The 57671-nt window shown below is 73.3% G+C and carries 29 protein-coding genes and 2 pseudogenes (1 of these 31 running past the window's edge); 21 read left to right on the forward strand and 10 right to left on the reverse strand.

Going from position 1 to position 57671, the window contains the following annotated elements; translation table 11 throughout:
- Positions 1 to 77: 77 nt before the first annotated feature.
- Positions 78 to 146 (forward strand): annotated as a pseudogene (locus EAO75_RS47165) (hypothetical protein); the annotation flags it as partial.
- 42 nt (positions 147 to 188) lie between these two features.
- Here the strand turns inward: EAO75_RS47165 and EAO75_RS47170 are convergent.
- The 3 genes from EAO75_RS47170 to EAO75_RS09965 form a co-directional block, all read right to left on the reverse strand.
- A complete protein-coding gene (locus EAO75_RS47170; protein ID WP_147994699.1) occupies positions 189 to 875 on the reverse strand; it encodes an acyl carrier protein in 687 nt (228 codons plus the stop codon).
- Positions 876 to 947: 72 nt separating this feature from the next.
- Positions 948 to 14651 carry a type I polyketide synthase gene (locus EAO75_RS09960; RefSeq protein WP_147994700.1) on the reverse strand — a complete coding sequence of 4568 codons (13704 nt, stop codon included), beginning with the start codon at positions 14649 to 14651 and terminating at the stop codon, positions 948 to 950.
- Between the two features lie 168 nt (positions 14652 to 14819).
- Positions 14820 to 16571, reverse strand: coding sequence for a fatty acyl-AMP ligase (locus EAO75_RS09965; RefSeq protein ID WP_147994701.1), 1752 nt, complete (start codon positions 16569 to 16571; stop codon positions 14820 to 14822).
- A gap of 502 nt (positions 16572 to 17073) precedes the next feature.
- On the opposite strand from EAO75_RS09965, the gene EAO75_RS09970 reads away from it, so the two are divergent.
- Genes EAO75_RS09970 through EAO75_RS09995 form a run of 6 tightly spaced genes read left to right on the forward strand, consistent with a single transcriptional unit; the run spans position 17074 to position 22503 of the window.
- Positions 17074 to 18651: an ATP-binding protein gene (locus EAO75_RS09970; RefSeq protein ID WP_147994702.1), complete on the forward strand. Its 1578-nt coding sequence runs from the start codon at positions 17074 to 17076 to the stop codon at positions 18649 to 18651.
- Positions 18648 to 19070: a roadblock/LC7 domain-containing protein gene (locus tag EAO75_RS09975; protein ID WP_147994703.1), complete on the forward strand. Its 423-nt coding sequence runs from the start codon at positions 18648 to 18650 to the stop codon at positions 19068 to 19070. Before EAO75_RS09970 ends, EAO75_RS09975 begins: the two co-directional genes overlap by 4 nt.
- On the forward strand, positions 19067 to 19429 hold the full coding sequence (locus EAO75_RS09980; RefSeq protein ID WP_147994704.1) for a DUF742 domain-containing protein: 363 nt from the start codon (positions 19067 to 19069) through the stop codon (positions 19427 to 19429). Before EAO75_RS09975 ends, EAO75_RS09980 begins: the two co-directional genes overlap by 4 nt.
- On the forward strand, positions 19401 to 20039 hold the full coding sequence (locus EAO75_RS09985; protein WP_147994705.1) for a GTP-binding protein: 639 nt from the start codon (positions 19401 to 19403) through the stop codon (positions 20037 to 20039). The genes EAO75_RS09980 and EAO75_RS09985 overlap by 29 nt, the downstream gene beginning before the upstream one ends.
- On the forward strand, positions 20036 to 21274 hold the full coding sequence (locus tag EAO75_RS09990) for a cytochrome P450 (RefSeq protein ID WP_147994706.1): 1239 nt from the start codon (positions 20036 to 20038) through the stop codon (positions 21272 to 21274). Before EAO75_RS09985 ends, EAO75_RS09990 begins: the two co-directional genes overlap by 4 nt.
- Positions 21271 to 22503 carry a cytochrome P450 family protein gene (locus EAO75_RS09995; RefSeq protein WP_147994707.1) on the forward strand — a complete coding sequence of 411 codons (1233 nt, stop codon included), beginning with the start codon at positions 21271 to 21273 and terminating at the stop codon, positions 22501 to 22503. Before EAO75_RS09990 ends, EAO75_RS09995 begins: the two co-directional genes overlap by 4 nt.
- 123 nt (positions 22504 to 22626) lie before the next feature.
- Here EAO75_RS09995 and EAO75_RS10000 read toward each other — a convergent pair whose 3' ends face one another.
- Entirely contained in the window at positions 22627 to 24156 is a 1530-nt protein-coding gene (locus EAO75_RS10000; RefSeq protein ID WP_147994708.1) for a helix-turn-helix domain-containing protein, read from the reverse strand.
- A 266-nt stretch (positions 24157 to 24422) separates the two neighbouring features.
- Between EAO75_RS10000 and EAO75_RS10005 the strand changes: the two genes are divergently transcribed.
- The 6 genes from EAO75_RS10005 to EAO75_RS10030 all read left to right on the forward strand — a co-directional run bounded on the left by EAO75_RS10005 (position 24423) and on the right by EAO75_RS10030 (position 29735).
- Positions 24423 to 25043 carry an L-threonylcarbamoyladenylate synthase gene (locus tag EAO75_RS10005; protein ID WP_187284373.1) on the forward strand — a complete coding sequence of 207 codons (621 nt, stop codon included), beginning with the start codon at positions 24423 to 24425 and terminating at the stop codon, positions 25041 to 25043.
- Positions 25044 to 25166: 123 nt separating this feature from the next.
- Entirely contained in the window at positions 25167 to 25922 is a 756-nt protein-coding gene (locus EAO75_RS10010; protein ID WP_147994709.1) for a dienelactone hydrolase family protein, read from the forward strand.
- Positions 25923 to 26154: 232 nt separating this feature from the next.
- Complete coding sequence (locus tag EAO75_RS10015) at positions 26155 to 26748, forward strand: carboxymuconolactone decarboxylase family protein (protein WP_147994710.1); 594 nt, start codon at positions 26155 to 26157, stop codon at positions 26746 to 26748.
- Positions 26745 to 27605, forward strand: coding sequence for an RNA polymerase sigma-70 factor (locus EAO75_RS10020; RefSeq protein ID WP_147994711.1), 861 nt, complete (start codon positions 26745 to 26747; stop codon positions 27603 to 27605). The genes EAO75_RS10015 and EAO75_RS10020 overlap by 4 nt, the downstream gene beginning before the upstream one ends.
- A 106-nt stretch (positions 27606 to 27711) precedes the next feature.
- Positions 27712 to 28512 carry a DUF899 domain-containing protein gene (locus tag EAO75_RS10025; protein ID WP_147994712.1) on the forward strand — a complete coding sequence of 267 codons (801 nt, stop codon included), beginning with the start codon at positions 27712 to 27714 and terminating at the stop codon, positions 28510 to 28512.
- A gap of 2 nt (positions 28513 to 28514) precedes the next feature.
- Complete coding sequence (locus EAO75_RS10030) at positions 28515 to 29735, forward strand: MFS transporter (protein WP_147994713.1); 1221 nt, start codon at positions 28515 to 28517, stop codon at positions 29733 to 29735.
- Between the two features lie 12 nt (positions 29736 to 29747).
- On the opposite strand, the gene EAO75_RS10035 is transcribed toward EAO75_RS10030, so the two are convergent.
- Together EAO75_RS10035 and EAO75_RS10040 are read right to left on the reverse strand one after the other, a co-directional pair.
- Entirely contained in the window at positions 29748 to 30746 is a 999-nt protein-coding gene (locus EAO75_RS10035; protein ID WP_187284374.1) for an alpha/beta fold hydrolase, read from the reverse strand.
- Positions 30747 to 30899: 153 nt separating this feature from the next.
- Positions 30900 to 31958: pseudogene (locus tag EAO75_RS10040) on the reverse strand (arginase family protein).
- Positions 31959 to 32064: 106 nt separating this feature from the next.
- On the opposite strand from EAO75_RS10040, the gene EAO75_RS10045 reads away from it, so the two are divergent.
- From EAO75_RS10045 to EAO75_RS10055, 3 genes are all read left to right on the forward strand, one after another.
- A complete protein-coding gene (locus tag EAO75_RS10045; RefSeq protein ID WP_147994715.1) occupies positions 32065 to 32940 on the forward strand; it encodes an MHYT domain-containing protein in 876 nt (291 codons plus the stop codon).
- A gap of 82 nt (positions 32941 to 33022) precedes the next feature.
- On the forward strand, positions 33023 to 34525 hold the full coding sequence (locus tag EAO75_RS10050; protein ID WP_147994716.1) for a metallophosphoesterase family protein: 1503 nt from the start codon (positions 33023 to 33025) through the stop codon (positions 34523 to 34525).
- A gap of 83 nt (positions 34526 to 34608) precedes the next feature.
- Complete coding sequence (locus tag EAO75_RS10055) at positions 34609 to 35646, forward strand: LLM class flavin-dependent oxidoreductase (RefSeq protein ID WP_147994717.1); 1038 nt, start codon at positions 34609 to 34611, stop codon at positions 35644 to 35646.
- Here EAO75_RS10055 and EAO75_RS10060 read toward each other — a convergent pair.
- Entirely contained in the window at positions 35591 to 47881 is a 12291-nt protein-coding gene (locus EAO75_RS10060; protein ID WP_147994718.1) for a non-ribosomal peptide synthetase/type I polyketide synthase, read from the reverse strand. The genes EAO75_RS10055 and EAO75_RS10060 overlap by 56 nt on opposite strands.
- Positions 47882 to 48222: 341 nt before the next feature.
- Between EAO75_RS10060 and EAO75_RS10065 the strand changes: the two genes are divergently transcribed.
- A complete protein-coding gene (locus EAO75_RS10065; RefSeq protein ID WP_261989227.1) occupies positions 48223 to 50493 on the forward strand; it encodes a polyprenyl synthetase family protein in 2271 nt (756 codons plus the stop codon).
- Here EAO75_RS10065 and EAO75_RS10070 read toward each other — a convergent pair.
- Positions 50490 to 52490: a BTAD domain-containing putative transcriptional regulator gene (locus EAO75_RS10070; RefSeq protein ID WP_147994719.1), complete on the reverse strand. Its 2001-nt coding sequence runs from the start codon at positions 52488 to 52490 to the stop codon at positions 50490 to 50492. The genes EAO75_RS10065 and EAO75_RS10070 overlap by 4 nt on opposite strands.
- Positions 52491 to 52683: 193 nt before the next feature.
- Here EAO75_RS10070 and EAO75_RS10075 point away from each other — a divergent pair, with 193 nt between their 5' ends.
- Complete coding sequence (locus EAO75_RS10075) at positions 52684 to 52992, forward strand: hypothetical protein (RefSeq protein ID WP_147994720.1); 309 nt, start codon at positions 52684 to 52686, stop codon at positions 52990 to 52992.
- Between the two features lie 112 nt (positions 52993 to 53104).
- Positions 53105 to 53983, forward strand: a complete 879-nt coding sequence (locus EAO75_RS10080) for an alpha/beta fold hydrolase (protein WP_187284376.1) — start codon at positions 53105 to 53107, stop codon at positions 53981 to 53983.
- Between the two features lie 53 nt (positions 53984 to 54036).
- Here EAO75_RS10080 and EAO75_RS10085 read toward each other — a convergent pair whose 3' ends face one another.
- Positions 54037 to 55011, reverse strand: a complete 975-nt coding sequence (locus EAO75_RS10085; RefSeq protein ID WP_147994722.1) for a TauD/TfdA dioxygenase family protein — start codon at positions 55009 to 55011, stop codon at positions 54037 to 54039.
- A gap of 196 nt (positions 55012 to 55207) precedes the next feature.
- On the opposite strand from EAO75_RS10085, the gene EAO75_RS10090 reads away from it, so the two are divergent.
- Together EAO75_RS10090 and EAO75_RS10095 are read left to right on the forward strand one after the other, a co-directional pair.
- Positions 55208 to 56029, forward strand: coding sequence for an aldo/keto reductase (locus tag EAO75_RS10090; RefSeq protein ID WP_410092222.1), 822 nt, complete (start codon positions 55208 to 55210; stop codon positions 56027 to 56029).
- A 108-nt stretch (positions 56030 to 56137) separates the two neighbouring features.
- Positions 56138 to 56572 (forward strand): cupin domain-containing protein, encoded by a 435-nt coding sequence (locus tag EAO75_RS10095; protein WP_147994724.1) that lies wholly within the window; start codon positions 56138 to 56140, stop codon positions 56570 to 56572.
- Here EAO75_RS10095 and EAO75_RS10100 read toward each other — a convergent pair whose 3' ends face one another.
- On the reverse strand, positions 56573 to 57671 hold the 3' portion of the coding sequence (locus EAO75_RS10100; RefSeq protein ID WP_147994725.1) for a SpoIIE family protein phosphatase. 1235 nt of this gene lie beyond the right edge of the window; only the last 1099 of its 2334 coding nucleotides appear in the window; its start codon lies beyond the right edge, outside the window; it ends in the stop codon at positions 56573 to 56575. It lies immediately after the preceding gene.

The following is a 57671-nucleotide window of genomic DNA, read 5'->3' on the forward strand; positions in this document are numbered from 1 at the left end:
CCCCGCCCGTGTCGCCCGAGGCCTCCCCGTCGGCCCAGCCCGGTGACCTCGACGAACTCGCCACCGCCATCGCGGCCGTGGCGGGCCGCTACGTCCCCGCCGGACAACTGGCGCCCGACGCCGACTTCTTCGACGCCGGCGGTACCTCCGTGAACGCGGTGGAGCTCGTCTCCGCGCTGGAGGACGAGCTAGGTGTGACGGTCGGCGAGGGCCAGGTCGGCGAGGATCTGGGTGAGGTCCTCGGGGCGGGCCACGGTGTCCGGCCGGTCGGTGAGGGACGGGGCGGCGACCGGCGCGGGCCGAAGCGCGTGCGTCGCGGCGGGAACAGCCGTTTCCGGTACGGCGATCGCGGCCGCGGCTGGGGTGGGACCTGCGGTGACGACCGCCGCATCGGGCAGCCGGCGCTTGGCCAGGGCGACCGGCCTGGCATCGGCGAAGACCTCGTCCAGGTCGACCGTCACACCTAGCTCGTCCTCCAGCGCGGAGACGAGCTCCACCGCGTTCACGGAGGTACCGCCGGCGTCGAAGAAGTCGGCGTCGGGCGCCAGTTGTCCGGCGGGGACGTAGCGGCCCGCCACGGCCGCGATGGCGGTGGCGAGTTCGTCGAGGTCACCGGGCTGGGCCGACGGGGAGGCCTCGGGCGACACGGGCGGGGTAGTGCCGTGCGGCAGGGACGCATCGGTCCCGTGCGATGGCGACTCGGTCCTGTCGGGCACGGAAGAATTCGCCGCTTCGGGCCGCACGGGGGCATCGGCCGATCCCGTGACCTTGGCCAACAGGTCGGTCACGGTCAGACCGACACCGCCCCGCTCGATCGCCTCCGCGGTCGCCCGCTGGTCGGCGGCTGCCGACGCGTTCTCGTTCAGCTCACGCATGAGTGCCCTTCACGGTGTTGCCTGCCCTTTCCTCGCTGCTGTTCGCGCGTTCTCGCGCACGTACCGGGACCGTCACTGCCGCCGCCAGGAGCGGAACGTCCTGAGGTGCTCCGGTGTGACCACCGCTTCCAGGTGGTCGTCGTCCTGCTCGCCGCCGCCCAGTGCCGACAGGACACGGCGCGCCGGGGTGTTGCGCGGCGTGCGTTCCGCGGTCAGGCGGATCTTGGCGCAGTCCAGTTCCTCGGCTCGGTCGGCCAGCCATTGCAGCAGGCGTTCCTCGACGCCTCGGCCCAGTGCACGGCAGCTCATCAGCCAGGCCAGGACGTCGAGTTGGTCGCCCTCGTGGCGCACGGCGAGGAGGCCGATCTGGCCGTAGTCGCCGAAGCGGTCACGGGCCGTCGCCGTCCAGATCTCGCCGTGTTCGCGCCACCGGGCGACGTCGCCGCCGTCGGCGGAGCGGGCACGGAGGGTGAACTGGTTGGTGCGGCGCACGAGCTGCTCCGCACGCTGCACGTCGGCGTCGGACAGGGCCCGGACGTCGACCTCCAGTTCCAGCTGGTCCAGGAACTCCTCGAAGCCGGCCTGTTCCCGGACGGCGTCCCGCTCCCGCTCCTGGGCGTAGAACCGCGCCCGCAGCGCGTCCTCGGCTGTCGCCGCCGCGGGGACCAGCGGCCACAACCGGCCGAGGAACTCGGGGAGTTCGTCGGCCACCGGGCAGGTCACCGACAGCACCTGCGGCAGTGCCGCGCGCATCTTGGCGATCTCGGCCGGGTTGTCGTCGAGGAACAGGAAGCTGTCCAGGCCGAGGTTGAGTGTGTGTGCCGCGTCGGCCAGGCGGGCCGGTTTCGGCCCCCAGGCCGCCGAGAGCACGCTGAAGTGCTCCGCCTTCAGCAGGCTGTCCGGGCGGTCCAGTACGGCGCGGACGGTGTCCTCGTCGTTGTTGCTGACCAGGACCAGCAGCGCGCCCGCCGAGCGCCACTGGAGCAGCCGGCGTGCCAGCAGGGCGCGCGGGCCGGTCAGGTCCACGGCCTCGGGGCCGATCTCGCCGGCCACGCCGCCCCACAGGGTCTCGTCGCCGTCGACCGCGATCACCTTCGGCGCCGGGCGCCGAACGGCCCGGACGACCTCGGCGAGGCGCAGGGCGACGGCTGCCTGGAAGCGCGGGGTGAACGGGAGATGGGCCAGGCGTTCGGTGCGCTCGTCGAAGAGCTCCTCGACGGGGTGGTGGCGCGTGAAGTCCTCGGGGCCGAGGACGGCGATGCCGGGCACGTCGGCCAGTTCGGCGGCGATCTCCTGTTCCCACCGGCTGAGCCGGTCCTCCTGCCGGGCCGTGGGCAGGAGGCCGACGATCAGCGGCCCCCGGGTGTGCTCGGCGACCGCGCGCAGTGCGGCCGGGTAGGCGGTGTGCAGTTCGGCCAGCAGCGGATCGTCCAGCGGGCCGAAGCGCTGCAGGTCCGTCGCCCGCAGGAGGACGACGCCGGCAGTCGTGGCCGGGTCGGCGAACACGCCGGACGGGTCGCGCAGGGCGGCCAGGACGTGGTGGTACGGGGCCTCGGCGACGGTCGTGACACTGCCGTCGCTCACCGAGGCGTCGATCGCCGTCTCGCACATCAGCGGCAGGTTGCCGAGGGCGAAGGTGGCGGCGAGGGCGAGCGAGGAGCTCTCAGTAGTGGTCGTCGTCGTGCGCACCGGGCCCGACGGGTCCTCGGCCGCCTCCGCGAGCAGACGCACCAGTTCCTCGCCCAGCTCGGTGGCCGTGGGCCCGTCCAGGATGTCGAGGTTGTGGTCGAGGCGGATCCGGCCCGCGTCCGGGGTCATGGTGATCATCAGGTCGAGGTCGGAGTAGCCCGTACCGGCCGGCAGCACCTCCAGACCGGTCAGCCCGCGTGCCGCGCGTACGTAGTTGAAGTACACCTCCACCAGCGGCGCGTTGACCCGGTACAGGCCCTGTCGGGCCAGCACGGGCAGCACGTCGGAGAACATCGCGCCCTTGGTCAGCACCTTCTCCAGCCGCCCGTCGGTGCGGCGCAGCACCTCCTCGATCCGCTCGTCCGCGTTCGCCTCGGCGGGGAAGGGCACCGGCACTCCGAAGAAGCCCAGCGCGTCGTAGGCGTCGGCGTGGATGCGGGTGTCCACGGGCACGGCGAGGACGAAACGTTCACGCTCACGCTTCCGTGCCAGCAGGACGGTCAGAGTGCCGAGGCAGAAGGCGGCGGGTGTCACGGCCAGACGGCTCGCGGCGGCCGCGATCCGGTCCGTCAGCCCGTCGGGGATCGGCACGGTGACGCTGCCGGCGCGGTACGAGCGGGTCTGCGGGCGCGGCCGGCTCAGGGTCAGATCGAGGCGTGCGCTGTCCTGGAACGCCGTGCGCCAGTCAGCCGCGTCGGTGCTCCCGCCGGCCTGCTCGTCGGTTCGCTGGGCCTCGATCAGCAGGTGGACGTCGCGGTTGGTGAGGTGGTCGCCGAGCGTGTCACCGGACAGCTCGGCGTCGATCTCGCCGGCCACCAGCAGCAGCGACTGGAGATCACTGACGGCGTGGTGGGCGCCGTAGACGAGGATCTGGCCGCGCTCGCCGCCGTCCAGCAGCTCGAATCGCCACAGCGGTGGGGCAGCGAGGTCGAACGGTGGCTCCAGGAGCTCGCGCAGCCCGTCGGCGGCGTCGAGGGCGGTGCCGTCCGGTACGACCGTCCACCGCAGGGGCGGTTCCGGCAGTTCGCGGTCCACCCGCAGCCGCCGTCCGCCTTCCGCGGCGGTGACGATGGCCGTGCGCAGGGCCGCGTGCCGTGCGGTGAGGCGGTTGAGAATGCCGGTGAGGGCCTCGCGGGTGGTGGGCGTCGTCAGGCGTACGGCCAGTCCGACGGCGTGGGCCGCGTCGGGCATGCCGGGCTGGGCGCTGCGCAGCAGGCGTACGACGTCGCGGGTGGCAGGGTGCTGTTCGGTGGCCGCAACCTCCGTCGTGGGCTCCGGCTGCCCCGGCGCCATGGTCTCCCGTTCGGGCAGTGCCGTGCCGAGCGCCTGGGCGAGGCCGCGGATGTCGGCGGCCGAGAAGACGGTGGCGGCGGGGAGTTCGACGCCCAGTTCGCGGGCGAAGGCGTTGCGCAGGCGCACGAGCATGAGGGAGTCGAGGCCGAGTTCCTTCAGGGCCGTGGTCGCCGACACCCGGACCGCACCGCCGGAGACCTCGCCGACCCTGGCGCGCACGTATGCCTCCAGTCGTGCGGTCCGCTCGGTGGCCGTGGTCGCCGCGAACACCTTCTTGACGAGGTCGTCCGAACCGGGTGTCCCAGTGGGCAGGGTGATCAGGTCGGCAAGGATCGGGCGGGTGCGGGCGGCATCGGGATCGAGGGCCAGCATCTCCCAGTCCAGGGCGAGCGGTGCGAGCTGGCGGCGGGCCGTGCCGAGGACCCGCTCGAAGAGCTCTCCGCCGTCCTGTACGGAGAACGCGACCAGGCCCGAGCGGGCCGTCTCGGATTCGCGGGTGCCGGACTCGGCCACCATGCCGACGCCCGACCAGGCACCCCAGTCCAGGCTCAGCGCCCGACGGTCCGTACGGGACAGGTGGTGGGCCCAGGCGTCGAGGAAGGCGTTGGCCGCCGAGTAGGGGCTCTGTCCGGCCGAGCCCAGCAGACCGGCCGCCGACGCGAACAGGACGAAGTCCGCCGCGTCCGGGGTCAGTTCGGTGAGCAGGGCGGTGCCCAGGACCTTGGGGGCGAGGACGCGCAGGACCCGCTCGTCGGTCAGGTTGGCGACGGTGGCGTCGTCCAGGACACCGGCCGCGTGCACGACCCCGGCGATGGGGCCGAGCGCCTGCCGTACGGCGTCCAGGGCGACGGTCAGACCCCCGCGGTCGGCGACGTCCGCGCGGGCCAGGTGCACGCTCACGCCCCGCTCTTCGAGTCGGCGGATCCAGCCCAGGGCGTCCGCGTTCGGCGCGCCGCGGCTCATCAGAGCCAGCCGCCGGGCGCCCCGGCGGACCAGCCGCTCGGCGACGACCCGACCGAGTCCGCCCAGACCACCGGTGATCAGGTACGCCCCGTCCGGGGAGGTCGCACCGTGTCCGGCGTCGTCGGGGCGGGTGCGGGTCAGGCGGGGTACCAGTCGCCCGTCCCCGCGCAGCGCCACGAGCCGTTCGTCGTCCGCGTGCCGGAGCTGGGTCCACAGGGCGTCGGCGCCGTCCGTCGGCGGCAGGTCGACGAGGGTGGTCCGCAGCTCCGGGTACTCCTGCGCCACGGCGAGGCCGAAGCCCCAGCCGAGGGCCTGCTGCGGGTGCGTCACCTGCGTGCTGTCACCGGCCGCCTGGCTGCCCCGTACGACGACGAAGAGGCGGGGTGCCGCGCCCTGCGTCCGGTCGGCGAGCGTCCGCACCAGGTGCAGGGTGCTCAGGCAGCAGAGCCGGGCCGCTTCCTCGGCCGTGCGGTCGTCCTCGATCGCGGGGGCGTCGAGAGCGGACAACTGCACGACTCGCTCGGGCGGTTCGCTCGCGAAGGCCTCGTCGAGGAGACGGGCCAGGTGCTGCGGGTCCGCCGGGTCGAGGACATAGCGGCCGGGGCCCTCGGCGGCGAAGGACTCGCCCCTGCGGGCGATCACATACGGCACCGACGTGTCCAGCCGCTCGACCAGTTCGGCCGCCGTGCCCGAATCGTCGGCCAGGATGAGCCAACTTCCCTTCGCGGACGGCTCGTCGGCGATCGGACGCGGCTGCCAGCGGGTCTCGAAAAGCGCTCCGTCCAGCGGGGAGAGCGCGGCCAGCGCGAACTCCTGCGCCTCCAGGATCAACCGGTCCGTGTCGTCGTACAGACGAAGGTCCAGTGTCGCGCCGTCGCCGGACACGGACCGCAGCTCGCACGCCACCCACGCGGGGGTGGTGCGCAGCCCGGTGTGGCGGAGGCGACCGACTCCGGCGGGCACGAAGGCCCTTCCCTCAGGCGCGTCGGCGGGCAGCGCGGCCGTGTGGAAGGCGGCGTCGAGGACGGCCGGGTGGAGCAGATGACCGGCGGCGGGCTTGTCGGCGAGTCGGGCGAGGCCGGCGGAGCGGGTGCGGTGGCCCGACTCCAGGCCGCGGAAGGCGGGGCCGTACTCGATGCCGAGGGTGGCGAGAGCGCCGTAGACGGCCGGCAGGTCGACCTGCTCGGTGCAGCGGTCCCGCAGCGCGGCGAGCGACTCGCCCCGGTCGGCGAGGGGTTGGGCCGGGGGTTCCTCGGCGGTGACGGTGATGCGTCCGGTGACGTGGCGTTCCCAGGTCGCGGAATGTCCGGCGCCGGCCGGGGCCGAGGCGATGGTGAAGTCCCGGGTGCCGTCGGTGGCGGGGCGCAGGACCAGTTGCAGCCGCGTCGGGCGGGACTCGTCCAGGCGCAGCGGCTGGAGGAACCTGACGTCGGCGAGCCGTACGTCCCCGCCGTCCTGCACGGCGGACGCGGCCTCCAGGGCCATGCCGAGGAAGGCGGCGCCGGGCAGCCACACCTCGCCGGTCACGCGGTGGTCGGTCAGATAGGCGAAGCGGCTGTCGCGCAGGTCCACCTCGCTCTGGAAGAGGTGCCGGTCGGCTTCGTCGCTGGCCTCGACGTGCGTGCCCAGGAGCGGCGAGGCGCCGGTCGCGGTGGCCGGTGCGGGTGCGAGCCAGTGGCGTTCGCGGGCGAAGGCGTAGGTCGGCAGGTCGACGCGGCGGCCCGCCGGGAACAGCGCCTGCCAGTGGGGCGTGTGCCCGGCCGTGTACAACTCCCCCAGCCGGTCGAGCAGTACGTCCCGCCCGCCCCGCTGCCGGCGCAGCGAGCCGACGCTCACCGCGTCGATGCCGGCCTCGGCCGCCACCGCCTCGATGGACGAGCCGAGCGAGGGGTGCGGGCTGAGCTCGACGAAGTAGCGGTAGCCGTCGTCCAGCATGCGCCGGACGGTGTCCGCGAAGCGGACGGGTTCGCTGAGGTTGGCGTACCAGTACTCGGGGTCCAGGCGATCGCCCGGCACCGGCTCGGCCAGCACCGTCGAGTACAGCGGGGTCGGGGTGTGCGTGCCCCGGCTGCCGGAGAAACGGTCGAGCAGTTCGTCGCGAAGCGGGGCCATCAGCGGGGTGTGCGAGGCGAACGGCGTCGACAGCGAGCGGGCGTCGATGCCCTGCTCGTCGAGACTGCGCCGCAACTCGGCCAGTGCGTCGCCGTCGCCCGAAACCGCTGTGGAGTGCGGGCTGTTGACGGCGGCCACGAACAGCCGGCCGGCGTACGGGGCGAGCAGCTCCTCGACCCGCGGCCGCGGCAGGTCAAGGGACAGCATGCCGCCCTTGCCCGCGACCGGTACGACCGCCTGGGCCCGCCCGGTCACCACGGCCACGGCGTCGTCCAGCGTGAGGGCGCCGGCGCTGTACGCGGCGGCGATCTCGCCCAGACTGTGCCCGGTCACGGCGTCCGGGGTGACGCCGAGCGAGCGCCACGCGGCCGTCAGGCTTGCGTTGACGGCGAACAACACAGGCTGCAGGTACTCGGTCCGCTCCAGCGGGGAGAACTCCTCCGGCGCCCTCAGCGCGTTGAGCACCGACCAGCCGGCGTGCCGCTGTACCGCCTCGTCGATCCGCGTCAGCTCCTCGCGGAACGCCTCCGACTCCCCCATCAGGTCGAGGCCCATGCCGGGCCACTGACCGCCGTGGCCGGCGTAGACGAAGGCGACCTTGCCCGTGTGCTCCTCCCGGGGCGGGGGAAGCGGGATCCGCCCGGCGGCCAACTCGGCCAGCACGGCGCGCAGTTCGTCCCGGTCCTCGGCCACGACCGCGGCACGCCTCTCGAAGTGGCTGCGGTGGCGGGCCAGGGTGTGTGCGATGTCCGAGAGTTCGGCGGGGTCGTCGGCGAAGTGGCGTGCCAGTGCGGCGGCCTGCCCGCGCAGGCCCGCCTCGCTGCGGCCGGACAGGACGAACAGGTGCTGTCCCAGGGGGAGGTCGGCGGTCTCGGACCCCACCGCGGGTTCGGCTTCCTCCACGATCACATGCGCGTTGGTGCCGCTGATCCCGAACGCGCTCACGCCTGCCCGGCGCACCCGATCCGCCGACGCGGGCCAGGCCACCTCCTCCCGCAGCAGGTTCAGTCCGCTGTCCGCCCAGTCGACGTGCCGGCTGGGCGTGTCGGCATGCAGGGTGCGTGGGAGGGTCTGGTGGCGCAGGGACTGCACGACCTTGATCAGACCGACCACGCCCGAAGCGGCCTGGGTGTGCCCGACGTTGGACTTCAGCGAGCCGAGGTGGAGCGGGCGCCCCTCGGCGCGGGAGGCACCGAAGACCTCGGTGAGGGCGTTCGCCTCGATCGGGTCGCCGAGGGTCGTGCCCGTGCCGTGCGCCTCGACGAAGTCGATGTCCTCGGGCCGCAGTCCGGACTGCTCCAGCGCGCGCCGGATCACCTGCTCCTGCGCGGGGCCGTTCGGCGCGGACAGGCCCTGGCTGCGGCCGTCCTGGTTGACGGCGGTGCCACGCAGCACGGCCAGGATCCGGTCGCCGTCCCGCCGGGCGTCGCTCAGTCGCTTCAGTACGACCATTCCGGCGCCCTCGGCCCAGATCGCGCCGTCGGCGCCGTCCGAGAAGGAGCGGCAGCGGCCCGTCGGGGACAGCCCCCGCAGCCGGCTGAACTCGACGAAGGTCTGCGGCGTCACCATCAGCGTGACACCGCCGGCGAGCGCCAGATCGCACTCGCCCGCGCGCAGCGCCTGCGCCGCCAGATGGACGGCGACCAGCGACGACGAGCAGGCGGTGTCCACCGTGAGCGCGGGCCCGCCCAGACCGAGGGTGTACGCGAGCCGTCCCGAGGCCACGCTGAGGGCGGAACCCGTGCCGACGTATCCGTCGAGCTGGTCGAGCCGGGTGCCGGACAGGTAGTCGCTGCCGAACATCCCGACGTACACGCCGGTCGTGCTGCCCGCGAGGTCGGCCGGCACGATTCCGGCGCGCTCCAGGGACTCCCAGGCCGTCTCCAGCAGCAGTCGCTGCTGCGGGTCCATGGCCGCGGCTTCCTTCGGGGTGATGCCGAAGAAGCCGGCGTCGAAGGACTCGATGTCGTCCAGGAAGCCGCCCTCTCGGGCGTAGGACTTGCCGAGTGCGTCCGGGTCCGGGTCGTACAGCGACTCGACGTCCCAGCGCTCCGCCGGGAAGGGCCCGACCGCGTCCCGGCCCTCCGCGACGAGGCGCCACAGGCCCTCCGGGTCGCGCACGCCGCCGGGCAGACGGCAGGCCATGGCGACGAGCGCCACCGGCTCGTCCAAGGACGGTGCGGGCGCGGGCGCGCTCTTGTGCGGCGTGCGGGCCGTCGCCGCCAGGACACCGGCCAGCAGGTATTCGGTGAGGCGGGTCGGTGTGGGGTGGTCGAAGAGGAGCGTGGCGGGGAGCTTGGTGCCGATGCGGGTGCTGATGCGGTTGCGCAGGTCGACGGCCGTCACGGAGTCCATGCCGAGGTCGCGCAGCGGCTGGTCGGAGCGGACGGATTCCGCGGAACGCAGGCCGAGCGCGTGCGCCGCCTCCTCGCGGACCAGGGCGAGGACGCGCGCGGCACGTTCCGGTTCCGGCAGCCGGGCCAGCCGGTCGGCCAGGGTGTGGCTGCCGGGTTGGGCCGCGTGCGGCGCGGGGAGCAGGGAGCGCCACAGTGCGCCGGAGGGGGTGGCCGCCCTCAGCCGGGGCAGGTCCAGTACCCAGGCGACCAGGTGGGCGGCGTCGCGGCGCAGGCTCAGCCCGGTCAGTTCGCGGCCCTGCTCGGGGGTGAGGGCCCGGTGTCCCAGGCGTGCCATCCGCTCCAGGTCGGCATGCTCGGCGGCGAGTCCCTCCCCCGCCCATGCGCCGAAGGAGACGGAGACGCCGGGCAGGCCCAGAGCACGGCGGTGGTGGGCGAGTTGGTCGAGGAAGACGTTGGCGGCCGCGTAGTTGGCCTGGCCGGCGTTGCCGACGACGCCCGCCGCCGAGGAGACCAGCAGGAACAGGTCGAGCGGCCGGTCGGCGGTGAGCCGGTGCAGGTGGGCGGCGCCGTCGGCCTTGGGGCGCAGCACCCTCGCGAGCCGGTCGGGGTTCAGATCGGCGACCACTCCGTCCTCGAGGACTCCGGCACAGTGGACGACGCCGCGCAGGGGTGCCTCTTCGCCGATGCGGTCCAGTACGTCCGCGAGGGCGGCCGCGTCGGCGACGTCGCATGCGGCGACCTCGACCTGGGCGCCGAGTGCCGCCAGTTCGGCGGTCGCTTCGGCGGCACGAGGGTCGTCGGCGCCTTGACGGGACGTCAGCAGGAGGCGAGAGGCGCCGTTCTCGACGAGCATGCGGGCGATGTGGCGGCCCACCGCGCCGAGGCCGCCGGTGATGAGGACGGTTCCCTCGGCGGGGATGCTCGCGGGACTCATCTGCGGTGCGGGACGGGCTCGCACCAGTCGTGGGGCGAGCAACTGCCCGCCTCGCAGGGCGAGTTCGGGTTCCCCGGCGTGCGCGACAGTCGAGAGGGGCAGCGGTTCGTCACCGCTGAGGTCGAGGTCGAGGTCGAGCAGCGTCAGCCCGAGGTCCGGGTGTTCGGTGCGGGCACTGCGGACCAGGCCCCACAGCACCGACTGGGCGAGCCCGGGAACCGTGTCCCCTCCGGCGGCCGCGACGGCTCCACGCGTCACCCAGATGGTGCGCGCGGGCGCCTCGTCCGGCGGGAGGGCGATCAGGGCCTGCAGTTCGGCAAGGCCTTCGGCCGCCAACTCGTGGGCCGCGGCCGCCGGTTCGGTGTCCGCCGACGGACGGGGCCAGAAGCGTACGACCGTGTCGGCGCCCTCGTCGGCGACCTGGACACCCTCCGCGCGCAGGCCGGCCACGGCCGCAGCCCGGTCCGCTCCCTCACCGACGACGGCCCATACGGCACCGGACGTCCCGGCCGACTGCTCCGGCAGGGCCGTCCACGCCACCTCGTACAGGTGCCGCCCGTTCTCCGACCCGCTGTCCAGGTCGGCCGGGTTGGCGGCGCGCAGGCGTACGCCCTCCAGGCGGCCCGCCGGGAAGCCGTCGGCGTCCCACAGCGTGACGTCGAGGGTGAGGTCGGTGCCGGAGCCGCCGGTCCGGCGTACGGAAGCGATGAGGTCCGTCGCGCCGCCGGGCGGCAGGACGCAGCGGGCCACCGCGACCGGCAGCAGTACGCGCCGGTCGGAGGCGTCCAGGGCTGCGGCCACCTGGAGTGCGGCGTCGAGGAGCGCCGGGTGCACCGGGTAGGGGTCGGCTGCGTCGCGGGCGACGGGTGGCAGCGCGAGGCGGGCCAGCAGGGTCCCGTCGCCGGTCGCGGTGGCCTGTCGTACGCCCTGGAAGGCGGGTCCGTAGCCGAGGCCGAGTTCCTTCAGACGGTCGTAGGTGTCCTCGGGCCAGGCCGGTTCGGCCGTCTCGGGCCAGGTCGGTGGCTGGTCGGCCGGCGTGGTGGCGGCCGGGTCGGCGGCGGAGGCGGTGGCGTGCAGGGTCCAGTCCGTGGCCTCCTGGCCGCGCGGGCGGCTGTGGACGGTGATCTCCGGTGCGTTGCCCGCGGTGACCACCTCGACGGACACCTCGACCGTGCCGGTGCCCGGCAGCGTGAGGGGCGCCACGAGGAGAAGATCGGTGACGTCGGCGGGGGTGTCGGGGCGGGCCACGGCGAGGGCGGCGCGGCAGAGCTCCATCAGGGTGGTGCCGGAGACCACGGTCCGGCCGAAGACGGTGTGGTCGGACAGCCAGTCGGCGGTGGCCGGGGACCACTCGTTGCGGAAGGTCCAGCGGGTCTCGTCCGCCGACTGGAGCTGGATGCCGAGCAACGGATGCGCGGCGCGGTCGAAGAGGCCGGGGCCGGTGGCGGAGGTGGCCGGCTCGATCCAGTGGCGCTGTTCGTCCCAGGCGTACGTCGGCAGGTCCACCGGGGCGGTCTGCGGGACCGGGCGGCGCCAGTCGATGCGCCGTCCGTGGACATGGAGTTCGGCGGCGGCGCGGTCCAGGCAGGCGGGGCCGTCCTCGTCCCGGCGCAGCGATCCGACGGCGACCAGGTCCTCGTCGACGGTGCGCAGGGCGGTGAGCAGCGAGGGGTGCGGGCCTAGTTCGACGAAGCAGCGGTAGCCGTCGGCCACCATGCGCTCGACGGTCGGCGCGAAGCGGACGGGTTCGCGCAGGTTGGCGTACCAGTAGTCGGCTTCGAGTTCCTCCGTGACCGGTTCGCCCGTGACGGTGGAGTACCAGGCGACGGAGGTGGGATACGTGGTGACGCCGTCGAGTTCGTCGAGGATCGCGGCGCGGACGGTCTCGACCTGGGAGCTGTGGGAGGCGTAGTCGACGTCGAGGCGGCGGACGAAGACCTGTTCCCGGTCTAGGTCGGCGAGCAGGGCCTCCACCGCGTCGACTGCACCGGCGATCACGGTCGAACGGCCGCTGTTGACGGCCGCGACGCCGATCCTGTCGTCGTGCTCGGCGAGTCGTGCCTCGACCTCGGTGTGCGGCAGGGCGACGACGGCCATCGTGCCGCTGCCGGACAGCTGCGTCAGCGCCTGGCTGCGCAGGGCGACCACCGCGGCGGCGTCGTTGAGGCTGAGGGCCCCGGCGACGCACGCGGCGGCGACCTCGCCCTGGCTGTGCCCGACGACCGCGTCCGGCCGTATGCCTCGCGCCCGCCACACGGCGGCCAGCGACACCATCACGGCGAACAGCACCGGCTGGACGACGTCGACGCGGTCCAGGCCGGGGGCGCCCGCGTCGCCGCGCAGGACGGACGTCACCGACCATTCGGTGAACGGGCGCAGGGCGGCGTCACAGCGGTCGAGCTCGTCGGCGAACACCGGGTCGCGGTCCAGGAGATCGCGTGCCATGCCGGGCCACTGGGACCCCTGGCCGGGGAAGACGAACGCCAACTTGCCTGTGGTCCCGGCCTGTTGGGGACCGGCGGTCCGCTCAGGGTCGGGCCGGTCCTCGGCGAGCGCGCGCAGGGCGGTGAGCAGTTCCGTGCGGTCGCCCGCCTGGATGACGGCCCGGTGCTCGAAGTGGGTGCGGTGGTGGGCAAGGGTCGCGGCAACGGCCGGGAGCGGCAACTCCGGCTGCTGTTCCAGGGTTCGGAGCAGGCGGTCGGCCTGGGATCGCAGTGCGGGGAGGGTGCGGGCCGAGAGCGGGAAGAGGGTCGTGCCGGGAAGATCCGCAGGTGTCGGAGGCAGGTCCTCGGGGGCTTCCTCCAGCACCTCCTCGGGGGCTTCCTCCAGCACCACATGAGCGTTCGTGCCGCTGATCCCGAAGGCGCTGACCCCGGCGCGGCGTACCCGTTCGGGGTCTCGTGGCCAGGCGTGGGCTCCGTCCAGTACGCGCAGACCGCTGTGCGCCCAGTCGATGTGCTCGGTCGGGGTCTCGGCGTGCAGGGACGCCGGTATTCGCTCGTGCCGGAGCGCCAGCACGGTCTTGATGACGCCGGCGATGCCCGCCGCGGCCTGGGTGTGGCCGATGTTGGACTTGAGGGAGCCGACGCCGAGGGYGCGGTCGGCGGGGCGGCCGGGGCCGAAGACCGCGGACAGGGCGCGGCCCTCGATGGGGTCGCCCAGCCTGGTGCCGGTGCCGTGCGCCTCGATGTGGTCGACGTCCTGCGGCTGGAGCCCGGCCGCGTCGAGGGCCGCGCGCAGCACCCGTTCCTGCGCCGGGCCGTTGGGGGCGCTCAGGCCCTGGCTGCGGCCGTCCTGGTTGATCGCCGAGCCCTTGACCACCGCGAGGACCCGGTCGCAGTCGCGGCGCGCGTCCGCCAGCCGCTTGAGCAGCACCACGCCGCAGCCCTCGGCCCACACCACGCCGTCGGCGTCGGCCGAGAAGGGGCTGCACCGCCCGGACGGCGACAGCCCGCGCAGCCTGCTGAACTCGACGTGCCCGCGCGGCGTCACCAGCAGCGTGGCACCGCCGGCCAGCGCGAGGTCGCACTCCCCGCCCGCCAGGGCGCGTGCCGCCAGATGCAGGGCGACGAGGGACGACGAGCAGGCGGTGTCGACGGTGACCGCCGGGCCCTGGAGGCCGAGGGTGTAGGAGATACGGCCGGACGCCACGCTGGACGCCGAGCCGGTGCCGACGTGCCCGTCGAGCTGGTCCAGGGCGGCCGAGGCCAGGTAGCCGCTGTCGTACAGACCGATGTAGACGCCCGTGGAGCTGCCGCTCAGCGTCTCCGGGACGATCCCGGCGCGTTCGATCGCCTCCCAGCCGGTCGACAGGAGCAGCCGCTGCTGGGGGTCCATGGCGGCGGCTTCGCGGGGCGATATCCCGAAGAAGGCCGCGTCGAAGCGGTCGATGCCGGAGAGGTAGCCGCCGTGCAGCGAGTAGGCCTTGCCGGTGGCCTCCGGGTCGGGGTCGTGCAGCTCCCGGGTGTCCCAACGGCCCGCCGGTACCTCGCTGATGGCGTCCTCGCCCTCGGCCAGCAGCCGCCACAGCGCCTCGGGATCGTCCGCGCCGCCGGGGAACCGGCAGGCCATGGAGATGATGGCGATGTCGTCGTCGGCCCGCGCGGGCGTCTCGCCGGGCGGCGCGGCCGGCACCGACGCGGGTGTGGGCGGGTCGGCGAACACCGCCTCGGCGAGTGCCGCGATGGTGGGGTGGTTGAACACCAGGGAGGGGTCCAGGGGCCGGCCGGTCGACGCGGACAGGTCAGCCGCCAGGGTCACCAACTGCCGTGATCCGAGTCCGAATTCGGCGATCGGCCGGTCCGGGTCGACGGCCAGCGGGTCGAGCCCGGCCGCATCGGCGACGGCCGACTCCAGCCAGATCCGCACGCCCTCCGCAGTGGTCAGGGACGGCTCGGTGGACTGCTTCGGGGACTCGTGCGCAGGCATCTAGACAGGTGTCCTCGTGGATTTCGGCAAAGGGCGGGGCGGTGGCCGTACGACCCATGGGGCTCGCGTGCCGGTACGGCCGCTGCTGCCGTCGTACGGTGGATGCGCGCGGCGTGCGACGAGCGGGCGGGCGCAGCGGCGGGCGACGTCAGGTGACGGCAGGCGGTGTCAGCTCACGGCGGGCGCGGCGATCACGGCGAGCTTGCCCTCCAGATAGGCCGCCCGGGAGGCGCGGCGCTGGATCTTGCCGCTGGACGTCTTGGGGATGGTGCCCGGCTGGACCAGGACGACGTCGCGCACGGACACGCCGTGGGCCTCGCCGATGCCGCTGCGGACGACGTCGATGATCTTCTCGGCCTCGGAGGACGCGTCCGGCGCGATCTCGGCGATCAGGACGGCCTGTTCGCCGACCGCTCCCTCCTCGCCCGCGTCGCCCCCGTCGCCTGCGTCGACGGAGAACGCGGCGGTGCAGCCGGGACGCAGGGCGGGGTGGGCCATCTCGGCGGTGAGTTCCAGGTCCTGCGGGTAGTGGTTGCGGCCGTCGATGACGATGAGGTCCTTGAGGCGGCCGGTGACGAACAGCTCGCCGTCGCGCAGGAATCCGAGGTCGCCGGTGCGCAGGAAGCGGCCGTCATGGCCGGTCAGGGTGGCGCGGAAGGTCTCGCGGGTGGCGAGCGCGTTGCGCCAGTAGCCCTTGGCGACGCTCGCGCCGCGCACCCATATCTCGCCGGTCTCGCCCTCGGGCAGTTCCTCGTGCCGTTCGGGGTCGGCGATGGCGACGGTGACATCGGGTCCCGGGCGGCCGCAGCTGACGGCCGCGGCGTCCCACTGGCCGGCGTGCGGGCCGGTTTCGGGGGCCTGGAGCAGGGTGGGCGGGGTGTGGACGGTGCTGCCGGTGACCATCAGGGTGGCCTCGGCGAGGCCGTAGCAGGGGTAGAGGGACTCGCGGCGGAATCCGGCCGGGGCGAAGGTGTCCGTGAAGCGGCGCAGGGTGGCGGCGCGTACGGGTTCGGCGCCGTTGAAGGCGACCTTCCAGCTGCCGAGGTCGAGGCCGTCGAGGAGTCCGGGGGTGGCGTGCTTGAGGCAGAGCTCGTACGCGAAGTTGGGGCCGCCGCTGGTGTGCGGGCGGTAGTGGCTGATCGCGGTCAGCCACCGCTCGGGCCGCTGGAGGAAGTGCAGCGGCGAGAAGAGGGTGGCGGTCGCGCCGAGGTACACGGTGTTGAGGACCGGGCCTATGAGGCCCATGTCGTGGTACACGGGCAGCCAGCTGACGAACATCTCGTGGCCGTATTCCTCGAGGACATCCGGCGTGTGGCCCATGCGTTCGGTGATGACGCGCTCGTTGTCCAGCAGGTTTCCGTGGGTGACCATCACGCCGCGCGGGGCGGAGGTGGAGCCGGAGGTGTACTGGAGGAAGGCGACGGAGTCGGCGGTGAGGTCGGGCTCGCGCCAGGAGGCGGCCGCCTCGTCGGGGAGGTCCTCGGTGGCCACGCAGGTGACGTCGGCGAGTTCGGGCAGGTGTTCCGCGAGGCCGGACAGGGCGTTGATCACCTCGCGTCCCCCCAGGATCACCTTGGCGTCGGCGTCGGCGATGAGCCGCTTCATCCGGGTCAGGGCGCGGTGGTTCTGGGTGCGGCCCTGGGGCGGGACGCCCGGCACGGCGACCACCCCGGCCGCGAGGCAGCCGAGGTAGCCGCAGATGAACTCGGGGCCGGGCGGGTACAGCAGCATGGCGCGGGTGCCGGCGAGGCCGCGCTCCTGGAGCCAGGCCGCGACGGCCCGGGAGCGCTCGGCGAGACGGCCGTAGGAGATCTCCTGGGTCTCGCCGTCGGGGTCGCCGGTCGCGAGGTAGCGGTAGGCGGTTCGGTCGGGGTTGTGGGCGGCGTGCTGGGACAGCAGATCGACCAGGGATCGAACCATGTTGCGAGTCTCACCTGTCTGCATCGATGGGCGACGAACCGGAGTTCGCGCCAGGTGCTGGAAGGGTGCGGACGCCTCGGTCGGTCCGGCCCCCTTGCCGAACGTCCGTCTCGACGACCCGCCCAGGGGTCACGGCACCGCTGTGCCGACCCCCCGGCATCCCCCCGTCCGGCTTGCTACCGGTGAGTAACACCATAGCAACTCCCCGGAGTTCGACAGGCCGAACGCAAGTAAACCCTACGTATCCATAGCGGGTTGACGCAGCGGGGGTCCCTCGACACGCCGTTACACGCCGCTTGAGACGCCAACTCGGGCCTGCCGTACGGCAATTCAGACAGTCCGCGCAGAAGTGAGCAGAGTCCCTTCACTTTCGAAGCGAAGTATCCGTCCACCGTGCGAGATCGGTCGATGACGGTGTGTACTGTGCTGCGAGCGGCCCTCCCGACGGCCCTCGGAACCAGCCCTGCCCGACTGCCCCGACCGACCTCTGGAAACCGACTCGATGATCGAACTACCGGACCTGGCGACCGGCGGTCTCGCCGTCGGCATGCTGTCCGCACTCGCCTTGGGCGGCGGGCTGCTGCGCGCACAGCGACAACAGGCGCGCCAGCGCGCCGAGATCGACGCGCTGCGTCGGCAACTCGACGGAGCGGTGAAGGCGTTCACGGCCGAGATCGAGCATCTGGCGGCCCGGCGTGTTCCGGCCGCCGCCCAGCAGCTCACGCATCTCCATGTCCCCGTGCCGGGCCCCCTGCATCCGCAGACCGCCGGCTCGCCCCTGGGCCCGGCGCTGGAGCACGTGCTCAACGGGCTGCGCGTCGAGTTGGTGGCGCAGCGCACCCGCGTCGACGCCGCCGCACAGGCCGGTATGCGCGGGGCGACACGTGAGATCCAGGCGGCCCTGTACCGGCTCCAGGACGCCCTGCGCGGACTTCAGCAGAAGTACGACGACCCCGAGTTGACGCAGACGCTGTTCCAACTCGACCACGAGAACGAGCAGTCGCTGCGCCGGGCGCAGGTCGCCGCCGTGGTGTGCGGGGCCTGGGTCGGGCTCGCCCGCGAGGAGTCGCACCTGGTGGACGCGGTGACCGGCGGCCAGGCCCGGCTCGCCGGCTATCACCGGATCCGGATCCACAACCACCTCACCGCGGGCACCGGGCTCGTCTCCCACGCGGTGGAGCCGGTCGCGATCATCGTCACCGAGCTCCTCGACAACGCCCTGCGGCACTCCGCTCCGGACACCGACATCGTGGTCAACCTGGAGCACGTCCATCACGGCGTCTGTGTCACGGTGGACGACGCGGGCCTGGGCATGACCCAGGACGAACGCGCCCGCGCGCAGCGGTTGGTGGCGGGATCCGAGCCGATCCTCCTGACCGAGCTCGGCGATCCGCCGCGCATGGGTCTCGCCGCGATCGGGCAGCTGACCCGGCAGTTCGATCTGAGCGTCGATCTGTCCTCGCCTTCGCCGTACGGCGGCGTGCGGGCGGTGCTGCGGGTGGACAGCCACCTGCTCAGCCATGTCGACCCCGACGAGCGGCCTCCAGCGGCCAGCGCGCCCCGCTCCACCCGCCCGGCCGGCCGGGACACGCGGGGTACCGAGGACACCCCGAGCACGCGGGACACCCGCGACGAGGCGACCGGCGAAACCCGAGGCGAGGCGTCCCCCGACGCACGGCCGCACACGTCCGCCGCCTCCCCCACCGAACTCCCCGCCGCCGCCCACGGATACGGCGCCGAGCACGACAACGCCTCCGACGCCGTGTCCGGGCATCACGGGCCACGGGACACCGGCGGTCTGCCGCAGCGCCGGCGCCGTACGCGGATGGCCGCCCTGCCCGACGACGCGCCCGCGCCGAGACCCGCCGAGCGCCGCCCCGAGCAGGCCGCGGCCGCGCTGGGTGCGCTGCAGGCCGGCACCGCCGCGGCCCGCGGCGCAGCCGGTGAGTCCGGCGGCGACGACGCCTCCACCGCCGTACCGCGACCTCTGCGAACGGATCGCGGACAGGACGAAGCCGTCGCACAGGACACCGATCAGACCGAACGTGATCATGACCACGAAGGGGGAACGGCTCGATGACCAGCCGCGAGGCAGGAGACACGGCCTGGGTGCTCGAACCGATCCTGCAGGTGCCGCATGTGGTGGCCGCCGTGCTGCTCACGCGGGACGGGCTGGTGACCGGGTACACGGACGCGCTCACCCAGCCGTCGGCCGAGCGGGTGGCCGCGATCACCAGCACCGTGCAGGGGGCGTGCCGTACGGCGGCCGCCGCGTTCGCCGACCGGGAACGGGCCGAGGTGCGGCAGGTCGTGATCGAGTCCGACCACGGGTACGTGCTGATCGTGCCGACCGACCACGGCTCCTGTGTCGCCGCGTACGGGGACGCGGAGGTGCGCCTGGACATACTCGCGCACCGGGTGCACTCGCAGGTGGCGCGGCTGGGTGAGAAGGCGATGGCCGCCGCGCCCAGAGGCGGCGACGGCGGCGCGTCGGCATGACCGGCCGCCGTGGCGGCCGCCCCCTGGTTCCCGCGTATCTGTCGACCGGCGGCGTGGCCCGGCCCAGCCGCTCCCATCTGGAGCGGCTGTCGGTGCTCAGCAGCACCGGCGCGGCCGCGCCCGCCGGTCTGCCCGCCGCCCAACTCGCCCTGCTGGACGCCCTGGACGACGGTTCGCTCACGGTGGTGGAGGCGGCGGCGCTGCTGCGGCTGCCCGTGTCCGCCGTACGCGTCCTCGCGGGTGAGCTCCTCGACCGGGAACTGGCGTCGTCCCGCGCGCCGATTCCGCCCGCCGAACGCTTCGACCCCGACCTGCTGAAGAGAGTGGCCGATGGCCTTCGCGCCCTCAAGCACACCTAGCACCACCGGCGATGCCCCGCCTGCGACCGGGGACATCCACCTGCCCGACACCGCCCGTGACCTGGTCAAGATCCTGGTGGCCGGCCCGTTCGGGGTGGGCAAGACGACCCTGATCGGTTCCGTCTCCGAGATCCGGCCGCTGCACACCGAGGAGCCGATCAGCGAGGCGTCCGCGCCGCTGGACGATCTGGCCGGGGTGCGCGACAAGGCGACGACCACCGTCGCCGTCGACTTCGGCCGGATCAGCCTGCCGGGCGGAGTCGTGCTGTATCTGTTCGGCACGCCCGGGCAGGAGCGGTTCCGGGCACTGTGGGACGACATCGCCTACGGCGCGCTGGGGGCGCTCGTCCTGGTCGACAGCCGTCGGATCGACGCGTCGTTCGATGTGCTGGGGCTGGTGGAGGAGTCGGGGCTGCCGTACGCGGTCGCCTTCAACGCCTTTCCGGACTCGCCCCGGCACCATACCGAGGAACAGCTGCGCGCCGCCCTGGACCTGGCGGCGGGCACACCGATGGTGACGTGTGACGCGCGCGACGCCGACTCGTCGGTCGACGCGCTGCTCGCGCTGGTCCAGCACCTGATCGACCGTCATGCTCCGGAGGGCCGTTGACCACCCACTCCCCCGACCGGCAGGCCTTCTCCCGCTCGGAGCCCGTGCGGCTGTGGGAGGACGGCTTCGCACTGGATCCGTACCCCTACTACGACGCCCTGCGCGCCCAGGGCCCGGTCGGCTGGGCCGAGTTGGCGCCGGGTGTGCCGGCGTACGTCGTCACCGACCGGCGGGCGGCGCTGGACCTGCTGCGCGACTCGGACACGTTCTCGCACGATCCGCGGCCGTGGGAGGCCACCGTCGCCGACGACTCGCCGGTCCTCGGCATGATGCGCTGGCGGCCCAACTCCCTGTTCGCCGACGGGGCCGCCCATGTCCGCTACCGCGCCTCGCTGATCGACACCTTCGACCGGATCGAGCCGCACGACCTGCGGGCCCGGGTGCACCGGGCGGTGCGGGTGCTGGTCGGCCGGTTCGGGCCGCAGGGCGAGGCCGACCTGGTGACCGACTTCGCCCGGCCGCTGATGGCGCTGGTGTTCAACAGCCTCTTCGGGCTGCCCGACAGCGACAGCGACCGGCTCAACGCGGCGCTGGGCAAGATGATGGAGGGCGGCGCCGAAGCGGCCGAGGGCGAGGCGGAGTTCGGCGGTTACGTACTGGAGCTGATCGCGGCCAAGAGCGAGCAGCGGGGCGACGACCTGCCGAGCCGGCTGCTGGACCACCCCGCCGGGCTCACCCCCGAGGAGGTCACCTGGCAGGTGTTCCTCACCCTCGGCGCCGGCCACGAGCCGACGGCCAACCTGGTGTCGAACGCGCTCTCCCGCATCCTCGGCAACCCGCTGTACTACTCCACCCTGACCAGCGGGGCCCGCCCGGTGACGGACGCGGTGGTGGAGGTGCTGCACCACGAGACGCCGCTGGCCAACTACGGCATCCACTACGCGCGCAGCCCGGTGTCCTTCCATGGCGCGTGGATCAGAGCCGCGGTGCCGGTGGTCGTGTCCTACGGGGCACTCGCGCACTTCGCCGAGCGGGAGGTCACCAGCGGGCGCCATCCCCGGGACGCCTCGCATCTGTCGTGGTCGGCGGGCCCGCACGCCTGCCCGGTGCGGCAGCACACGCTGCTCATCGCCACCGAGGCGATCGAGCGGCTCACGCAGTGGCTGCCCGACCTGGAGCCGGTCCTGCCCCGGGAGCGCCTGACCTGGCGGCCCGGCCCCTTCCATCGCTCGCTGACCTCACTGCCCGTCCGGTTCAGCCCTCGCTCCCCCGACCAGCCAGGAGTTCCGTCGTGACCGTGACCGACCGCACCGACCGACTCGCCATCGACCCGTTCGGCGCCGACATCCCCGGCGAGAGCGCCCGGCTGCGTGCCCTCGGCCCGCTCGTGCCCGTGGAGCTGCCGGGCGGCATCCCCGCGTGGGCGCCGACGGGCTACGACACGCTGAAGGAACTCATCCTCGATCCCCGGGTCAGCAAGGATCCCCGGCAGCACTGGCGACTGTGGCCCGAGATCGGCGAACACCCCTCCTGGGCCTGGATCCTGGGCTGGGTCGGCGTCATCAACATGCTCTCGACGTACGGCGCCGACCACACCCGGCTGCGCAAGCTGGTCGCCCCGAGCTTCACCCAGCGGCGCACGGAGATGATGCGGCCGCGCGTCGAGGCGATCACCGCGGAGCTGCTCGACGCCCTGGACAAGGGCGACGCGGAGGTCGATCTGAAGGCCGGGTTCGCCCATCCCCTGCCGATGCGAATGATCTGCGAACTGTTCGGCGTCCCCGAGGAGTTGCAGGAGGCGACCGCGACCCTCATCGCCGCGATCATGGACACCTCCGACCCGAGTCCGGAGCACGCCGCGTTCGTGCAGGAGCAGATCGGTACGGTGCTGCCCGCGCTCATCGCCCACCGCAGCGAGCACCCCGGGGACGATCTGACGACCGAGCTGATCCGGGTGCGGGACGAGGACGGCGACCGCCTCAGCGACGAGGAGTTGCTATACACGCTGCTGCTGGTGATCGGGGCCGGGTTCGAGACGACGGTCAATCTGATCGGCAACGCGGTCGTCGCCCTGCTGACCCATCCCGAGCAGCTGGCGGCCGTACGGTCCGGGGAGATCGGCTGGGACGCGGTGATCGACGAGACCCTGCGGGTGCACCCGTCGATCGCTTCGCTGCCCCTGCGCTTCGCCGTCCATGACATCGAGGTCGGGGACGTGACCATCGCGGCCGGGGACGCCATCATCACGACGTATGCCGCCGCGGGTGTGGATCCGGCGCACTACGGCCCGGACGCCGACACCTTCGACGCGTCGCGCGGGGCCGACGACCACATGGCCTTCGGGATCGGGGTGCACCGGTGCATCGGCGCGCCGCTGGCCCGGGTCGAGGCGTTGACGGCGCTGCCCGCCCTCTTCGACCGCTTCCCCGACCTGCGGCTGGCCGTCGGCGAGGAGGAGCTGCGTCAGGTGCCGTCGTTCATCGCGTTCGGCTGGCGGGAGATCCCGGTGCACTTGCGGGGATGACCGTTCGGGCGTGGGGACCCGACCGGTCCCCCGTTCCGGTCGTGCCCCCACGGAGAGTCGAACTTACGTCTGCGACGCAAGGATTGGGTATCGCGTCGGTGCCCACTGCGGGGCCCGCGGGACTCACTCGTGCACAGGTGAGTCCAAAAGGCCCGTTTTCGCCGCCTGCAGGACGGGCTGATCCAGGTCGCCCAGCGCGAGATGGGCGAGGACGACCTCGTACAGGCCGCTGCCGCCTGCGAGCAGTTGACGTTCGAGGACGGGTTCCGCGCTGCGGACGTGCTCGCGGACGGTCTGGGCGTGGACGCCGAGGGTCTGTGACGTCCGTTCGGCGTTGCCGCCCTCGGCGATCCAGGTCCGCAGGGTGCGGCGCAGATCCCGGGTGTCCTGGTCGAGGCGGGCGAGCAGGTCCTGCGCCCAGGTGCCCATGGCGGGCCCGGACAGCAGGTCCCACAGCGAGACGGCCCTTTCCGCGCTGCCGGTGTCGGCCGGTGTGTCCGGCCGGCTCACCTGGATGTTGAGCGCGAGGTGGACCACGGCACGGGCGGTGAGGTCGGCGAAGTCCGTGCACAGCAGGGCTTCCACGCGTTCCATGCGGGCGCGGACGGTGTTGCGGCTGACGCCGAGGACCTTCGCCGCGCTCACGGCCGTGAACTCCAGGCCCAGCCGGGTGGTGGCGAGCAGTTCGGCGCGGGTGTGGTGGGGCAGGGTGTCGAGCGGGGCCAGCAGCCGGTCGGTCCACTCGCGCAGGGCCGCCGGGTCGATGAGGCGCTCGGGGTGGGTGCGTTCGGCGTAGACCGCGGCCTTGTCCGGGCGGAAGTGGGCGACGGCCAGGGCGCTGACGGCCTGTCCGTAGGCAGTGGCGGTGCGGGCCAGGCTCTGCCGGGCGCTGCCGCCGATGAAGGTGCGGGGGCGCCCGCCGATCAGCGACCGCAGTTCCCGGGCCTCCGACTCGCCGGGTGTCACGACGATCACGTGCTCGTCGACGGCCGGGCAGAGCACGACCAGCGCCCGCTCGCCCGTCGCGTCGATGCACTCCTCGGCGACCCGGTCGCGCTCCTCGACGGTGCCCTCGACGACGTGGACGCAGGCGGTGTCCGTGTCGAGCAGGCCGGGCCACAGTCCCGCGGCGACACGGCGCGCCGAGACGGTGTCCTCGACCATCAGCAGTTGCAGGATCGCCAGGCGCAGATCGGACGTGGCGCGTTCGAGCCGGAGTCCGGCCGTGGTCGTCTCGTCCGCCTTCAGCAGGAGTTCGATGACCTGGACGGTGTGGGTGACGATGTCGGAGGCGCGCCGGTCGAAGGGCGTCTCGCGCGACACGGCGAGGACGCCCGCCGTCGAGGGGTTCGGATACGTCACCCTGACCAGCCGCAGATGACGGCCCTGTCCCTCCCAGGCGGCGGAGGCGATACGGCCGGCGGCGACGGCCGCGACGAGGTCGTGGTCCAGGGCTAGCCGCGGGCCGGCGAACAGTCTGCCGGTGTCGTCCTGGAGCGAGGCGCTGCCCTGCACGGCGTCGGCGAGCCAGGTGACGACCCGGCGGACGTCCCGTCCGTTCGGCCGCAGATGCTCCAGCAACTCCTGCGCCCACGCCGAGCCGTCGGCGCCCCTCGCCCCCGTCTGACGGTCCCCGTCCTCTCTGCCAGCCACGTCGGCCTTCACCTCGTCCTGCACTTCATCCACGACGTACCGGTCGGGGACGTTACCTCACGTGTCTGGGAGCGGGGGGTGGCCGGACGTCGACTCGAGCGACCGGATGTCGCCGGCGTCGCCTCCGCCCCGGCGCATGACGGTGCCCGGACCGCAGTGCCGGATTCCGTATTCCAGCGGATTACTTGCCGCTGCGGCCGCATGCCGCGGACGTGGCTGTCGCGGCCTGTGCGGCTGTGGGGGCGTACAGGGCATAGGCTCGGCGAATGGCGAAGTACTTCGACGTGCACCCCGACAACCCTCAGCCGCGCACCATCGCGCAGGTCGCGGAGAGCATCCGCTCGGATGCGCTCATCGCGTATCCGACGGACTCCTGCTACGCGCTGGGCTGTCGGCTGGGCAGCCGTGACGGCATCGACCGGATCCGGGCCATTCGCCGCCTGGACGACCGGCACCACTTCACCCTCGTCTGCCAGGACTTCGCGCAGCTCGGCCAGTTCGTGCGGATCGACAACGACGTGTTCCGCGCGATCAAGGCGTCGACGCCCGGCAGCTACACGTTCATCCTGCCCGCGACGAGGGAGGTTCCGCGCATGCTCCAGCACCCGAAGAAGAAGACGGTGGGCGTGCGCATCCCCGACCACGTCGTGACGCAGGCGCTGCTCGCCGAGCTCGGTGAGCCGCTGCTGTCCAGCACGCTGCTGCTGCCCGACGAGGACGAGCCGATGACGCAGGGCTGGGAGATCAAGGACCGGCTCGATCATGTGCTGGACGCGGTCGTCGACTCCGGGGACTGCGGCACCGAGCCGACGACCGTGATCGACTTCTCGGGCGGCGAGGCCGAGATCGTGCGGAAGGGTGCCGGAGACACGTCCCGGTTCGAGTAAAGGCGTCGCCAAGCCGGAGGGGGCGCCGCGGGGCAGATGGATGGCTGGTGAAACCATGTGCGCGGCCCGGCTCCACCGGGTCGGCGACCCGTTCGCCGTGGACTGCGCAGAGAGGCAACCCCCATGACCTCCGTACAGGGAACCGCCGTTGACATCCCCACCGGGGACGGCACCGCCGACGCCTATCTGGCCCATCCCGCCGACGGCGGGCCCCGTCCGGCGGTCCTGCTCTACATGGACGCCTTCGGTCTGCGGCCCCGGCTGGAGGAGATGGCGGACAGGCTCGCCGAGGCCGGGTACACGGTGCTGGTGCCCAACGTGTTCTACCGGGCCGGGCGTGCTCCGGTCTTCGACCTGCCCGAGTTCATCGATCCGGCGGCGCGGCCGGAGATCTTCCAGAGCATCGTGCCGGTCATGCAGCAGCTGACGCCCGAGGCGGCGATGCGGGACGCCGGTGCGTATTTGCGCTGGCTGGCCGACTGCCCGGTGGCGGCCGACGGCCCGGTCGCGCTGACCGGTTACTGCATGGGCGCGCGGCTGTCCCTGCTCACCGCCGGCACGTATCCGGAGCGGGTCGCCGCGGCGGCGGGCTTCCACGGCGGGCGGCTGGCGACCGAGGCGCCGGACAGCCCGCACCTGGTGGCCGAACACATCACCGCCGAGCTGTACTTCGGGCACGCCGACCAGGACCCGTCCCTGCCCACCGAGCAGATCGAGCGCCTCGAGAACGCGCTGACCGAGGCCGGCGTACGGCACCGCTGCGAGGTCTATCCGGGTGCCGGGCACGGATACACGCAGGCCGACACCTCCGCCTACGACCGTGAGGCGGACGAACGGCACTGGGCGGCGCTTCTGGATCTGCTGAAGCGGACGTTCTGAGACGGTCGCCGCCCCTGACGGTGCCGCGCTGATTCTCCTCGCCGCTCGGACGGGCGCACTCGCGCAAGGCGCGCGGGCCGCATGGCCATCGCGACGAGTTCTCCCGGCCGGCGACCCGCCACCGGTTGCGCCGGTAGTCCTCCGGCGTGGTCGGCGTCGGGTAGCGCCTGTCACGTTCGCGGGTTCGGCGGTGTCTTCATGCCGGAACCGGCCGACGTACGAGGAGGACACCATGGCGCTTCGCCTTCCGAAGGCAGAGCTTCCGCTCGAACTCAAGGAGAGCATGATCAAACAGCTCGGGGCCGTGCCCGAGAACGTCGAGGTGAACTGGCACAGCCCCGAAGTCTCCCGGGACAACCTGGAGTTCGGCGCCAAGGTCGGCGCGTGGGACGCGGCGGACGCGAGTCTGAAGTCGTTCGCGCACATGGCCGTCGCGGCGCAGGTCGGGTGCAGCTGGTGCCTCGACGTCGGCTACTACCAGGCGCACAACCAGAACCTGGACCTCGTCAAGGCGAGCCAGGTGCCGCGCTGGCGGGAGTCGGATGTGTTCACGCCGCTGGAGCGGGACGTGCTGGAGTACGCCGAGGCCGTGACGAACACGCCGCCGACCGTCACCGACGAGCTGTACGCGGGTCTGCTGGAGCGGCTGGGCCCGGCCGCGATGGTCGAGCTCACCGCGTTCATCGCCTTCGTCAACCTGGCGACCAGGGCCAACGTGGCGAACGGGGTCAAGTCGCAGGGTTTCTCGGACGCCTGTGAGATCCCGCCGGCGACCCGTGCGCAGACGGGCGGCGCGCAGGAACCGCGTCCGGCGTCCGCGTCATGACCGAGGATCCCTTCGTCGCCCACCGCAGCCTGCTGTTCACGGTCGCCTACGAGATGCTCGGCTCGGCCGCCGACGCGGAGGACGTGCTCCAGGAGTCCTGGCTGCGGTGGGCCGAGGTGGACCACGCACAGGTGCGTGACCCGCGCGCGTATCTCGTCCGTGCCGTCACCCGGCAGGCGCTCAACCGTCTGCGGTCGCTGGCGCGCAGGCGCGAGGACTACGTCGGCGAGTGGCTGCCGGAGCCGCTGCTGACCAGCCCCGATGTCGCCGAGGACATCGAGCTCGCGGAGAGCGTCTCGATCGCGATGCTGACCGTGCTGGAGACGCTCGCACCCGTGGAGCGGGCGGTGTTCGTGCTCCGCGAGGTCTTCGACATGCCGTACGGCGAGATCGCCGAGGCCGTCGGCAAGTCCGGGCCGGCGGTGCGGCAGATCGCTCGCAGGGCCCGCGAGCATGTGGCGGCCCGGCGGCCCCGGATGCAGGTGAGCCGGTCGGAGCAGCAGGCCGTGGTGGACCGGTTCCTGGCGGCCCTGCGCACCGGGCGGTTGCAGGACCTGATGGAGGTCATGGCGCCGGACGTCGTCCTCATCGCCGACGGCGGTGGGCAGGCGGCCGCCGCTCTGGTCCCGGTCCACGGTGCCGAGGTCGTGGCGGCGCTCCTCACGCGCGCGGACCGCTCCGCGTTCGAGACGACGGCCGTATGGCTCAACGGCGCGCCGGGAGCCCGGATCGAAACCGACGGACGGCCGGCGGCGGTGAGCCTGGTGGTGGTGGACGGCCTGATCACCCGTATCTACGCCACGGCCAACCCGCGGAAGCTGACCCGGCTGGACAAGTTGGTCGACCTGGCCAGGTGATCCGCGCGCAGGGCCCGGCCCTCGACATGCAGTGGCCGAGCCTGCGCGGCGGGCGCAAGCTGGGGGCGTGCCCGCCGACCGCACGAGACCTGTGGGGAGAACCCGGATGACTTCGATGGCGGACCTGCCCGACGTGGTGTCGCGCGAGGAGTGGCTCGCCGCCCGCAAGGAGCTGTTGGCCCGGGAGAAGGAGGTCACGCGGGCGCGCGACCGGGTCAACGCCGAGCGGCGGCGGCTGCCGATGGTCCGCGTCGACAAGCCGTACGTCTTCGAAGGGCCGAACGGGCGGGTCGGCCTGCTCGACCTGTTCGAGGGTCGGCCTCAGCTGGTCATGCACCACTTCATGTGGATCTACGACATCGACGCCGACGGCACCGAACACCCCCGCGACACGGGCTGCTCCAGCTGTTCCTCGGCGGCCGACCAGATCCCCGCCAGGCTACGGCAGCTGAACGTCCGCAACACGGCCCTGGCGGCGGTGACCCGGGCGCCGTACGCGAAGCTCGCCGCGTACCGGGAGCGGATGGGGTGGTCGTTCCCCTGGTACTCCTCGGCGGGCAGCGACTTCAACTACGACTTCCACGCCACCGTCGACGAACGGGTCGCACCGGTGCAGATCTATCACCGCACTGGGGCCGAACTCGCCGCGGCGGGACAGCCGTGGACGGAGAGGATGCGCGGCGACTATCCGGGGATCAGCGCCTTCCTGCGCGTCGGCGACGAGGTCTTCCACACCTACTCCACGTTCGGCCGTGGCATCGAGGAGTTCCACAACGGCTACCCGTACCTCGACCTCACCGCGCTCGGCCGCCAGGAGGCGTGGGAGGAACCGAAGGACCGCGCGCAGCCGCTGGGCCTGCAGGTCGGCGGGCCCGCCATGCGGCTGCCCGACGAGTACGACGTCTGACGATGCCGGTCCAGGACGGCGTCCGGGAGGCGGTCCTCGCTGATCGGAGAGGGTGGCGGGCGTGTCTGCTCGCCGGGGCGGTGTTCGCGGTGGGCATGGCCGGGACCACGCTGCCGACTCCCCTCTACGGCCACTACCAGGACAAGTTCGGCTTCTCCGAGCTGACCGTCACCATCGTGTACGCCGTGTATGCCTTCGCGGTCATCGGTGTACTGCTGCTCGCGGGCAACGCCTCGGACACGGTGGGCAGGCGTCCGGTGATCCTCGCGGCCCTGGGCTGCGCGGCCGCGAGTGCCGTCTGCTTCCTGCTGGCCACCGCGCTGGGCTGGCTGTACGTGGGCCGGCTGCTGTCGGGTCTGTCGGCCGGTCTGCTCACCGGGGCCGCCACGGCATACGTCATGGAACTGGCCCCTCGCGACGGCGCCGAACGCGCCACGCTGGTCGCGACGGCCGCCAACATGGGCGGGCTGGGCTGCGGTCCGCTGCTGGCCGGGGTGCTGGCGCAGTACGCTCCCTGGCCGCTGTATCTGCCGTTCGCCGTGCACCTCGCCCTGGTGGCCTGCTCGGCGGCGGTCGTGCTGTGGCTGCCGGAGACCGTCCGGGAGCGGCGGTCGCTCGCTGCCGTACGGCCGCAGAAGCCGAGTCTGCCTCCGCAGGTGCGGCCGGTGTTCGGCCCGGCGGCGACCGCCTCGTTCGTGGGTTTCGCGCTGTTCGGCGTGTTCACCTCGGTCAGTCCCGCCTTCCTCGCGGAGTCCCTGGACGAGCGCAACCACGCCGTGAGCGGGCTCGTCGTGGCGATGGCCTTCTTCGCCTCGACCGTCGGGCAACTGGCCGTGGGCCGGGTGGGCGTGAGCCGGTCGTTGCCGCTGGGCTGCGCGCTGCTGCTCGTCGGGCTGGCGTTGCTCGCGGGAGCGCTGTGGTGGGACCTGCTGGCGCTGGTGGTGGCGAGCGCGGTCGTCGGCGGCGTCGGCCAGGGGCTGGCGTTCCGGGCGGCCCTGTCGGCGGTGGCCGAGGCCTCCCCGCCGGACCGGCGCGCGGCCGTCATCTCGACGCTGTTCGTGGTGGCGTACGGCGGCATCTCGCTTCCGGTCATCGGCGTGGGGGTGCTGACCGGCCCGATGGGTCTGGAGGGGGCGGGTCTGGTGTTCATCGCCTGCATGACGGTCCTGGTCACGTCGGCCGCCGTCTATCTGGTGAGGCGGCCGGTGGCGGCGGGGACGTGAGCGTGTCGCCGGCTAGGCGATCCCCGGCAGGGAGTCGAGCCATTCGGTCAGGAGTCGGTTGGTCTCCTGCGGGCGTTCCTGCTGGATCCAGTGGCCGCAGCCGTCGAGGACGTGGGAGGAACTCAGGCCGGGCAGGGTGGTGGGGTAGGCCGCGATCGCGTCGGCGAGCCAGGTGGTGGAGGGGTCCAGCGCACCGCCCAGGAACAGCGAGGGCTGGGTGAGGGCGGCGCCGTGGTGGTCGGCGAGGTCCGACCAGTCCCGGTCCATGTTCCGGTAGCGGTTGAGGGCTCCGGTCAGGCCGGTGCGTTCGAACTCCCCCGCGTAGACGTCCAGGTCGGTCTCGGCGAGCCAGGCGGGCAGAGCGCCGGCGGGGAAGCGGTCGCGCAGGGCGCCGCCGGGGGTGACGAAGTGCGGGTCGGGAGCGCCGGGGCCCGGCATGGTGTCGGCGGACAGGGCGGCGTAGAACCCGGCGAGCCAGCCACGGACGTCGGGCTCGATCTCGGCCTCGGCACGGCCGGGCTGCTGGAAGTAGGAGACGTAGAACTCCTGCGGGCCGCTCATCGCCGCGAACACCTCACTCGGCTTCGGGCCGCCGGGCGGGGTGTAGGGCACGCTCAGCAGCCCGACCGCGCGGAACACGTCGGGGCGCAGCAACGCGGAGGTGGCGGCGATGCCCGCGCCCCAGTCGTGCCCCACGATCACCGCGGACCGCTCACCGAGGGCGTCCACGACGGCGGCGTTGTCCTCGACGAGCGCCGTCATCCGGTACGAGTCCGCCGCATCGGGCCTGGAGGAGCGGCCGTAGCCGCGCACGTCGACGGCGACCGCGCGGTATCCGGCTGCGGCCAGCGCGGGCAGTTGGTGGCGCCAGGAGTACCAGCACTCCGGGAAGCCGTGCACTAGCAGGACCAGCGGTCCTGTCCCCTGTTCCACGAGGTGGAGCCGGCCGGCGGGGGCGGGGACGAGGCGGTGGGTGACGTCCGTCGACGTCGCGTGGGCGGGGTGCGGCATGTTTCCTCCGGAACTGAGCATGGACTGCGCGCGGTCCCGCCATCCTGCGGTGGTCGCGAGAGGCGTCGCGACCGTCGTTGCCGGTTCGGCAAATTCGACGACAGCAGGCGGACGGGCTTTCTCCCACCTCGCCGAGGATCGAATGCGCGCTGTTCACGCCGCCGCTTCGGCGCGCGCCGACAGTGCACGCCGCAGGCACTCGGCGAGGCGAGCCGCGATCGTGCCGTCAGGGTCGAGACGAGGATTGAAGATCGTGACGTCGAGTCCCACGGCAGCGGGGTCGCCCAGTGCCGTGCTCAGCACGCTCTCCAGTTCCGCCCAGGTCAGCCCGCCCGGCTGCCGGTAGTCGACGGCGGGCATGATCGCGTCGTCCAGGACGTCGACGTCGAGGTGCACCCAGAACCCGGTGCTCGTGCCGGCGGTGAGCCGGTCGACGGCCCGGCGCGCCGCGGTGGCCGCACCGGACGCGCGCACGCCGTCCAGGTCGACGGCGTGCAGCTCGGCCGGCAGCGGTTGCATCCCGGCCTGGGCGGATTCCTCCGTGTCGCGGAAGCCGAAGGCCACGACGTCCTAGTCCCGCAGCAGCGGCCCGCGCCCCTCGGGATCGGTCAGCAGGCCGGGTCCGCGCCCCGTGGCCAGGGCGAGTTCCATCGAGGCCGCCTCGCCGTTGGGCTCCGCCGAGGGCTGGTAGAAGTCGGTGTGGCCGTCGAGGAACAGCAGTCCGGGTCGTCCGCGCCGGCGCAGGGCGAGGAGGTTGCCGAGCAGGACGGTGCAGTCTCCGCCGAGGACGACCGGGAAGCGGCCGTCGTCGAGGACGTCGCCGACGGCGTCGGCCAGCCGGACGGAGTACTCGGCGATGCCGTGGGGGTTGAGGACCCCGGTGTCGGAGTCGCGCGTCGGGTCGTACGCCGGTGGCTCGATCCGGCCGGTCCGTACCGCGTGGAGACCCGTGAGCAGTCCGGCGTCCAGCAGAGCCGCCGGCAGGTCCTGGACGCCGGAGGGACGCAGGCCCAGCACGGACGGTGCCTCGATGATCGCGAGTTCCTGCATGTCGGGCCCTTCCCGCCGATGCCTGCCGCGTGCCGTCCACCGCCCGCACTCCATCTGTGCCACATCCTCGGGGCCGACACCACTCGTCGCCTCGGCAGGCTGTCCGGCCCCGGCCGCCCTGTGGCCGATTCCCGTCCCCCTCTGTAACCGGAGTCGACTCATGTGGTTGCAGAGTTCAACGGCTACCGGCGGTAAGTGCTTGCTTCGTGCTCTGTTGCCCCGTACAGCTTGCTCCACAACTGGCCAAGACTCTGGGGGGAGTTGGCTTATGCAAGGCACGATTGACGGGTTCCGCTATGGTGCGGTGACCCCGGTGGCGGCCTATCTGATGGCCTGTCTGGGAGGGGCGCTGGGACTGCGGTGCATCGTGCGGTCCCTGCTGGGCGGGCAGTCCTGGAAGCCGGGTTGGCTGGCGCTCGGCGCGGCGTCCATCGGCTCCGGCATCTGGACGATGCACTTCATCGCCATGATCGGCTTCCAGGTCGAGGAGACCCGGATCCGTTACGACACGGGCCTCACGGTCCTCAGCCTCGCCGTGGCGATCGTCGTGGTCGGCATCGGCGTGTTCATCGTCGGCTATGCCGGCGCCGGCCGGGGGGCACTGACCGGCGCGGGTGTCGTCACGGGGCTCGGTGTGGCGGCGATGCACTATCTGGGGATGGCGGCGCTGCGCCTGGACGGCGACCTTCGGTACGACGCGTTCCCCGTGGGGCTGTCGGTCCTGATCGCCGTCATCGCCGCGACCGCCGCACTGTGGGCGGCCGTCACGATCCGCGGTTTCTTCGCCAGCCTCGGGGCCAGCCTGGTCATGGGTGTGGCGGTCTCCGGGATGCACTACACGGGCATGGCCGCCGTCAGTGTGCATCTGCACGGCACGACCGGTGCCTCGTGGTCCGGCGACTCGCCCACCTCGCTGCTGCTTCCCATGCTGCTGGGGCCGGTCATCTTCCTGGTGCTGGCCGGCGTGGTGGTGATGTTCGACCCGCTCCTGGTTCTGGGCGACGGCGAACGGGGCCGCTCCGGCGCGACTGTTCGGACCGGACCGGGCGGCAGTGCGGTGCAACAGCCCCGCCGCGAACCCGCGTTGAAATCCCCGGCCGGGACGCGGCAGCACCGGCGGGAGCCCTACGCCCGCAAGCGGTGACCGGGCGGCGTGGGGGCGTGGCGACGCGCCGCGCCCCCGCTCCCCCTCTCGGCGTTCCCTAGATCATTGTTACGGTGCACCGGTGTCTGACTCCTCTCGTGATACCGCCGAAGGCGCCGGCTGGGGCGCCACCGAACTCGGCACGTACAAGCGACTGATGCCGACCGAGGTCGAGAAGATCTCCTGGCTCGACCCCAGAATGCTGTGGGCCGCCCGCAACGGTGTGCTGGCTTCCTGGTTCGGGGACCCCACGGGACGCACCCGCAGCCGCTGGGTGGCCCAGCGCACGGCCGCCGGCGCACCCGCCGACAAGGTGATCCGGCGTGACGACCCCGACCGGTTCTCGTTCCTCGTCATCGGCGACACCGGCGAGGGCGACGACCCTCAGTACGCTGTCGTGCCGGGCTTTTTGACGGCGGGTCAGGACACCCGGTTCGCGGTCCTCGCCAGTGATGTGATCTATCCGGTCGGCAGTGCCGACGACTACGGCACGAAGTTCTTCCGGCCGTACCAGGACTATCAGGCGCCCATATACGCGATACCGGGCAACCACGACTGGTACGAGGACCTCGGCGCGTTCATGCGCGTCTTCTGCGACGACGCGCCGCCCCTGGCGCCCGAGCCCGCGCCCCGCCTCCTCAGCCGGGCCTGGCTGCGGCAGCTGCTGTGGCACCGGCCGCGCAAGGGCGACGGTCAACAGCTGGACACCGCCCGGCAGTTGAGGTCGGCGGCCGCTCAACAGGCCGTCCAGCCGGGGCCGTACTGGGCGATCGACGCCGGGCCTGTGCGGATCATCGGCATCGACACCGGTCTGCTCGGCACCCTCGACGCCGAACAGGGCGCGTGGCTGCGCGAGGTGTCGCAGGGGCCCCGCCCGAAGATCCTCATCACGGGCTCGCCACTGTATGTGGACGGCGAACACCACCCCTGCGCGATCGAGGGCGGCGGCACCGTCGACGACATCGTCCGTGACCCGGCGCACCACTATGTCGCGGCGATCGGCGGTGACATCCACAACTACCAGCGCTATCCGGTCCAGGTGGACGGCCGCACGATCCAGTACGTGGTCTCGGGCGGCGGCGGTGCGTTCATGCACGCCACGCACACCATCCCGCGGGTCGACATCGGACACGTCACCGAGAAGGAGTTCCGCTGCTATCCGCTGCGCGGCGACTCCCTGGCCTTCTACAGCAGGCTCTACGGCCGCCGGCTGCGCCTGCGCCGCTTCTTCACCCTCACCGAGGCCGAGGCGTCGGCCGTGGTCGCGGAGCGTCTGGGGATCCCGCTGACCCGGGCCCAGCAGAGGACGGCGCGCCTCACCTGGCGCGTCCGCCTGGTCGCCGGTCTGCTCGGCGCCGGACGCCGCCCCGACCGCGCCGCGCGCCTGCGCCTCCCGGTGCGCAAGATCTACACGTCGTTGTTCTCCCCGAGCTCGGCGACGTACAGCCCGCCGTTCTTCAAGCAGTTCCTCCGCCTGGACGTCACCCCGGAGACCGTCCGCCTGCGCTGCCACGCCGCCACCGGCAGCCACGCGCAGGAGGTCGACCCGCCGGTCGAGGACGAGGTCACGATCCCCTTGAAGTGATCGCGGGTGGCGGGAACACGGCGGGCCGTGATCGAGTTGGGTTCCGGTGCAGGCCCATTGAATTTTCAATGATGGAGGAGTCCATGCCGCCGTTGTCCCGCCCGCTGCGCAAGCTGGGCTTCCTCACCATCGGGCTCTTCGACGAGGCGGATCCGCGCCGGGGACACGAGTCCACGCTGGAGATCATCGAGCTGGGCGAGCGGCTCGGCTTCGACAGCGCGTGGGTCCGCCACCGTCATCTGCAGTACGGCATCTCCTCGCCGGTCGCCGTCCTCGCGGCGGCCTCGCAGCGCACCAGCCGGATCGAGCTCGGCACCGCGGTGATCCCGCTCGGCTGGGAGAACCCGCTGCGGCTGGCGGAGGACCTGGCGACGGTCGACCTGCTGTCCGGCGGCCGGCTCAACCCGGGCGTGAGCGTGGGCCCGCCCATGCACTACGACCGGGTCAAGGAGGCCCTCTACGCCGACACGGCCGACGCCGAGGACTTCGGATACGAGCGGGCGCGGCGGCTGCTGGACTTCGTGCGGGGCGAGCCGGCCACGGACTTCAGCGGGGTCGAGGGCTTCGAGGTGTTCTCCGACCGGGTGCAGCCGAACTCCCCCGGTCTTGGCAGCCGTATGTGGTACGGCGGCGGAAGCCTGCGTTCGGCGCAGTGGGCCGGCGAACACGGGATGAACTTCCTGACCAGCAGCGTCGTCAAGGCCGAAGGGCCCGAGGGCGAGGCCGGGGCACCGGACTTCGCGGAGATCCAGCTCTCCCACATCCGTGCCTTCCGCGCCCACCACCCCGACGGCGACGACGCCCGCGTCTCCCAGGGCCTCGTCGTCATCCCCACCGACTCCGCGACGCCGGCACAGCGCGCGAAGTACGAGGAGTACGCCGCGAAACGCACCCCGCGCACCGCGGCGCCGCAGGGCCCGGCGCGGCTGCTGTTCGCCCCGGACCTCGTCGGCACCTCGGCACAGATCGCCGAACGCCTCCACGCCCACGCGGCGTTCCGTGAGGTGGACGAGGTGGCGTTCGCGCTGCCGTTCACCTTCGAGCACGAGGACTATGTGCAGATCCTCACCGATATCGCGACCCGGCTGGGTCCGGCGCTGGGCCGGAGCTCGGCGGCCTGAGCGGCAGTCCGACGCCTTCGGCGATGACGCGGTCGAGCAGGTGCAGCGGGGCGGGCCGGATTCCGGCCGCCTCGGCCGCGTCCCAGTGGGCGAGGGCTCGGGGCAGGTCGACGAGGCCGTGGATCAGGGGCAGTTCGCCCGGGGGCCGGCCGGGTGCGCCGAGGTGGGCGTGCAGCAGTGACTCCAGTCGGCACGAGGCCAGGGTGCCCGGGATCCCGGGTCGCATCGCGAAGCCCGCGCTCGCCACGGCCGGCAGGTCCTCGCCGAGCCGGGTCCGGGTGGAACCGAGCGCCAGCAGGCCGCCTCCGACCACCAGGACATCCTGGCGGCGGCTCATCCGGTCCAGGGCGCTCGCGGTGTCGAAGCAGTGCGGGAAGGAGTCGTCGACCACGATCGTGCCGGGACGCAAGTGCTCGACGTCCAGGAGGTTGGTCGCGCCGCTGACGGCGGTGACGATCACGTCGGCCGCGTAGACGGCGGCGGGCAGCGTCCGCCCCGACTCGACGACCTGGACCGGCATCCCCGGGTGCTCGGACGTCAGCTCCGCCGCCAGCCGTTCGACTCGCGCGGTGCTGCCGGGCAGGTCGCACAGCAGCAGCCGGGCGGGCGGGCAGGGCGCCGTCGCCAGCAGCAGCCGTAGGGACGAGGTGCCGATCGAGCCGCAGCCGACGACGGCGAGGGAGAGCTCGTCGAGGCGGCGGCCGGTCGCCTTGAGCGTGGCATGGACGGTCTTCACGACGGCGACGGTCGTGGAGGCGTGTCCGGTGGTGATCGCCGCGCCGGTCGTGGTCTCGCGCAGGACGTCGTAGCCGTAGCCGGTGAGCGACGGGATCATGCCGGCGAGGGAGACGCAGCGGGCACCCAGCGAGGCGGCGTGCTCGACGGCGCGGGCGGTGCGGGCCGCCAGATCGCCGGTCGGGCCCAGTTCGTCGGCGAAGAGCGGGAGTGCGACGAAGCCGGAGTTCCCGAGCGGGGTGCCGGTTTCCTCCAGCAGACGGGACCGACCGTCCGGGAAGAGGAGCGCCCGGATCTCCTCGCGGCCGAGTCCGGGGCGGTCGTACGGGAGCCCGGCGAGGGTCGCGAGGTGGCGCGGGGACGGCAGGTATCCGACGAGCGCGGCGTCCAGACGGGGGCGCCGTCGGCGGCTCGGGCCGCGCACGGCATCACTCAAGTCCCTCCGCATCCGCTCGGCGAACCCGGCCACTTCACCTCGTGTCAGGGCAGCCGCCGAGACCCGCACGGTGACGCGCAGGCCCTCACCGTCCGCCACCGGCCGCACGGCCAGGAACACGTCGGTGCCGAGCGGCGGCGGGGCGAGCGAGGTGTCGGAGTCGTCCGCGTGCAGGGACAGGCCGCCGCTCGCCTCGGTGCCCAGGGACGTGAAGTCGAGGAAGGTGAAGAAGAACTGGGCGTGGCTCGGCAGCCCTGCCTCCGTGCGCATCGCGCTGGGGCCTTCGGCCCGGGCCAGATCCGCCTCGACGGCGAGACGCCGCAAGTCGTCCTCGAAGCCGACCGGTTGATCCTCGACGGCTGCGTCGACGGACGGAGCGGGGCGCAGGGCCACCGCCTCCGCGAAGGGGCCGAACACCCGGTGCGCGTCCACCGTGGACTCCTCCCGTCCGGTGACGGCGAGCCCGAGCATCAGGTCATGCCGGCCGGTGAGTTCCGTGAGGGCCCGGTAGTACGCGGTGAGCAGCGGTGCGTACAGGGTGCGCTGCGCCGCTCGGGCGAGTCGGCGCAGTCCGGTGGTCGTGGCGGCGTCGAGGGTGAAGCCCGCGGTGTGGAACGCCGGCCCGGCGCCGGAGCCCCCGCCGCCGGGCCGTCGCAGTGCGGGCGGCGTGTAGGGCGCGCGAAGTCGGGCGCGGTATGCGTCGGCCTCGGGGCCCTGCGGGCGCGGTCGTACGGCGGACTCGGTGACGTGGTCGCGGAAGGTGCTGTGGACGGGCGGCAGGCCGTGCGGCAGATCGCGCAGGAGGCGGTCGTACGCGGTGAGCAGCTCCCTGGTGAGGAGGGCGGCGCTGTAGCCGTCCCCTATGAGGTGATGGGCGTGCACGACCAGGACGTGCTCCGTCGGCGCCAAGGTGAACAGCCGCAGCCGGAGCAACGGCCAGGCCCAGGGCTCCAGTCGGCGCCGCGCCTCCTCGGCGATCCGCTGCTCCAGCAGGTCGGGGTGCGCGAGCGTCTGCGTCTCCACGGGCAGCCGCAGCGACTCCGGCAGCTCCTGCTGCACGGGCGGACGGGCACCGGTGGGGAAGGTGGTGCGGAGCATCGGGTGACGGACCGTCAGAATGTCCACGGCGCGCTGGAGGACGTCATGGCGCAGCGGCCCGCTCAGCCGGAACCGGGCGAGCCAGCCGGTGTCGGACTCGGGCGTGAGAGTGTCGGCGAGGAGGAAGCCCCGCTGGGAGGGCGTGAGGGGGTAGGGGCCCACGGGCTGCCGCACGGTGTCGGTGTCGGTGTCGGTGTCGGTGTCGCCGGCAGGTTCGGGCAAGGGGTGGTCCGGGGCCGGCTGTTGGGCGGCGGTGTCGAGGGCCGCGGCGAGGGCGCCGAGCGTGCGGTGGGTGTAGACCGTGGTCGGCCGTGGGACCGCGGGGAGTTCCTCGCGCAGGCGGGCGAAGAGCTCCAGCACCAGGATGGAGTCGCCACCGAGCTCGAAGAAGTCGTCGTCACGGGAGACATCGGGAACGTCCAGCAGGGCCGACCAGATGCGCGCCACGGTGTGCTCGGTCCGGGTCCTTTCCCTTTCCGCTTCCCCTTCCGTTTCGGTCTCCGCCTCCGCCTCCGCCTCCGCCTTCGTCGCCGGCCCCGTCCCGCTGGCCAGCCGGGTGCGGTCGATCTTTCCGGTGCCGGTCAGGGGCATCGCCGGGAGCGTGCGGACGCGTCCGGGCAGCATGTACGGCGGCAGTACGCGGGAAAGGAAGGCGCGTACTTCGCGCGTGTCCGGCTCGGCTGCACCGGGCCGGGGCTCGACGTACGCCACGAGTCGTCCGTCGACGAGCAGTACGGCGGCACGGGCGATGTCCGGGTGGGTGAGCAGCGCGGCCTCGACCTCGCCGAGCTCCACTCGGTGGCCGCGGACCTTGACCTGGTCGTCGAGGCGGCCGAGGAACTCCAGCACGCCGTCCGCGGTTTGCCGGACCCGGTCGCCGCTGCGGTACCAGCGGCGGCCGTCGCGTTCCACGAAGGCAGCCGCGGTGAGCTGCGGGTCGCCCAGGTAGCCCGGGGTCAGTCCGGTTCCGGCGATGTGCAGTTCACCGGCCTCGCCGGGAGCGCAGGGGCGGCCGTCCTCGGTGATGACGGCCAGTTCGGTGCCGGCCACGGGGCGGCCGATGGGCAGCTGCCGTATGTCGTCGGCGGGCCGGGTGTCGATGATGTGGCAGGTGGCGTTGATGGTGGCCTCGGTGGGCCCGTACAGGTTAGAGATCCTGTGCTCCGCTCCCCCGCGCGCGTCGACCAGGTCGAACCACCGGCGTACGTGCGCGGCGGGCAGCGCCTCGCCGCCGACGTGCACCCAGCGCAGGGCCGACAGGTCCGGGGGTGTGCCGTCCTGCCTGGCCCGGTTCTCCGCGGCGGTCAGCAGCCGCTCCCACAGCGTGGGCACCGAACTCCACACCGTCATCCGGTCGTTGACGAGCCGGTCGAGGAGTGCCTCGGGGTCCCGGAGGAGGTCGGAGGTGAGGGTGTGGACGGTGGCGCCGGCCAGGAGCGGTGCCAGCAACTGGCGTACGGAGGCGTCGAAGCAGACGGACGCGGTCTGCACGAGCTGGTCCCGGGGGCCGTATCCGAAGGTGGCCAGCGACCAGTCGAGGTAGTTGAGCATGGACCGGTGGGTGATCGGGACGGCCTTGGGGCGGCCCGTGGAACCCGACGTGAAGATGACGTAGGCGATGGCGTCAGGGTCCGGGGCGGGAACCGGCGGTGCGGTCGGTGGCGGCGAGGCCGGTGTCCCGTCGTCGGTGGTGACCGGGGTGACGCCGTCCAGCAGGGCGACGGTGTCGCGTGTCGCGGCATGGCAGACCACCGCGGTGACGCCGGTGCGGCTCACCTGGTCCCGGAGCCGGGCCACGGGATGGGTCGCGTCCAGCGGGACCCAGCCCGCGCCGGCCCTGAGGATGCCGACCACGCCCGCGACGGTGTCCGCGCCGCGTTCGGTGAGCAGGCCGACCAGGTCGCCGGGGCGGACGCCGTGTGCTCGAAGCCGGGTCGCCAGGGCGGCGGAGGCGGTGTCGAGTTCGGCGTAGGTGAGCGTGCCGTGGCCGGTGTTCACCGCGACCGCCGACGGTGTCGCCCGGAACCGGGCACTCAGGCGGTCGACGATCCCCTCGCCGTTGCCGGGCGCCTGCGCGGGGGCGGTGGGCTGCTCGGCGGCGGCCCGCAGTTCCCGCACATACTCCCCCGCGAGGCGCTCCACCGTCTCGGGGCGGAAGAGTTGCGCGGGGTGGTTCCAGGAGAAGTGCAGGGCCTCGTCCGACTCCCAGCACAGCAGTCCCAGCCTGGTCGCCGCGGTGGCGGTGGCCGCCGCGGTCGGCGTCACGGTGACCGGCCAGTCGCGGCCGTGGCTCACGGGGAAGCGGGCGAAGCTGAAACCGGCCGGGGCGACCGTGCGGGGAGCGGGGCCGGTGGCGGGCAGCAGCGCGGCGATGTCGGGGCTGGTGAGCGTCGCGTGGGACTCCGCCTCGCGCCAGATGTCGCGCAGCCGGCGGGCCAGTGCGGTCACGGGCTCGTCGGGGTCGACGGTGACGAACACGGGCAGGGTGTCGGCGAGCGGCCCCACGAGGCGGTCGATGCCGGGCAGCGGCGTTTCACGGCGGGCGCGCGCCACGTTCACGGCGACGGCCCGCTGTCCGCCCCAACGGGCCAGGCAGCGGCCGTACACCGCGAGGAGCAGATGGAAGAGGGAGACCTCGTGCCGGGCAGCCACCTCACGCAGCGCGGCCGTGAGCGAGTCGTCGACAGTCGACTGGTGGTGGGTGAGCGGCGGCGCCGGGACTGCTTGCGGGTCGCCGTCGTACGGCAGTGCCGGGGCCGTGCCCGCCGAGGTGTGCTCGGCGATGCGGGCACGCCAGTACTGCTGGTCCCGGGTGAAGGCCGCGGACTCGCGGTCGATGGTGACGTGGGCCGCATAGTCGGCGAACTCGGCCCGGGGGGAAGGAAGTTCGAGGGGGCGACGGCCCTGGGCGAGCGTGGTGTAGATCGACCAGAGTTCCTCGCACAGGACCTTCAGACTGAAACCGTCCGCCGCGCTGTGGTGGATGACGAGGAGCAGGTGAGCGAGGTGTGCGTCGTCGCCGCGGGGACGGATGAGGAGGGCGCGCGCCGGGTCTTGTGCGGTCAGGTCGAAGGGGCGGTTGTACAGCCGCTGTTCGAGGTCGGGCAGGGGCGGCGTGGCGGTGTCGTCGCCCTGCTCGTGCACCTCGTACCAGCGGGGAGCGCGGTCAGTGGGCTCGACGGGCGCGGTGTACTGCCGCGGGGGTGTGCCGTGCGCGGTGATCCGCAGGCGCAGCATGGGGTGGCGGGCCGCGAGGTGGGCCAGGGCCTGGCCGAGGAGGTCGGGGTCGAGGGGGCCGCGGACGGTCTGGCGTATGTAGCCGTAGGCGGCGACGCCTTCGTAGAGCGCCTCGGTGGTGAGGAAGGCGCGCTGGAGCGGGGTGAGGGGGCGCGGGGTGTCGTCCTGGGCGCGGTGCACGGGGGCCGGCGCGGGCGGAGCGGACTGTGGCGGCTGTGCGCCGAGGTGGGCGCTCAGTTCGCCGACCGTCCGGTACTCGAAGAGCAGGGTGGCGGGCAGCGGTTGCCCGAGTTCCGTCTCCAGGCGACGCGCGAGGTCGACGGCGGTGAGCGAGTCCAGGCCGAGGCTGAGGAACTGCTCGTCGACGCCGATGTCCTCGGGCGCGCGGCGCAAAGCGTCGGCCAGCAGACGGCGTATCAGATCGGCGATGCGGGCAGGGTCGGTCACGGCGCCTGCGCCGCCGAACGAGGCAGGCGTCGCGGGGGCAGGGAGGGGCGCGGAGGTGACGCTACGGCGCACCGTGTCCACGGCGTCGCGGGTTCCACCCACAGGTGCGGCGATGTGGCCCCCCGCATGCGCGCCCGGGTGCCCCTGGGTCCGCGCAGGCGTCCCCGCAGGCGTCCCCGAAGGGGCCACCAGCATGTGCGCGGCATCCGTGGCGACGGCCGTTCGCAGTGCCGTGATCGCGTCCCGCGTGGTCATAGGGCTCAGGCCGCGGGCACGCAACCGTGCCTCGACCGGTGACCCGGCGGCCAGCCCCGCGTCGGCGACGGGACCGAACCCGATCGACTTCCAGGACCGGCCCGCGGCGCGCTCGGCGGCGGCGAAGGCGTCCAGGAAGGCGTTGGCGGCCGCGTAGTCGCCGAGTGCGCCCGCGAGACCGGGCTGGACCGAGGAGACGGAGGAGAAGGCGATGCGTACGGCCGGTTCCTGGCCGTGTCGGCGCAGCGCCTCGGCGAGCAGGACCGTGCCGCGCACCTTCGCGGCCAGCGACTGCTCGATCTCCGCGTCGGTCTTGGCGCGCAGCGTGCCGGGCCGGACCGTACCGGCGGCGTGGAAGATCCCGTCCAGCGGGGGCAGCGCCGCGAACAGCGCTTCGACCGCGGCTTCGTCGGACACGTCGGCCGCGTGGTACCTGGCCCGGGCCCCGTGGGCACGCAGATCGGCGAGCAGCGCGTCGGGCGCCGTATCGGAGCGGCCGGTCAGGATCAGCTCACCCGCGCCTCGGCCCGCCAGATCACGCGCGAGCGCCGAGCCGAGCCCTCCGGCTCCGCCGGTGATCAAGTAGGTGCCGTCCCGCGGCAGTTCCGCGAGCGCGGCACAGGCGTCGGCCACGTCGGCGGGCGTACGGCCGAGCCTGCGCCCGCAGCGCCACGCGACGGACCTCTCGGCGCCGGGCTCGTGGGCCGAGTACAACTCCCGTTCCAGGGCCTCGGCTCGGGCGGCGAGCGGGTCGCCCGAGGACAGGTCGACGCCGCGGGCGGCCAGGCCCGGGTGCTCCTGCGGGAGTGCCAGTGCGAAGCCGTGCAGGACGGCCTGCGCCGGGCTCGCCTGCTGCGCCGAGGTGCCGGTGGCGTACGCGTCCTCGGTGACCACCAACAGGCGGGAGCAGTCGGCGCCGAGCACGTCGAGGACCTGGCGCAGAGAGGTGACGGCGGCCTTCGTCGTGGCGTCCGTGACGTCCAGGGCCTGCGGGCTGCCGTCTCCTTCGGCCCGTTCCCCGCCCAGCCACACCACGGTGTCCGCAGGCGTCGCGAACTGCCCGTGGGCGGCGTCGTCCCCCAGTACCGTCACCCCACGGCCGACGAGCCGCTCGGCAAGCGCCCGGCCGAGCGCGCGATCGCCGCCCACCAGCCGTACCACGCGGGGCCCTTCGGCGGGCGTGAGCGGTGCGTCCCGCCAGTCGAGACGCCGCACCATTGACGCCGCGCCGGGCCGGCGCGGCCAGTGACGCGTGCGCTGGAAGGGATACGTCGGTACCAGCACCCTCGGTCTCGCGGCAGCCGCAGCGGCCCGATCCACGGCCGCCGGATCCTGGGCTGCCCGATCCACAGCCCTACGATCCAGAGCCGTCCGATCCACAGCCCTACGATCCAGAGCCGTCCAATCCACAGCCCTACGATCCAGAGCCGTCCGGTCCAGAGCCGTCCGGTCCACTGCCGCGCCGCGTGCCCACAGCCGCCCCGCCGTCTCCAGCAGCGCCCGTGCCCCGCTCTCGTCCGCGTCCCCGTCACGCCCTGCCGTCGCAGCCCCCGTCGACAGCACCGCGACGTCCCGCGCGCCGGCGACCGCTCGGACCGCCCCGCCCAGGGTGTTGCCCGGGCCGAGTTCGAGGAACGTGTCGTAGCCCTCGTCGAGCAGCCGTTCCACGGCCGCCCCGAACCGCACGGGCCGGACGGCGTGCTCCAGCCAGTAGGCGGGCGTGAGGCCGGGCCGCCACTGACCGGTGACCGTGCTCAGCATCGGTACGGCTCCCGGCCGCACGTTCAGCGTCTTCGCGGCGTCCCGCAGCGGTTCGAGGACCGGCTCCAGCAGCGGCGAGTGGAAGGCATGGGAGACGCTCAGTCGGCGCGTGGCCACACCGCGCCTCGACAGCTCCGCGAGGGCACGCTCGACGGCGTCCTCGGCACCCGAGATCACCACCTGACCGGGCCCGTTGACGGCGGCGATGCTCACCGAGCCGGCGAACTCGGCGACGGTGTCCTCGTCCCCGCGGACCGCGGCCATGGCTCCGGGCCGGGCCAGGTCACCCACCGAACGACCCCGCTCCGCGGCGAACCCGACCGCCTCGGCCAGGCTCAACGACCCGGCGACACAGGCCGCCGCGATCTCGCCCACGCTGTGCCCGGCGACCGCGTCGGCGCTCACGCCCCACCGCGCCAACTGCTGTGCCAGGCCCACGCCGAAGGCGACGAGCAGCGGCTGCGCCACCTCCGTCCGGGCCAACTCCCGCGGATCCACCCGGGGATCGAGGCACCAGTCGGCGAGCGAGCGCCCGAGCACCGGCCCGGTCAGCGAGGACGCCTCTTCCAGGACCTCCCGGAACGCCGGTGCCGACCGGTACAGGGCGCGGCCCTGGCCGGGCCGCTGGGCGCCCTGGCCGGGCAACAGGAACACCGTCCGTGGACGCGACCCGGTGACCGTGAAGTCCGCCGCGCGGGCGGCGTGGAGGCGGTCCGCGAGGTCACCGTCCGCGACCACGGCAAGCCGGTGAGCGCCGTCGTCGCGGGCGGTGTTGACGGCGGCGCAGACGTCCGCCTCCCGCAGGTCCGGATGCCTGCGCAGATGCGCGGCCAGGTCGGCAGCGGCCGCGCGCAGGGCGTCGGCGCTGTGAGCGGACAGCGTGAGCAGGTGCGGGCCGTCGGCGGTGGGCGTCGGGGTGGTGGTCCGCGCCGGTGCCTCCTCCAGGACGGCGTGGGCGTTGGTGCCGCCGAATCCGAACGCGTTGACGCCCGCGACCAGGGGCCCGGGAGCCCGCCATTCCCGCTGCTCGGTGACGAGTTGGAAACCGGGGGCGACGCGTTCCAGGTAGGACGCGGTCGGGGCGGTGTGCGGGGTGGGCGGTATCTGCCGGTGCTGGAGCGCCAGGACCGTCTTGACCAGGGCCGGCATGCCGGCGGCGTTGAGCAGGTGCCCGATGTTCGCCTTGACGGAGCCGAGCAGGCGCGGCTGCCCGTCGGTGCGGGGCGCGAAGGCGTGCCCGAGCGACTGGGCCTCGACGGGGTCGCCGACCGGAGTGCCGGTTCCGTGGGCCTCGACGTACGTCACCGCGTCGGGGTCGATGCCGCACTCGTCGTACGCCCGGGTGATGACCTCGCGTTGGGTGCGCGGGTTGGGGGCGAGCAGGCTGAGCGAGCGGCCGTCGTTGTTGACGGCCGTCCCCCGGACCAGGGCGAGGACCGGATCGCCGCCGCGCCGCGCGTCGTCCAGGCGGGCGAGGACGAGGGCCGCTCCGCCCTCGCCGGGCACGATCCCGTCGGCGGCGGCGCCGAAGGGCCGGCTGCCACCCGTCGGGGACAGTGCGCCCGCGCGGGCGAGCAGGCGGTGGCCGGTCGGGGTGAGGGCGAGCTGGACGCCGCCGACGACAGCGACGTCGCACTCGCCGCTCTGGAGGCTGCGCCGGGCCAGGTGGAGCGCCACGAGCGCCGACGAGCAGGCCGTGTCCACGGCCAGGGCGGGGCCGTCGAGGTCGAGTACCTGGGAGAGGCGGGCGGCGATCAGGTTGGGCAGGTTGCCGGTGAGGGCGCCGGGATGGGCGGTGAGGTCGCCGTCGGCGGCCGCGGCGAGGATCTCGCGGTATCCGCTGTCGCCGACGGCGGCGAAGACGCCGATCCGGCGGCCGCCCCGGCGTGGCCCCGCGTATCCGGCACGCTCCAGGGCCTCGTGGGCGAGCTCCAGGAAGATCCGCGCCTGCGGGTCGGTGGCGTCGGCCTCCTCGTCGTCCATGCCGAAGCAGCCGGCGTCGAAGTCCGCGGGGGCGGGGAGGAAGGACCCGCGAAGGCCCGGGTCGCCCGGCGCGCTCTCCCACCGGTCGTCGGGTACGGCCGTCACCGTGTCGCGGCCGGAGACCAGCAACTCCCAGAAGGCTTCCGGCGTTTGTGCTCCGGGGAAGCGGCAGGCCATCCCGAGCACGGCGACCGGCCCGTTCCCCGCGCTCTCGCTCGGCGCCGTCCCGACGCGCCTCGCCGCGAGCGCCGCGCCTGACGCACCGTCAATATCGGTGAGCAGGGCCAGCACATGGTCGGCCAATGCGGCCACGGAGTCGCGGTCACGCAGCGCGCGGGGCTCCACGGTGACCGAGAAGCTGTCCTCGATCCGGGCGAGCACCGCCATCGCCTTGAGCGAGGACCCTCCGAGGGCGAAGAAGCGGGCGTCCCGGTCGATGTGGGCGTCAGAGAGGTCGAGTGCCTGTGCCCAGATCTCCCTGATCGTGTCCTCGACGTCGCGCCGCGAGTGCGGCTCGGACGGCTGGGCAGGCCGGTCGGCGCTCTGCGGGCCGCGCTCCGCCCTCCCGGTGATCGAGCCCTCGGCGCACATCCGGGTGGTCGAAGCCTCGGCCCGCGCCGCCGCCAACCGCTCCTCGATCGCCGCGTAGGCGCCCGCCTCGAACCGGTCGCGCATCAGCGCGCGCCGCAGCTTTCCGCTGGTCGTGCGGGCAAACGCGCCGGGTGGCAGAGGCAGCACCCGTACGTCGTCGTGGCCCAGCGCCTGGCGGACCCGCGCCGCCGCCGCGTCCAGCACCGGAAGTGCCGTGGCCAGGGCCGGCCGTGCCCACTGTACGAACACCACGACCCGGTCACCGCCGGTGTCGGGGTCGGGGGACCCGATCGCCGCCACCGTTCCCTCCGGCAGCCCCGCAGTGGTGGCGGCGGTCTCCTCCAGGTCGGACGCGTGGAAGGTGCGGCCGCCGGCGAAGACGACGTCCTTGTGCCGGCCGGTGACGCAGAGTCGGCCGTGGTCGAGGAACCCGAGGTCGCCGGTGCGCAGCCAGCCGTCGGCGAACGCGGCCGCGCTCGCCTCGGGAGTGCGGTGATAACCGCGTGCCACCTGAGGACCGCGTACCTCGACGTGACCGACCCGCCGTTCGCCGAGCGGCTTGCCGGAATCATCGGTGACCCGGACCTCGCAGTCCGGGACGGGACGGCCCACGTCCATGAACTCGACGGCATCGGGGCCGGGCTGCACGGGGACGGCCCTCCCCCGGCTGAGCGCGCGGCGGTCCAGTGCCGCAGGAGCGGCGACCTCCCCGAGCGGGGGCACGGTCACGGCGAGCGTGGCCTCGGCCAGTCCGTACACGGGAAGCATGGCCGTGGCGTGCAGCCCTGCCGTGCCGGCCCTGGCGGTGAACTCCCGCCACACGCGCGGTGCGATCGGCTCGGCGCCCACGAGCATCAGGCGTACGGAGGTCAGGTCCAGCCGGGCCCAGACGTCGTCCGGCACGCGCCGCACGGCGAGCGCCAGCGCGAAGTTCGCAGCCGACAGCAGGGTCGCCCCGTGCCGCGCCACCGCCTCCAGCCACAGCGCCGGGCGCTTGGCGAAGGTCAGCGGTTCGAGTCGTATCTGCTTCAGGCCCGCGGCCATGGGGAGGAGATGGGTGCCGATCAGACCCATGTCGTGGAAGTACGGCATCCAGGTGGCCACGGCGTCGTCGGACGTGACCGCGGTGGCGGTGCGGATCTGGCGGAGGTTGGCGAGGACCGCCTCGTGGGTGAGTTCCACACCCTTGGGGGCGCCGGTGCTACCGGAGGAGAACTGGAGGAACGCGAGGTCGTGCGGGGCCCGGGAAGGCAGCTCGGGCAGCGGCCGGCCCGCACGCAACTCGCCTAGCCGCAGGGCGCGCACCGGTGCCGGGAACTCGGCGAGCAGGTCCTCGGTCGCGTCGTCCACGAGAACGGCGGGCCTGCCGAGGAATTCCCACACCGGTCCTGCCCGCCGCGCCTCCGGGGCCAGCGGCACGGGTACGAGTCCCGCCGCCAGCGCTCCCCAGAACATCGGCTGGAAGTCCTCGCCCGGGCCCGCGAGGAGCGGGACGGGGGTGCCGGGCGCCAGTCCCGCCGCGTGCAGGCCGCCCGCCACGCGCAGCGCGTCGTCGCGCAGCTCCGCGAAGGTCACGGTGTGCTCGCCGCCGTCGCCGCGGACATGGACGACGACCTGCCCGGGCGCGTCCTCGGCCGCGTGCAGCAGGACGTCGAGGAGTGTGGCGGCGGTCCGGGGCCCGGGAGTCGGCATGTGCTTCCTTCCACGTCGCACGGGGGCGGGGGCCCGCGGGCGCGCCCTGCCGGCGTCGGGAACCCGGCAGGAGCGTTGTCGATCATTCACCTGTACGACGAGCAGTCTCGCCGAACGGTTCACCGGCGAGGCGATCGACCGCCCACGTGAGAGGTCGTCCGCCACCTCCGCCGAGCGCCCGCCTCACGCCCTGGCGGGGTCAGTCGGCGTCGGGTTCAGCATCTGTCGCGCCGATCCGAAGGCACGGCATTGCTCCTGATCGGTGTCGTGGTTCATCCGATGAGGCGAGAACCTGCGAAAGGGTCACCGGTCGGCGGGCGGCCGCCTTCTAGGGTGCGGGGGTGATCACCCCCGCGTCTTCCGCCCCGAAGCAGCCCTCTGCCCCGACACCGCAGTCACTTCCTGGCACGCGGCACTTCGGCGATGCGCACCCGTCGGCCGGTGCCGAGAGCTGGTATCTGACCGGACACCTGCGCGACGAGGACGGCGGCGCCCACACCTGGGCGGTCGGCCTGCTGCGCCAACGGGACCCGCAGGATCCGGCCTCCGAGCCCGGCTACCGCCTGTACGTCCTGCACCGTGGTCCGGGAGGCATGTCCTACGGCACCTGGATCACCCCCACAGCGCTACGGGCGTTGCACGACACGATCAGCTCCGACGAGGGGCTGGATCCGCGGGTCCGCAGGGCGCTGGCCGAGGCCCTGGCGCAGGGCCCGCTGCTTCCCGACCGGCTGTTGCGGGAGCCGGTGACCGAGTCGGCCGACGGACTGGACCTCCGCGTGGGCGATGTCGCGAGTCTGCGTCGCGAGGACGACGGGCGGTTCCGCCTGGTCTTTCGTCAGGCGGCACACTTCGAGCTGCTTCTGACCCCGGTCAAACCGGCCGCCGCGGAGGCCGAATCCGAGGGCGACGGCGCCGGTGACACGGCCGGGTTCGCGTCGCTGTTCCTGCCTCGGCTGGACGTGCGGGGCACCTTGCGCATCGGCGAGGGAGCGTCGAAGGGGGTGACGGGCCAGGCCTGGTTCCAGCACGGTCGGCAGGCGGGGCACGGCCCGGACCCACAGGCGACGGGCCCGGCGGGGCACACCTGGACGTGGACGGGCCTGCATCTCGACAACGGCTGGGAGATCAGCGCCACCGCGCACGCCCCCGAACCCGCGGACACCACCTCGGCGGTGCTCGCCCGCGCGACCGCGGTCGACCCGGACGGCGTCGTCAGTCATCACGACATGTCCTGGGAGCCCCTGCGGCACTGGACCTCGCTGGCCACGCTCAACACCTACCCGACCGCGCTGCGGCTGAGTGTCCCGGCCCTCGACCTGCATCTGGACGTCACCGCTGCGCACTCCCCGCACGAGGTCCGCACGTTCATCGTGGGACGGGCCTTCTGGGAGAGCCCGGCCACCGCGCGCGGCACCATGAACGGACTGCCCACCACGGCGACGGCCGTACTGCGCACCCTCCCGAACAACACCATCGACGACATCGAGGGCTACATGCGCCGGGGGCACGGCATCGCCCGCGACGAAGCCGCCGCCGTCTATCCGGACACCGCGGCGGACATCGCCGGCGTCGACCGCCTCGCGGGCACGCACGCCGGAACACGGCTCGACGCCACCGCCCACACCCGGCTCCACCAGGCCCTCGCCGCGCCGGTCCTGCACCTGCTGAACAAGCCCGGACGCTCCTGGCGCGCGTACGTCGCGGGAAGTGTCCTGTGCCTGCTGGACACCGACCCCGAGCCCTACCGCCCGCTGACCGCGGCCACCGAGATCCTCCACACCTCGGCCCTGGTCATCGACGACATCCAGGACGGCTCGACCACCCGGCGCGGGCTGCCGAGCGTCCACGAAGTCTTCGGCACGGCGGCCGCGATCACCGCCGGGACGCTCGGCTACTACACCTTCGACCCCCTCCTCCAGCGCGTTCCCCAGGCCGACGCGTCCACCATGCTGCGCGTCTACCAGCTGTATCTGCGGGCGATGCGGGCCGCGCACGCCGGGCAGGCCCTCGACCTCGCCGGCCACCACTCCACCTTCGACGAGGCCGTCGAGACCGGCGACCCCACGGCCCTGCTGGAGCAGATCCGCACCACCCACCGCCTCAAGACCGGCATGCTCGTGCGCAGCACCGCCGAGGTCGCCGCCATCCTCGGCGGCGCGGACGAGGCCCAACTCGCCGCGATCTGCGACTACTTCGAGAACGTCGGCCTCGCCTACCAGATCAGCGACGACGCCGCCGACCTGTACGGCATGGCCACGCCCGCCGCGTACCGGCAGGGCGTCGTCGTCCGTACGCCCGCCCTGGACCTGATCAACGGAACCGTCACCTATCCGGTGGCCCAGGCCATCGGACTCCTCGACGCGCACGACCGCCGCCGACTGCACAGGGCCGTGCACGTCCGCTCCGAGGCCGATGTCGCGGACGCCGCCGAGCTGTTGATGTCCTGCGGGGCTCTCACGGCGTGCCTGGCGGAGGCCCGGGACCTGGTCGACCGGACCTGGGAGACCCTCGATCCGCTGCTTCCCCACACACCCCACAAGGCGATGGCACGCGCCCTCGGCTGGTACGCGGCCCAGCGGGGTCCCGAGAACGACCACGTCCCGGCCTAGCCGGAGCACCGCTGGCCGGAGCACCGCTCCAGATACCCCGCCACCGGCCCCAGGGTGAGCAGCCCGCTGCCCGCGCCCGCCAGTTCGTGCGCCGCCGGGACGAGGGCGGCATGGGAGCGGGCCATGATCCGCCGGTCACCGAGGGCCACGGCCGCCCGGGCGGTGAGACACCACAGGGCCTCCTGGAGGAGGTCTCGGGGTGGCTCGGGCGTCGCGTGCAGGGCGTCGGCGGCCTCGGCGCGGCGGCCCTGGCCGAGAAGGAGCAGGGGGTGCGCCCAGGGGGCGTAGGGGCCCCAGTCCGTGTCGTCGTCGAAGTCGAGCGGCAGGTCGTGCCGTACGCGCAGGCACAGCAGCGCGAGCGGGAGCAGGCCGTGGGCCAGGCCCGGCATTCCCGCGCCGTTCAGCAGGGCGGCCGCGCCCCGGTAGGCCGCCTCCACCTCGGCCACCGGTGCCCGGCCGGTGGCATCCCGTCGCAGTGCGGCGTACCAGCCGGTGAACACGCCCACGAGGGGCCGTTCGTGACGGGCGGCCAGGGCGTCGGCGGCGGCCGCATGGTGGTCGGCCGTGGTGAAGTCCCCGAGGGCGCTGCGGGCCTGGAGGCGGACCAGGTGGCCGAGGATCTCGAACGTGGACAGGCCGTGCCGGGCGCTGAGCGCGACCAGTTCGGCGCCGATCTCGTCACGGCGGGGCGCCAGGCCGGTGCGCTCGAAGCACTGCATGAAGGCCGCGTTGAGGGCGAACGCCAGCAGGGCCGGGTCGTCCAGGCGGCGGGCGATGTCCTCGGCCTGGCGTGCTGCCTGCGGGCCACGGGCGAGCCGGGTGCCGCGTGATTCCATGGCGATCGTGGCGAGCAGCCGGGCCGTGTCCGCCTCGTGGGCCACGGGGGTGGCGCCGGGCGAGGGCGCGGACCCGGCACAGGCAAGGGCGGTGAGGGTGCGCTCGGCGGCGGCCACCACGCGTGCCGCCTGTTGCGGGTCGTCGAGGCGGGTCCAGATCGCCGGCACGTCGTAGGCGCCGATGACCCGGGCGGTCAGTTCGGGGTCGCCGAGTTCCTCCGCGGCGGCGACGGCGGCGACCCGGTGCTCGCGGGCGGCCGGCAGTCCGCTGCCGCCGGTCAGGGCGAGGTTGCGCAGCAGGCCGGTCGTGGACTCCAGGCGGGCGCGGGCGTCGGGGGCGACGGCGCGGTCGTAGGCGGCGGCGACCTGCTCCCAGACCCGGCCGGCCGGGTTGGCCGACGCCGGGGCGAGGTGGCCGGCCTGCCGGAGGATGTCCTCCTCCAGGGAGCGCAGGCCGGGGCCGGGGTCGATGCCGAGCTGGTCGGCGAGCAGCGCCCGGGCCGCGCGCAGCACCTCCAGCGCGTCGGCCTGGCGGCCCGTGCGGTACAGGGCGAGGGCGAGAAGGCGCCAGGCGTTCTCACGCCAGGGGTGCTCGGCCGCGTGCGCCCGAAGGTCCGCGGCGGCCCGGTCGGCATCGCCGAGGGACATCAGCGCCTCGGCACGCAGTTCCACGGCGTGCAGCCGCAGTTCGGCCAGGCGGCGGCTGTCGGCGCGGGCCCACCCCTGGTCCGCGAACTCCGCGTAGGCGGGGCCGCGCCACCAGCCGAGCGCCTCGTCGAGCCGTACGGTCGTCTCCTTGGGCGACAGCGCCGCGGCGCCGGCGACCGCCCCCTCGAACCGCCAGGCGTCGACCGCGTCCGCCGGGGCGCGCAGGGCGTAGCCCGGGCCTTCGGTGACCAGCAGCCGGGCCGGGGTCCGGGGCGGGCGGTCGGGTTCGAGGGCGCGGCGCAGGGCGGCGACGAAGGTACGCAGGGCGCCGACGGGGTCGGCGGGCGGGGCGGTCCAGAGGTCGTCGACGAGGCGGGAGACGGGTACGACACGGCCCCGGGCGACGATCAGCCGGGCCAGGACCGAGCGGTGCCGCGGACCCTTCAGCGCGATCGTGTGCCCGTCCGGGTCCCAGGCGGTCACCGGCCCGAGCACACCGAGGCCAGGACTCACGTCCGCCACCGCCCTCCTCCCACGCGCTCGTCGATCACCGACGGAACGGGTGATCCGCGGTGGTTCCACGATAAATCGCCGCGGGTTTCGGCGACGACGTCGGCCGTGCGGTGAACCCCCTGCACCTCGGCCCGCGTCCCCCCAGGTGACCACGGCACTCACAGAAGTCACGACACGCACAGAAGTAGGGACCATGAGCGACAAGGACGTTGAGCGCAACGACGAGCGGCACGACGGCCCGGAGCCCTGGTGGGCCGGCCTGGGTACCCGAGGGGCCCTGACGTTGGTCGTCCTCGGCGTCGCGGCGGCGGCGTGGGCCGTTCTCGCTCCGGCCCTGGGGCTCGGGTGGCTGCCCCTGACTCCGGAGAACCTGACGACCGGCTTCTACCAGGCCGGCAAGATCGTCGCCATCGGAGTGGTGATCCTGGTGGGCACCGTGCTGACCCGCCGAAGCAACCGGGCCACGGCCACCGAGGCGGCGGCCGGGCCGGAACGGGACTGACGGCAGCGGGCGTGCACGCACGGCGCGCGGCTGCTCATTCGTTGCTCATCGGCGCCGGGGAGGATCGAGGAACAAGATCCCCCAGCAGGAACCGGAAAGGAGCGGAGCCACCGTGTCCCCTGTGATCCCCGGCTTCGAACATCATCGCGTCCCGGTCGCCGACGGAGTGTCCCTGCACACGGCCGTGGGCGGCACGGGCACGCCCGTCGTGCTGCTGCACGGCTTCCCGCAGACCCACCTGATGTGGCGCCATGTGGCCGTCGATCTCGCCGCCGACCACACGGTCATCTGCCCGGACCTGCGCGGTTACGGCGCCAGCGACAAGCCGGCGGAGACCGACGGCACCGTCTACGCCAAGCGGACCATGGCCGCGGACATCGTGGCCCTGGCCCGCGAACTCGGGCACGAGCGCTTCGCCCTGGCCGGGCACGACCGTGGCGCTCTGGTGGCCTTCCGGGCCGCGCTCGACCATCCCGACTCGGTGACCCGTCTGGCGTGTCTCGACGTCCTGCCGACCCTGGACATGTGGGACGTGATGCAGGGCGTCACGGCCGCCGTGGGCTTCCACCTGTACCTGATGGCCCAGCCGCCCGGCCTGCCCGAGCGCATGATCGGCGCCGCCCCGGACGATTTCTTCGGCCACTTCCTCGACATCTGGACGGCCGACCGGCGAGCCGTCCCGGACGACGTGCGCGCCGCCTATCTGACGGCCTGCCGCGAGGCGGTGCCCTCGATCGTCGCGGACTACCGGGCCTCCGCCGGCGTCGACATCGAGCACGACCGGGCCGACCGGGACGCGGGGAGCACGCTGCGAATGCCGGTCAGTGTGCTCCAGCAGGACTGGGGCGCCGCTCTCGGCTTCGACGCGGCCTCGCTGTGGCGGGCGTGGGCGCCCGATCTGCTGCACGCCATGGTCACCTGCGGCCACTTCATGGCCGAGGAGGCACCGGACGACATCGCGAAGGCGCTGCGGGACCTGCTCGCCCGCTGAACCGACGCGGGCGCGGCGGGCACCGGCGCCGCCGGTCCGACCCGACGGCTCGGCTACCAGCGCCCCACCTCGGTCCCGACGACCGGCTCCGAGGATCTCCCGTCCACTCCCACCGGTACGTCACCGGTGAGCATGACGCGGTGCATGGTCCGGGGGAAGTCGAGGTGGGCGTTGTCGCCGGGGGCGAGGTGGATGGTGGCCCGGTTGTCCCAGAAGGCCACGCTGCCGGGCTCCCAGCGGAAGCGGACCGTGTACTCGGGGCGCACCGCCTGCTCCAGCAGCATGTCGAGGACGGCCCGGCTCTCGGCCCGCGACAGGTCGGCGATCTGCTCGACGTAGTAGCCGTTGACGTAGAGCACCCGCTCCCCCGTCTCCGGATGCACGCGCACCAGCGGATGCAGCGAGGCGACCTGATGGTCCAGCAGATGACGGACGTACGCGTCGCCGCCGGGCCGGGGCTGATAGCCGACGCCGAGCCGGTGCTCGGCCCGCAGCCCTGCCACGAACTCCCGCACCGGGCCGGAGAGTCCGGCGTACGCGGCCGCCAGGTTGGACCAGGTCGTGTCGCCGCCGTACGGGGGTACGGTCTCGGCGCGCAGGATCGTCGCGGCGGGAGGGTCGATCCGAGCGCCGTGGTCGCAGTGCCAGCCGCGCAGCAGGGTGTGCCGGCGGCGGCGCAGCCACTCGTCGTGCTCCATGCCGAACCTGCCGCCCAGCTCCAGCCGGTCGGCGGTCGTCTCGATCTCGGGGAAGTCCGCCGGCGAGGCGCTCCCCCGCTTGCGCAGGACGACCGGTTCCCCGAACCGCCGTGCGAACGCCACATGCCCGGCGTGGTCCAGCCGCTGTCCCCGGAAGAACACGACCTTCCAGCGCAGCACCGCCGCCCGGATCGCGGCGACCACCGCGTCGTCCAGTCCCCCGGCCAGGTCGACGCCTGTGATCTCCGCCCCGATGTGCCCGGCGACGGGTTTCACGTCGATCCCCGCGACCCGCTCCGTCCCGCCCGCAGTGGCCCTGTCCGTCGTCATACGCGCTCCGAAGGTCGTCCACACCGGCTTCGGTCCGAGCCGGTCCCTGGAAGATCGTGGCAGCGTGCGCCGGCCATGGCGACAGGGCCTGGCGGTCGGATACGCCGCCGCCCGTGCCGTCCGGTTGATCGATCCTCACCCCATCCGTGACGCTGGGTGTACGGCACAGTCGAGGGAAGGTCCCACAGTGACCAGCATGGCGCTGCACACGCTCAACGACGGTACGACGATCCCCGGCATCGGTCTGGGTACGTGGCCGATGGACGACGACCAGGCGGAACGGGCGGTGGTGGACGCCCTGGAGCTGGGCTACCGCCTCGTCGACACCGCGACGAACTACCGCAACGAGACAGGGGTCGGCCGGGGCGTCGCCCGCGGCGTCGCCCCGCGCGAGGAGGTGGTGGTGACGACGAAGCTCCCGGGCCGGCACCACGGCTACGAGGAGACCCTCGCCTCCTTCGAGGAGTCACGGCGCCGCCTGGACCTCGACTACGTCGACCTGTATCTGATCCACTGGCCGCTCCCCGGGGTCGACAAGTACGTCGACTCCTGGCGGGCCATGATCAAGCTCCGCGAGGACGGTCTCGTCCGGTCGATCGGCGTCTCCAACTTCACGCCCGGGCACATCGAGCGGCTGGAGCGGGAGACGGGCGTCCTGCCGTCCGTCAACCAGATCGAGCTGCACCCGCTGTTCCCGCAGGACGAGCTGCGCGCCTTTCACGCAGGCAAGGGCATCGTGACCGAGAGCTGGAGCCCGCTGGGGCGCGGCACCGACCTCCTGGACGACCCCGCCGTCCAGGGCATCGCCGAGGCCCTGAAGGTGACGCCCGGCCAGGTCGTCCTGCGCTGGCACACCCAGCTGGGCGCCCTGCCCATCCCGAAGTCGGCGGACCGGGAGCGTCAGCGCGAGAACCTCGACATCTTCGGCTTCACCCTGGACGCCACGCAGATGGCCGCCGTCGCCGACCGGGCGCATCGCCGGCTCGGCGGGGACCCCGAGGTGCACGAGGAGTTCTGAGCGGCGAGGTCCGGTGAAATCAGCGGATGTTGTGGTTCCGGCCTCAACTACCGCTGCCTGCCTCTATGTTCACGGCGATTGCCACTCTCGCCTGAGGAGGCACCTGATATGCGCCCCGTGCTCCGCACCACCGTAGTCGGCGCCGTGGTCGCCGCCACCGTCCTCGTCGCCGGGCCCGCCCGGGCGACTCCGCCCGGGCCCGGCGTCACCGGCCGGATCATCAGTCAGAAGACCGTCGGCGACACCGACTACATCGTCAGGGAGGTCACGATTCCGCCGGGTCAGGCCACCGGCTGGCACTACCACGACGGGCCGCTGTACGCCTTCGCCCAGCAGGGCACCCTCAGCCACTACAACTCCACCTGCGCCTCGGACGGCGTCTATCCGAAGGGCAGTTTCATCAAGGAGCCGGCCGGGTCCGGCAATGTGCACATAGGCCGCAACGAGGGCGACACGCCGGTCATCCTCGATGTGCTGTACGTGCTGCCGCACGGCGCGCCGTTCTCCCGGGACGCGCCGAACCCGGGCTGCTCGTTCGAGTGATCACACCGGCGGCAGCGGCTGTTCCGCCCAGATCGTCTTGCCGCTGTCGGTCTGCCGGCTGCCCCAGCGCCGGGTGAGCTGGGCGACGAGCAGCAGCCCGCGTCCGCCCTCGTCGTAGGCGTGGGCCCGGCGCAGATGCGGCGAGGTCGAACTGCCGTCGGAGACCTCGCAGATGAGGGTGCGGTCACGGATCAGACGGAGCTGGATGGGCGGTGCGCCGTACCGGATGGCGTTGGTGACGAGCTCGCTGACGACGAGTTCGGTGACGAAGGCCGCCTCGTCCAGGCCCCATGCGGTCAGCTGTTCCGTGGCCGCCTGCCGGGTGGTCGCCACGTGCTCGGGGTCCGGGGCCACGTCCCAGGTAGCGATGCGGTCGGCGCCCAGGGCCCGGGTGCGGGCGAGCAGGAGGGCCACGTCGTCGCTGGGGTCCTCCGGCAGGACGGCCTTCAGCACTCCGTCGCACAGCGCGTCGAGGCTCTCGGCGGGCGCGGTCAGCGCGCGGCACAGTTCGGCGGTGGCGTGGTCGATGTCGCGGTCGCGGTCCTCGATGAGACCGTCCGTGTACAGGGCGACCAGGGCGCCCTCGGGAAGCTCCACCTCCATGGCCTCGAAGGGCAGCCCCCCGACGCCGAGGGGCGGCCCGGCGTTCATCCCGACGACCTGCGCGGTGCCGTCGGGCAGGACGACGGCGGGCGGCGGATGACCGGCGGCGGCCAGGCTGAGGCGGCGGGTGACGGGGTCGTAGACCGAGTACAGGCAGGTGGCGCCCAGTTCGGCGACCTCGGTGTCGTCACCGGCGAGGTGGGTGACGAGGTCGTCGAGGTGGGTGAGGAGTTCGTCGGGCGGCAGGTCCACGTCGGCGAGGGTGCGTACGGCCGTGCACAGGCGGCCCATGGTGGCCGACGACGGGATGCCGTGTCCGACGACGTCGCCGACGACGAGGGCGACCCGGCTGCCGGACAGCGGGATCACGTCGAACCAGTCGCCGCCGATGCCGGCCTGCGATCCGGAAGGCCGGTAGCGGTGGGCCACCTCGACGGCCGCCTGCCCGGACAGTCCCCGGGGCAGCAGGTTGTGCTGGAGGGCGAGCGCGGTGGTG

This window comes from Streptomyces sp. UW30, from assembly GCF_008042075.1.
Lineage (GTDB): Bacteria > Actinomycetota > Actinomycetes > Streptomycetales > Streptomycetaceae > Streptomyces.

What these genes read in the sequence shown, in the direction of transcription:
- EAO75_RS47170 (WP_147994699.1), bottom strand. Translation starts at nt 875, where the DNA reads ATGCGTGAGCTGAACGAGAACGCGTCGGCAGCCGCCGACCAGCGGGCG.
- EAO75_RS09965 (WP_147994701.1), bottom strand. Translation starts at nt 16,571, where the DNA reads ATGGTTCGATCCCTGGTCGATCTGCTGTCCCAGCACGCCGCCCACAAC.
- EAO75_RS09970 (WP_147994702.1), top strand. Translation starts at nt 17,074, where the DNA reads ATGATCGAACTACCGGACCTGGCGACCGGCGGTCTCGCCGTCGGCATG.
- EAO75_RS09975 (WP_147994703.1), top strand. Translation starts at nt 18,648, where the DNA reads ATGACCAGCCGCGAGGCAGGAGACACGGCCTGGGTGCTCGAACCGATC.
- EAO75_RS09980 (WP_147994704.1), top strand. Translation starts at nt 19,067, where the DNA reads ATGACCGGCCGCCGTGGCGGCCGCCCCCTGGTTCCCGCGTATCTGTCG.
- EAO75_RS09985 (WP_147994705.1), top strand. Translation starts at nt 19,401, where the DNA reads ATGGCCTTCGCGCCCTCAAGCACACCTAGCACCACCGGCGATGCCCCG.
- EAO75_RS10005 (WP_187284373.1), top strand. Translation starts at nt 24,423, where the DNA reads ATGGCGAAGTACTTCGACGTGCACCCCGACAACCCTCAGCCGCGCACC.
- EAO75_RS10010 (WP_147994709.1), top strand. Translation starts at nt 25,167, where the DNA reads ATGACCTCCGTACAGGGAACCGCCGTTGACATCCCCACCGGGGACGGC.
- EAO75_RS10015 (WP_147994710.1), top strand. Translation starts at nt 26,155, where the DNA reads ATGGCGCTTCGCCTTCCGAAGGCAGAGCTTCCGCTCGAACTCAAGGAG.
- EAO75_RS10020 (WP_147994711.1), top strand. Translation starts at nt 26,745, where the DNA reads ATGACCGAGGATCCCTTCGTCGCCCACCGCAGCCTGCTGTTCACGGTC.
- EAO75_RS10025 (WP_147994712.1), top strand. Translation starts at nt 27,712, where the DNA reads ATGACTTCGATGGCGGACCTGCCCGACGTGGTGTCGCGCGAGGAGTGG.
- EAO75_RS10030 (WP_147994713.1), top strand. Translation starts at nt 28,515, where the DNA reads ATGCCGGTCCAGGACGGCGTCCGGGAGGCGGTCCTCGCTGATCGGAGA.
- EAO75_RS10035 (WP_187284374.1), bottom strand. Translation starts at nt 30,746, where the DNA reads ATGCCGCACCCCGCCCACGCGACGTCGACGGACGTCACCCACCGCCTC.
- EAO75_RS10045 (WP_147994715.1), top strand. Translation starts at nt 32,065, where the DNA reads ATGCAAGGCACGATTGACGGGTTCCGCTATGGTGCGGTGACCCCGGTG.
- EAO75_RS10055 (WP_147994717.1), top strand. Translation starts at nt 34,609, where the DNA reads ATGCCGCCGTTGTCCCGCCCGCTGCGCAAGCTGGGCTTCCTCACCATC.
- EAO75_RS10060 (WP_147994718.1), bottom strand. Translation starts at nt 47,881, where the DNA reads ATGCCGACTCCCGGGCCCCGGACCGCCGCCACACTCCTCGACGTCCTG.
- EAO75_RS10075 (WP_147994720.1), top strand. Translation starts at nt 52,684, where the DNA reads ATGAGCGACAAGGACGTTGAGCGCAACGACGAGCGGCACGACGGCCCG.
- EAO75_RS10085 (WP_147994722.1), bottom strand. Translation starts at nt 55,011, where the DNA reads ATGACGACGGACAGGGCCACTGCGGGCGGGACGGAGCGGGTCGCGGGG.
- EAO75_RS10090 (WP_410092222.1), top strand. Translation starts at nt 55,208, where the DNA reads ATGGCGCTGCACACGCTCAACGACGGTACGACGATCCCCGGCATCGGT.
- EAO75_RS10095 (WP_147994724.1), top strand. Translation starts at nt 56,138, where the DNA reads ATGCGCCCCGTGCTCCGCACCACCGTAGTCGGCGCCGTGGTCGCCGCC.